The following is a 57,671-nucleotide window of genomic DNA, read 5'->3' as shown; positions in this document are numbered from 1 at the left end:
ATTATGGTAATTCGTCTTCTAAGAAACCGGTTCTTTTATGACCCGCAAACTTATATACTGTTCCGGGATCCCAGTCAAATTCTGCTTCGAAGTAGATGCTGTCCACAACATGACCTCCGAAAGAATGAGCAGCATCTTTAAGGATTTTACCGTTGGTCACGGTTACCGTGCCTCCAGTATATAATTCCGGAGAATTAGGCTGGCCGGTAAATGTCATATTGCTAAAGTTTGCCTGAACCTTGGTTTTGATTTCCATCCAACTGTCATGATCATCTACCCAAAAATTTTCGTCGTTGGATGAAGCATTATAAGTAGAAAACAATTCATAATCACCTCCGAAGGCAGGGGTAACTCCATCTGGGTCCAGGGCAATAATATGCCAATCGCCAGCGAATTTTTGAGTAGTAGTTCCTCCGGCATCAGGATTTCCCCCTTCGTCACACGAAACTAAAGTTAATAAAGCTAGTGCCAAACTAACAAATAGGCTGTATTTTAAGAATTTCATCTTTTTCATCTTTTAAATAATTTAAGGAGTAACTTTAGTCATAGTTGCAACAAATGTATAACCGGCATCCCAATTTGTTGTGAAAGAAAGCGTATTGGTGCTTGGATTTGCATTTAAATCTGTCATTTCAGCTACTCCACCAAATGCACCTACACCAAAACTAGGTATTGGTTCATAATTATTAGTTGAAATATCATTTGCAGTAATAATAACCGGACCGGCTGCGTATCCAACGCCATAACTACGGCCTATGCTATAATAACCACCAATACCATCAGACATTTGGTAAGTACCGTCATCGTTTTTCCAAACTAATACATATTTCATGTTGAAATATTGCGGATTCTGAGCCCCATTTCTAACTACTTTAGAGATGTATAGTCCGGATATACTGGTTGTTAAATCGCTGTCTTCATAAACAATAACTGTTCTGGATATTGAACCTGAAAATCCATCTTGATTTACCGCTGAATATGTTACATGATAGATGTCAACAACACTGGTGTCAATTGTATTTCCACCTTGAAAATCACCACTGATTGTAGTAGTGTATGGGATTTCATTTTCACCTTCCATCGCTATAATGCCCGGGTCAGTGAACTCATCGCCTTTATGAAGATAGATGGTCTCATCTCCTAAAAGAGTCAATTCAGGATAATGTGTCACTTTTGACACATTTTTGGTAGAATCCTCTGAACATGAAAAAGTCAGGAAACCTACTATAGCTATTAAAAATATTTTTTTCATTTTCTTTTTTTTTAGTTAACATCCCACCATACTGGAATTTCTACTTTTACCAGTGTCGGGGCATTAGGATTTACTGAAGTTACATTACTAGGAAAAACAACTCTTTTTGGAAATAATCCTGCTGTTGTTCCGTTTACAGAATAAGCAAATTCACCAGCTACATAAGAAGTGCTCGATTGTGGTACTGCTGATTCTGCAGGGAATCCGGTTCTATTGTGTTCAAAGAACATTTCAAATCCGTTTCCGGGGAATCCTGACACCCATTTTTGTGTAATAATTGATTTTAATTTATCATTAAAATTACCTGATGAAGGGTATTCATATGCACCACCACTTGTTAAGAAGGGAGTTGCATTTAAAGGGGTCGGAACTCCTCCAACCAATTCCTTATACCTAGCAAAATTAGCTGCAACACCGGCCTCATATTTTTCTTTAGCTCCAACACCACCGGCATATCTTTCTAAGGCCTCGGCTTGTAAAAATAAACTTTCTTCACGACTCATGAAATACACAGGAGTAGTAGCTTCCAGATGAACCACAGAGATTGTAGAAGATCCAACATTGTTGTTGAAGTCACCTTGATTTAGAGGGTTTCCGGCTTCATAATAAAAATCTTTTCTTGGATCTGAGTTTTCAGTAAAGAAAGAGTGTAACGTTCTGCTCGCTCTTAAATTAGTGGCTACGTTAAGTTGTCTTCTATCAGACTCATACAAAGGATTACTTCTGTTTGGTGCATCTTCGAATTGAGTAATGGCAGCATCAGTATTCAAGAAAGTTGCTCCTGATGTTAACAAGTCAGTAATTCCGTCTTGAGCAACCGTTGGACGTGCTTCTGTTTGTCTTAAATACAATTTAAGCAACAATGTATTAGCAAATGCTGTCCAATTGTCCATATTACCTCCAAAAACAAAATCATCAGTTCCCGGAGCATCTCCATTTGATGTAGATAAATCTTTTCCAAGAGCATCTTTTAAGTCTGCCACCATCAAGTCATAAACTTCTTGACCACCTTGAAAATGTGGTGTTAAAATGTTTACATTGTTGGCTTCTGTGTATGGGATTTGATCATAAAAATCTGCCATAATTTGCGAAGAATAAACCTCCATAGTAGTGGCAATCAAATAATAATTCCAATTTTCCTGTTGGTTAGCCAATTTTTTTACATTACGTATATCACCTAATGCATCATACATTGCTGTCCATCCACCGGTATAATCATCAGTTCCAATTGAGTAATCATCTATCTCTTTGTATTGATTAGCGGAATTACTTTGTGTCCAGTATTGGCTCCAGAATCCACCGATTAAGGCGTAGTAAGAACCTTGTGCGCCGGCTACCCCTACCAAACCGGCAGGCAATTCCGTTTTCAGGGAAACACCATTAGGGCTCAAATTATCAGGGTCTCTGTTGATGTCAAAATCTGCGTCGTTACACGCTGAAAATAATGACAAGACTGTTATTAATAAAAATATTTTTTTCATAATTATTTTTTTTTTAGAATGATAACTTTAAAACTCCACCATAACTTCTTTGAGTAGGATTGGCACCAAACTCTCCAAATTCACTCACTAAATCATTACCATAAGTAGTTGATTCAGGGTCAATATATGGGTTTTCTGCAGGTGTCCATAAAAACAAGTTTCTTCCATAAACCCCTAAAGAGAATTTGGTCAGACCAAGTTTTTTAACAAAGTTAGGATTTAAATCATAGTATAAACTTACATCTCTCAAACGTATAAACGTTTTGTCAAGTAAGTGAGTTCTTTCTATGCCAGGATTGTTAGTAGTATTACCAAAGAAGTTAGTTACATTTTCCAAACTGATTGGTGTTGTGTTTTCTGAGTAGGTACCATCACCATTGTCAACCACTGAATTTGGTATGATAAAAGTGTTACGGTCATTATAAATAGTAGAGATACTATTACCGGTAAAGTCAGATAACCTTTTGGTGTAAGAGTACATTTTTCCTCCTTTTTTGTAATCAAATGCAAAGTTTAAAGTGAAGTTTTTGTACTTGATTGAGTTTTGTAACCCCATAACAAAATCTCTTTGTGAATTACCTAGATACTGTGGTTGATCAGAAACTTCATAATAACCCGTTGTAGGGTTAACAATGTATTCCCCTTCAGCAGTCATTAAAGGAGCACGCCCATAAAATGCACCTAGAGGTCTACCTTCTTCCGCATAAAATGAAATACCGTAAGCTGAAGTAAGTAACAATTTAGAACCTCCTTTAACATCAGTCATTTCGTTTTGGTTTTTGGTAAAGGTCCAGTTTATGTTCCAAGAGAAGTTTTCTGTTTTAATAGGAGTAACCCCTAAACTAATTTCAAAACCTTTATTTTGAACATCTCCAATATTACTGGCTTGACTGGTGTAACCAGTTGATGGATCAATAGGCACGCTGGCAATTAAGTCTCTGGTTTTGTTAATATAATAAGAGATATCAAAAGTAATTCTCTTTTTGAAAAGACTTCCTTCGGTACCGATTTCCCATTCTGTTTTTCTTTCAGGTTTTAAATTAACATTTCCAAGTACTCCGGAAAGTTCGTAGTAATTGATACCTCCCAGTGGTGCCTGAATAACACCAAAATTAGCAGCAGCATTTCCTTGTACCAAAGAAGATTCCGTTTGATAAGGATCGGTATCATTCGCTACTTCTGACCAACCCCCTCTTAATTTCAAGAAATGAGTTCCATTGTCAAGAAGTAAACCACTTACCGAAGCAGCCGGGTAAAAATAGGAATTGTTTTTGGTTGGTAAGGTTGACGTTTTGTCTCTACGAGCACTCAACGTTAAATATATTTTTTCTCTCCAAGATAATTCAGTCTGGGCATAAATACCAAACGTTCTTCTCAAGGTATTATTTTGAGAAACTTCAATTCTGTTGGCACTATTAGACAACTCATAATAATTAGGAACATCTAAATCGGTCACTTTAGCAGTCAAGAAGTCTCCCTCTCTTTGGTTGTAGTTCATCCCGATCATTGCATTCAATTTCCAATCTTCTGATATTTTTTTATCATAATTCAAATTGAAGTAAGTGTCAAATTCTGTTCGTAAGAATCTCGATTCAGTAACACCTCCTACAACCGGAATAGTGGCTGCTAAATCTTGAGCAGAACCCGGTAAGTAGTCAACAATTGCTCCGTAACTCTTGATGTTTTCATTACGGATATTTCCACCTACCTGCCATGTTGCAGAAAATTCATTATTAAGTTTTTTGAAAAAGTTAATATTACCGAATAAATTGTGACTCGTTATTTTAGTCGAGTTTTCATTCAACACAAAGTAAGGGTTACTTGCGTAAGGAGTAAAGTAGTAACTTGGTGAGTTGAAAGGATTATTAGTATAATCTTGTAAATCAACAATACTGATATCACGAGGGATTTGAATCATCTCTTGAATTAGTGTAGCTCCTTCACCAGCTTCATCTCCTTGCCCTGAATTCACAGCAAACTGCTCTTTATTAGTATAATTTAAACTGGCACGGATTGCTCCTTTGTCATTTTTTAAACCTCCATTGAACGTTAAAGCTCTTTTGGTAAATGAATCTGCTTTTGTAGGGATAACTCCATCATTGCTGGTGTTGGTGAAACCAAATGAGAAATCAGAGAAGTCACTTCCGCCACTAATATTAATAGCGTTAGTAAACATAGTACCGGTATCAAAGAAATCTTTAACATTATCTTTTAAAGCAGAATAAGGCTTGATTTGTTGCGAATTATTGTAAACGGTTCCCCATGGTCTGATTTCGCCATTGAAAGCAGGACCCCAAGACCCATTTTCATTACTTGGTCCAACACCTGTAGCCAATTGTGAATAGCCTAATCCATTCCATCCTTGACCAAAACTGTTTTGGTAGTGAGGTACTCTCGCTACCTGACTCATTTCCATCGTTGAACTGAAGTCAACATTTATTTTTGATTGATTTTTACCTTTTTTAGTGGTGATAATAATAACCCCTCTACCGGCTCTTGAACCGTAAAGTGCTGTAGCAGCAGCTCCTTTCAAAAAGGTGATTTTATCGATGCTGTTAGGATCAATGTCATTGATACCGGTACCGGCATCAAAAGATCTGTTGATACCCGCTTCTCCGGAATAGGAGTTGTTAATCGGAGTTCCGTCAACTACATAAAGTGGTTGGTTGGTTGTTGAAATAGAACCAAAACCACGAACGATTACTTTGGCAGAAGCACCCGGTTGTGAAGGAGCCGAAATATCAACACCGGCAATTTTTCCCGATAGAGACTCTAAAGGATTGCTCGTAGTGACATTTGTCAGCTGCTCTGAACTAACTGTTGTCGCTGCATAACCAAGCGCCTTTTTTTCTCTTTTGATACCCATGGCAGTTACAACTACTCCTTCCAATTCAACCGCGTCGTCTTTCATCTTCACGTTTATGGTTGTGGATGAAGCAACAATTTCCTGAGATTTCATCCCAATGAAATTAAAGATAAGTGTTTGGTTTGGCGAGGCTTTAATGGAGTATTTTCCATCAAAATCAGTCTGAGTTCCCGATTTAGTTCCTTTAACAAGAACGTTAACTCCCGGGATTGGTAGGCCACTGTTGTCAGAAACAACACCAGTCACTATCCTTTCTTGCGCAAAAGAAATTTGCACCAATAACGCTATGAAAAGCGTCAAGAATCCATTTAACTTTGTTTTCATTATTTAATTTGGTTATAATTAGTCTTTCAAAAGTCTTAAAAAAATCTTAAAAATCCTAACATATAGCATGAATTTTTAGTGTTAAAGTTTTAATCTGTTAAAAATTAGCTTTAAAACTAATATGAACAATGGAGTTGGATAGTTTTATTGTTTGTTCTTTAGTGCTCCCGTTGGCGTAGATGATGTTAAATAAACCATTTTTGGTTAAGAGGCCAAATCCGAATCCAAGACCAAGCAGGTTTTCTTTGCTGTTGGAAGTGTTGTCTTGTAAGCGGGCAAAATCTGCTATTGAATGAATGTAGAGGTTAGGGGTGAGGGTGTAGCGGTACTCTGTTAAAATAGCATTAAACGTATTAGCCTGTAGGCTATTTTCGTTAAACCCTCGAATCGAATTGATGCCGCCGAACCGGTGTAATTCATTTGTGATGTAATTGCTGCTTTGTAAATAAAAATTCTGGGTCTTTATGCTGATGCTGTTTTTATCGTTCAGGTATAAATTGTGTTTTAAAGTTAAATCTACAAAAAATTGATTGTCTGAAAAAGTTTTTGCTCTGCGTTTCCCGGTGCCGATTTTAAAATTGAGATTTGTTTTCTCAGGAAAAAGAAAGTCATCATTTTTAAAATCTAAAAATTCTAAAGCGGCTGTAGTGTATGTATTGTTGAAGTCACTCAGGCTTTCGGTATTTGCATTTTGGATGTCGCTTGATTCAGTAGCTTGATATCCCAAATAAAAACGGGTATTGTAGTTGAAATAATAACCCAGGTCAATGGCTGTTCGGGTGTTTTGAAAAGTACTGTCTTGTTTGAAGATGTTCAGTTCTGTTTTAAGGCCTATCGGGCTTTTGAAAATATAAGGCAGTTCCATTCCTAAATTGAAGGTTTTTTGGTTTTGTCCGTCGCTTTTCCAGTAGAGAGACAGTTTTTCTCCTGAGTTTAAAATATTGTTCAGGGTTAAATCCAGATACCCGCTGAAGACCAGTTTTTTGTTTTCGTCATTGGTGAAGCCTATAAAACCGTCAAAAGTATTGGCTTTTGTTTTTTCCAGATAGACATATACTTTGGTGGAGTCTTTGGTGAAAAGAATTTCGGGGTACTTGCTTTGTTTGACAAATCGGAATTTGTCGAAATCATTGTAAAGCTTCTCCAGGTTTTTTTGATTGAAAACTTTGTTTCGATACTGTCGGAGGATGTTTTTTTTGTGACTGTCGGGAAACTTGTCGTAGCCGTTTATCACAATGTCATTTAATTGTCTTTTGATTTCTTTTACAATCGATAAGTCGGCAGTAATAAAATTGCTTCTTTTTTGAATGTTGATGAGTCTGACTTTCGTCATGGCAAAACCAATGCTTTCCATTTTTTTTAAAACAGTGTTCAGAAAGGTTTCGGTTTCTTCGTAGGGGATGACTAAAGTGTCGTTTTTAACAGTGTAAGTTGCGGGGATATTTTCCTGAAATTTTATACCTATATATATGCGTGCATAATTTGTTCTCTTTTCGAGGTGGTATTTGAAGTAAAAAGTAGAGTCATTCGGCTTGAAATTTTCGATGAGTTGGCTCTCCAGATATCCCTTTTCAGTAAGCTTTTGATACAGCAAATTATTTTCGTCAATAATGGATTTGGTGTTCTGATGTTCTGAATTGTAGCCAATACTGTCGATGGTTTTGGTTTCCTGATCGTTTTTGCCAACAATTTTTAAATAAAAATGCTGGGCAGAGATGTTTCCGCTGAGGATAATTAAACAAAAAAAGAGAAAAACCTTTTTCAAATCAGACAAATGTTTGCCTCAAAATAACGCAAAAATTCTGTTTTTATTGCTGATAATCGAATCTAAAAAGAATTTGTTTGAAAATTAATTAATTACGATTTGTTTCGTTCAAAATAATTACTACATTTGCAACCCCTAAAAAAGCGGGATTTTAATAAATAAAGAAATTTTAGTATTTAATTATGCCAACAATTCAACAATTAGTAAGAACAGGAAGAACTCAGATCACTAAGAAGAGTAAATCGGTTGCTTTAGATTCTTGTCCTCAAAGAAGAGGTGTTTGTACGCGTGTTTACACTACTACTCCGAAAAAACCAAACTCAGCGATGCGTAAAGTAGCGCGTGTACGTTTGACTAACGGAAATGAGGTGAATGCCTACATTCCTGGAGAAGGACACAATCTACAAGAGCACTCGATAGTATTAGTGCGAGGCGGAAGGGTAAAAGATTTACCAGGAGTTAGATACCACATTGTGCGTGGTGCGCTTGATACCTCAGGTGTAGCAGGAAGAACACAAAGAAGATCTAAGTATGGTGCAAAACGCCCAAAAGAAGCTAAAAAGTAATTTAAACTTTTAAAGTAAAGAAAAGACATGAGAAAAAGACAGGCCAAAAAAAGACCTCTTTTACCAGATCCGAAATTTAACGATCAGTTAGTAACGCGTTTCGTGAATAACTTGATGTGGGATGGTAAAAAATCAACTGCTTTTAAAGTGTTCTACGACGCAATGGAAATCGTAGAGACTAAAAAGAACAACGATGAAAAATCATCATTAGAAGTTTGGAAAGATGCTTTAACCAATGTTATGCCTCACGTAGAAGTACGTAGTCGTAGAGTGGGTGGAGCTACATTCCAAATCCCAATGCAAATCAGACCAGACAGAAAAATTTCTATGGCGATGAAATGGATGATCCTTTACGCTCGCAAAAGAAATGAGAAATCTATGGCTGGTAAACTAGCTTCAGAAATCTTAGCTGCGGCTAAAGAAGAAGGTGCTGCTGTTAAAAAGAGAATGGATACTCACAAAATGGCAGAAGCAAACAAAGCATTCTCTCACTTTAGATTTTAATAGGTAAAGAAATGGCTAGAGATTTAAAATTTACAAGAAACATCGGAATTGCGGCTCACATTGATGCTGGTAAAACAACAACAACGGAGCGTATATTATTCTATACCGGAAAATCGCACAAAATTGGTGAGGTGCACGATGGTGCAGCTACCATGGACTGGATGGCGCAAGAGCAAGAAAGAGGGATTACTATTACTTCTGCTGCTACTACTTGTGAGTGGAATTTTCCAACGGTACAAGGTAAAATGACTCCAGAGTCAAAACCGTACCACTTCAACATCATCGATACTCCGGGACACGTTGACTTTACCGTAGAGGTAAACCGTTCGTTGCGTGTATTGGATGGATTGGTTTTCTTATTCTCTGCGGTTGATGGGGTTGAGCCTCAATCAGAAACCAACTGGAGATTGGCTGATCAATACCGAGTGCCACGTATGGGATTTGTTAATAAAATGGACCGTCAAGGATCAAACTTCTTAAATGTTTGTCAACAAGTTAGAGATATGTTGAAATCTAACGCTGTTGCAATTACTTTGCCAATTGGTGAAGAAAATGACTTCAAAGGAGTAGTTGATTTAGTGAAAAACCAAGCTATCATTTGGCATGATGCTACGCAAGGGGCAACTTTTGACGTAGTAGATATCCCTGCTGATATGGTGGCTGAAGTAAAAGAGTACCGTTCTATTCTTATTGAAGCAGTTGCTGAGTATGATGAAAATCTACTTGACAAATACATGGAAGATGAAAACTCAATTACTGAGGATGAAATCAACAATGCATTAAGAGCAGCTACAATTGACATGGCTATCATCCCGATGATTGCTGGTTCATCATTCAAAAATAAAGGTGTTCAATTCATGTTGGATGCTGTATGTAAATATTTACCATCTCCTTTGGATAAAGAAGGTATTGAGGGGATTCATCCTGATGATGCTGATTTGTTAGAAGAAGATCAAACCAAAATCTTACGTCGTCCTGATGTAAAAGAGCCGTTCGCAGCTCTAGCATTTAAGATTGCTACTGACCCTTATGTTGGTCGTTTGGCTTTCTTCCGTGCTTATTCAGGTCGTTTAGATGCAGGTTCGTACATCTTGAATACGCGTTCAGGAAACAAAGAAAGAATTTCTCGTATCTACCAAATGCACGCCAACAAACAAAACCCAATCGAGTACATCGAAGCAGGAGATATTGGAGCAGCAGTTGGATTTAAAGATATCAAGACCGGAGATACGATGTGTGACGAAAAGCACCCAATCATTCTTGAGTCAATGAAATTCCCTGATCCGGTAATCGGTATCGCTATTGAGCCTAAAACTAAAGCTGACGTTGATAAAATGGGTATGGCTTTGGCGAAATTGGCTGAAGAAGATCCAACGTTTACGGTTAGAACAGATGAGGCTTCAGGTCAGACAATCATCTCAGGAATGGGAGAGTTGCACTTGGACATCCTTGTTGATCGTATGAAACGTGAATTCAAAGTGGAAGTGAACCAAGGTGAACCACAAGTAGAGTACAAAGAAGCTTTCACAAAATCAGCACAACACAGAGAAGTTTACAAAAAACAATCTGGAGGTCGTGGTAAATTTGGTGATATCGTATTCCGTTTGGAGCCTGCTGATGTTATCGATGGTAAGCCATTTGTTGGATTACAATTCGTTAACGAAGTAAAAGGAGGTAACGTTCCTAAAGAATATATCCCAGCTGTTGAAAAAGGTTTCAGAGAAGCTATGAAAACAGGTCCTTTGGCTGGTTACACCGTAGATAGTTTGAAAGTAACTTTATTAGACGGTTCTTACCACCCGGTGGATTCGGATGCGCTTTCTTTCGAATTAGCAGCGAAAATGGGTTACAAAGAAGTAGCGAAAGCTGCCGGAGCTGTTATCCTTGAGCCTATCATGAAAATCGAAGTGATTACTCCTGAAGAAAACATGGGGGATATCGTAGGAGATTTGAACAGAAGAAGAGGTCAAGTGAATGACATGGGAGACAGAGCAGGTGCTAAAACTATTAAAGCTCACGTTCCATTATCTGAAATGTTTGGTTATGTTACTACATTAAGAACATTGTCTTCTGGTAGAGCAACCTCTACTATGGAATTCTCTCACTACGAGCAAACTCCTTCAAACATTTCTGAAGAAGTAATTAAAAAAGCAAAAGGTAACGCTTAATTCTTATCAAGATGAGTCAAAAAATTAGAATAAAATTGAAATCTTACGATCACATGTTGGTTGATAAATCAGCTGAGAAAATCGTAAAAACTGTGAAAAGCACAGGTGCTGTGGTTACAGGTCCTATTCCGTTACCTACGCACAAAAAAATATTTACTGTATTACGTTCTCCACACGTTAACAAAAAAGCGAGAGAGCAGTTTGAAGTAAGTTCATACAAAAGATTACTAGACATCTATAGTTCTTCTTCGAAAACTATCGATGCTTTAATGAAGCTTGAATTACCAAGTGGAGTTGAAGTAGAAATCAAAGTATAAGTATCTTGTAACTTAATATCTGAATCCGCCAGGTTTTTGTCTGGCGGATTTTTTTTGTGTTAAAAAGTAGTGTTGATAAATTGGTGTTTTTCGAGGTTTAAAAACTGTATTTTATAGATGTTTTAGGTGTTTTATCTTGGCTTTTAAAATTTCTTAAAAAAAGGATAATCAATAGTTTGCATAATAAAATATTTATGTTACTTTTGCACGCTCGATTGGGGTAGTATGCCCTGTTCAAAAATTAGTAATTTAAAATAAGTTTAATATGTCTGGGTTAATCGGAAAAAAAATCGGCATGACAAGCATCTTCGACGAGAACGGGAAAAACATTCCTTGTACGGTAATCGAAGCTGGGCCTTGTGTCGTTACCCAAGTCAGAACCAATGAGGTTGACGGGTATGCAGCTCTTCAACTTGGTTTCGATGACAAAGGAGAAAAACACGCTACTAAAGCTGACTTAGGTCACTTTAAAAAAGCGGGTACTTCTGCTAAGAAAAAAGTCGTTGAATTCCAAGGGTTTGAAGAAAATTACAAATTAGGTGATAGTATCACTGTGGAAGTATTCAGCGAAGGAGAATTTGTTGATGTACAAGGTGTATCAAAAGGGAAAGGTTTCCAAGGGGTTGTTAAACGTCACGGTTTTGGTGGGGTTGGACAATCTACACATGGTCAGCACAACCGTTTGAGAGCACCAGGTTCTGTTGGAGCATCTTCTTATCCATCACGTGTATTCAAAGGAATGCGTATGGCAGGAAGAATGGGAGGAGATAATGTAAAAGTTCAAAACCTTAGAGTTTTAAAAGTAGTGGCTGAAAAGAATCTACTTGTAGTTAAAGGAGCTATTCCTGGACACAAAAACTCTTACGTAATCATTCAGAAGTAATGGAAGTAAAAGTTTTAGATATCAACGGAAAAGATACTGGAAGAAAAGTACAACTTTCGGATTCAGTATTCGGCATTGAGCCAAATAATCACGCAGTATATCTTGATGTTAAGCAATACTTAGCCAATCAAAGACAAGGAACGCACAAAGCTAAAGAAAGAGCTGAAGTTGCCGGTTCTACGCGCAAGATTAAAAAACAAAAAGGAACAGGTACTGCACGTGCAGGATCTAAAAAGAGCCCATTGTTCAAAGGTGGAGGAACAGTTTTCGGACCGCGTCCAAGAAGCTACTCTTTCAAGTTGAACAAAACAGTAAAAAGATTAGCTCGTAAATCGGCTTTCTCTTTGAAAGTAAAAGAATCAAATTTAGTAGTTGTTGAAGACTTTAATTTTGAAACGCCAAACACTAAAAATTTCATTAATGTTTTGAAAGCTTTAGGGTTAGAAAACAAAAAATCTTTGTTTGTGTTGGGTGATTCAAATAAAAATGTATATTTGTCGTCACGCAATTTAAAGGCGTCTAGTGTTGTAACCAATTCAGAATTAAGCACTTACGATATTTTAAATGCTAATAATTTAGTTCTTTTAGAGGGTTCTTTAGAAGGAATTGAAGATAATTTAAGCAAATAATTAGACCATGAGTATCATAATTAAGCCTATCATCACTGAAAAAATCACCAAAGAAGGTGAGGTTTTCAACCGTTTTGGTTTTGTTGTTGACAAAAAAGCAAACAAAGTTCAGATTAAGAAAGCTGTAGAAGCTGCTTACGGAATTTCTGTTGTTGCCGTTAACACGATGAACTACAGAGCTGATAGAACTACTAAATATACAAAAAGTGGTTTGATTAGCGGAAAAACAAATGCTTACAAAAAAGCAGTTGTACAAGTAAAAGAGGGAGAAACAATAGATTTTTACAATAATATCTAATCAAAATGTCAGTTAGAAAATTAAAACCTATTACCCCGGGTCAGCGTTTTAGAGTTGTGAATGGTTTTGACGCCATCACGACTGATAAGCCGGAGCGCTCTTTGTTAGCACCGATAAAAAACTCAGGAGGTAGAAATAGTCAAGGAAAAATGACCATGCGTTATACAGGCGGTGGTCACAAACAAAGGTATCGTATTATTGATTTCAAAAGAACTAAAGTGGGAATTCCTGCTACTGTGAAGTCAATTGAGTATGATCCAAACAGAACAGCTTTTATCGCATTATTGTGGTATGCAGATGGAGAGAAAACATATGTTGTTGCTCAAAATGGATTGCAAGTTGGTCAGACTGTAGTGTCTGGTGAAGGAGCGGCTCCTGAAATTGGAAATACTTTGCCGTTGAGCAAAATTCCATTAGGAACTGTAATTTCTTGTATCGAATTGCGTCCAGGGCAAGGAGCAGTTATTGCTCGTTCTGCCGGAACATTTGCTCAATTAATGGCGAGAGATGGAAAATATGCTACAATCAAAATGCCTTCAGGGGAAACAAGATTGATCTTGTTGACTTGTTCAGCAACTATTGGAGCTGTTTCTAACTCTGACCACCAATTGATCGTGTCTGGTAAAGCAGGTAGAACAAGATGGTTAGGAAGAAGACCAAGAACAAGACCGGTAGCGATGAACCCTGTGGATCACCCGATGGGTGGTGGTGAAGGACGTTCTTCTGGAGGTCACCCACGTTCTAGAAAAGGTCTTCCGGCTAAAGGTTACAGAACTCGTTCTAAAGTTAACCCGAGCAACAAGTATATTGTAGAACGCAGAAAGAAATAATTAGATAGACATGGCACGTTCATTAAAAAAAGGACCATTCGTTCACTATAAATTAGATAAAAAAGTTCAGGAAAATATTGCTGGAGGAAATAAAGGAGTTGTTAAGACTTGGTCTAGAGCTTCAATGATTACCCCGGATTTCGTAGGACAAACTATCGCAGTTCACAATGGTCGTCAATTTGTTCCGGTTTATGTAACTGAGAACATGGTAGGACACAAATTAGGAGAGTTTTCACCAACTAGATCTTTTAGAGGTCACGCTGGAGCAAAAAATAAAGGTAAAAAATAAGAAGAAATGGGAGTTCGTAAAAGAGAAACAGCTGATGCGAGAAAAGAGGCTAATAAGTCTATTGCTTTCGCGAAATTGAATAACTGCCCTACTTCACCTAGAAAAATGCGCTTAGTAGCAGACTTGGTAAGAGGTCAGAAAGTGGAAAGAGCTTTAAGTATATTAAGATTTAGCTCAAAAGAAGCTTCAAGAAAGTTAGAAAAACTTTTGTTATCTGCAATCAACAACTGGGAGCAGAAAAATGCGGAAGGAAATGTGGCTGAAGCAGGCTTATTTGTTAAAACAATCACTGTAGATGGAGGTATGATGTTGAAAAGACTTCGTCCTGCACCACAAGGAAGAGCACACAGAATTAGAAAACGTTCTAACCACGTTACTATCGTATTAGGACAATTAGATAACACACAAAGCAATTAATAAAGATGGGACAAAAGACAAATCCAATTGGAAACAGACTTGGTATCATCAGAGGATGGGATTCAAACTGGTATGGTGGAAATGATTACGGTGACAAAATCGCCGAAGATTACAAAATCAGAAAGTACATCCATGCTCGTTTATCAAAAGCTAGTGTATCAAAAGTAATCATCGAGAGAACTTTGAAACTTGTAACCGTTACTATCACTACTGCAAGACCGGGTATCATTATCGGGAAAGGCGGTCAAGAGGTAGACAAGTTAAAAGAAGAACTTAAGAAAGTTACTGACAAAGAGGTTCAAATTAACATCTTTGAAATCAAAAGACCAGAGTTAGATGCTTATCTAGTTGCGACTAGCATCGCTCGTCAAATCGAAAGCCGTATTTCATACAGAAGAGCTATTAAAATGGCTATCGCAGCAGCAATGCGTATGAATGCTGAAGGTATCAAAGTTTTGATTTCAGGTCGTTTGAACGGAGCTGAGATGGCACGTTCTGAGCAATTCAAAGAAGGTAGAATTCCTCTATCAACTTTCAGAGCCGATATTGATTACGCTTTGGGTGAAGCGCATACTACTTACGGTAGAATGGGTATCAAAGTGTGGATCATGAAAGGTGAGGTGTATGGAAAAAGAGATCTTTCTCCGCTTGTAGGCATGGATAAAAAACAAGCCGGTACTGGTGGTGGAAAAGGAAATGATGCTCCACGTGGTGGAAAATCAAACGGAAAACCTGGACCTCGTAAAAGAAAGTAAATTTTAAACTAAAGAAAGATGTTACAACCTAAAAGAACAAAATACCGTAAGGTACAGAAGGGTAGAATGAAAGGTGTTTCTCAAAGAGGACACGAGCTTTCTAATGGAATGTTTGGAATTAAATCAGTACATGAAACAGGAATGTTCTTAACTTCTCGTCAAATCGAAGCTGCACGTATTGCTGCAACCCGTTTTATGAAAAGAGAAGGGCAGTTATGGATTAAAATTTTCCCGGATAAACCAATTACCAAAAAGCCTCTTGAGGTACGTATGGGTAAAGGAAAAGGAGCCGTTGAATACTGGGCTGCTGTAGTAAAACCTGGAAAAATCATGTTTGAAGTTGGTGGTGTTCCGCTATCAGTTGCTAAAGAAGCTTTGCGTCTTGCAGCTCAAAAACTTCCTGTAAAAACTAAGTTTATCGTTGCTAGAGATTTCGAAGCATAATCTAAATTTATTATGAAACAATCAGAAATTATCAATCTGTCTGCGGCTGAGTTACAAGTGAAACTTGCTGAGTTAAGAAAAGCATACGCCGAACTAAAATCTGCACACGCTATTTCTCCAATTGCCAATCCACTTCAAATCAGAAGTGCAAGAAGAGCGGTTGCCAGAGTTGCAACTGAATTAACCAAAAGAGAGTTACAATAATTGTAAGCTAGCTGAAAAGATGGAAAAAAGAAATTTAAGAAAAGAAAGAATTGGTGTGGTTACGTCAAACAAAATGGACAAGTCTATTGTTGTGGCACAAGTGACCAGAGTAAAACACCCATTATATGGTAAGTTTGTATTGAAAACTAAAAAGTTTCATGCACACGACGAAACAAACGACTGTAACATTGGAGATACTGTAAAGATCATGGAAACAAGACCTTTATCAAAAACCAAATGTTGGAGATTAGTGGAAATCATTGAAAGAGCGAAATAGTTATGGTACAACAGGAATCAAGATTAAAAGTAGCAGATAACACAGGGGCCAAAGAAGTTTTGACTATCCGTGTTTTAGGAGGAACGAAACGTCGTTATGCCTCTGTTGGAGATAAAATTGTAGTGTCAATTAAAGATGCAACACCAAACGGAAACGTGAAAAAAGGTGCTGTTTCTACTGCAGTTGTTGTACGTACCAAAAAAGAAGTGAGAAGAGCCGATGGTTCTTATATCCGTTTTGATGACAATGCTTGTGTTCTTTTGAACGCAGCAGGTGAGATGAGAGGAACTCGTGTTTTTGGTCCGGTTGCCAGAGAACTTCGTGAAAAACAATTCATGAAAATTGTATCATTAGCACCAGAAGTGCTTTAATTCATAGTAAGATGATAAAGCTAAAAATAAAATCAGGAGACACAGTAACTGTTATTGCCGGTGACCACAAAGGTTTAGAAGGTAAAGTGGTAAGTGTTGACCGTGAAAAAAACAAAGCAATCGTTGAAGGGGTGAACTTGGTTTCAAAACACACTAAACCAAGCGCTAAAAACCCTCAAGGAGGAATCGTAAAGAAAGAAGCTCCTATTCATATTTCTAACTTGTCTTTGATTGATCCAAAATCAAAAAAAGCCACTAAGGTTGGTGTTAAAACAGAAGGAGATAAGAAAGTGAGATTTTCAAAAAAATCTAATCAAGTATTATAGTTATGGCCTATACACCTAGACTTAAGCAAGAATATAAGGACAGAGTAATTGCTGCCCTTAAAGAAGAATTCGGTTATAAAAACGTGATGCAAGTTCCAAAATTGGAAAAAATCATTGTTAGCCGTGGAGTTGGAGCTGCTGTATCTGATAAAAAATTAGTTGACTATGCAGTGGAAGAGTTAACTAAGATTACAGGACAAAAAGCTGTTGCTACTATCTCAAAGAAAGACGTTGCGTCTTTCAAATTGAGAAAAGGGATGCCAATTGGAGCCAAAGTTACTCTTAGAGGAGAAAGAATGTATGAGTTTTTAGATAGACTTATCACTTCTTCTTTACCACGTGTAAGAGATTTTAATGGTATCAAAGCTACTGGTTTTGACGGAAGAGGTAATTACAACCTTGGTGTTACTGAACAAATCATTTTCCCTGAAATTGATATTGATAAAGTAAACAAAATATCAGGTATGGATATTACGTTTGTTACTACCGCAAATACAGACAAAGAAGCAAAGTCATTATTGGCTGAATTAGGTTTACCTTTTAAAAAGAATTAAGACATGGCTAAAGAATCAATGAAAGCCCGTGAGGTGAAAAGAGCAAACACGGTAGCAAAGTACGCTGAGAAAAGAAAAGCTTTATTAGAAGCTGGAGATTACGAAGGGTTACAAAAATTACCAAAAAATGCTTCACCGGTTCGTATGCACAACCGTTGCAAATTAACTGGAAGACCTAGAGGGTATATGCGTCAATTCGGTATTTCACGTGTTACTTTCCGTGAAATGGCAAACCAAGGATTGATTCCAGGAGTAAAAAAAGCCAGCTGGTAATAGTTGGTATTTCAGCAGATAATTGTACATTTGCCGGATTTTTGCCGGGAACGTACAATTCTCTGCTGTTAAATTAGAGTTTAATGGCTTCAGGTTCAAAGAGATAGTCTTTTTGAAAACCGTTGCCACAATTTAATAAATATGTATACAGATCCAATTGCAGATTATCTTACGCGAGTTAGAAATGCAGTGATGGCTAACCACAAAGTGGTTGAAATCCCGGCTTCGAACTTGAAAAAAGAAATCACAAAGATTTTATTCGATCAAGGATATATCTTGAGCTACAAATTTGATGACAGTACTGTTCAAGGTACCATCAAAATCGCTTTGAAGTATGATAAAGATACTAAAGAGTCAGTAATTAAAGATATCCAAAGAATTAGTAAACCAGGTTTACGTAAATATGCAGGTGCTGCAAAACTACCTAGAATCCTTAACGGATTGGGAATTGCTATCGTTTCAACTTCAAAAGGTTTAATGACCGGGAAGCAAGCGAAGCAATTGAATGTTGGTGGAGAAGTAATTTGTTACGTATACTAATAAACAGTTAAACAATGTCAAGAATAGGTAAAAACCCAATTTCGATTCCTGCAGGTGTGACTGTTGAAGTAAATGATACTACAGTTACTGTTAAAGGAAAATTAGGTCAACTTTCACAAGATTACACTAACGTAACGGTAAAAGTTGAAGAAGGTCAAATCTTAGTAGAAAGATCTTCTGATAGCAAAGAACAAAGAGCTCAACATGGATTATACAGAGCATTAATCAGTAATATGGTGGTTGGTGTATCTGAAGGATTCACAAAAGAATTAGAATTGGTGGGAGTAGGTTACAGAGCTTCCAATCAAGGACAAAAATTAGATTTGGCTTTAGGTTTCTCACACAATATTGTTTTAGAAGTAGCTCCTGAAGTGAAATTAGAAACAATTTCTGAGAAAGGTAAAAACCCAATCGTGAAATTAACATCACACGACAAACAATTATTAGGATTAATTTCTGCAAAGATCAGAGGTTTCCGTAAGCCAGAACCTTACAAAGGAAAAGGAGTTAAGTTTGTTGGTGAAGTATTGAGAAGAAAAGCAGGTAAATCAGCGTAAAAATTAGCATTATGTCATTAACAAAAACTGAAAGAAGACAAAGAATTAAATTCAGAATCAGAAAGATTGTTAGCGGTACTGCTGCTAAACCAAGATTATCTGTATTCAGAAGCAATAAAGAAATCTATGCACAACTTATTGATGATGTGAATGGAGTGACTTTATTGGCTGCTTCATCGAGAGATAAAGGAGTAGATAGTAAAGGTACAAACGTTGAAGTAGCTGCAGCTGTTGGAAAATTAGCGGCAGAGAAAGCGTTAAAAGCCGGAATTACAGAAGTAACTTTCGACAGAGGAGGTTATTTGTACCACGGTCGTATTAAATCATTAGCAGAAGGCGCAAGAGCCGCTGGACTTAAATTCTAATATATTATGTCTAAATACAAAAATGTAGAATTAGTAAAACCTAGCGGTCTTGAATTAAAAGATCGTCTGGTAAGTGTAAATCGTGTTACCAAAGTAACAAAAGGAGGAAGAGCTTTTGGTTTTTCTGCGATTGTTGTAGTTGGTGATGAAAACGGTGTAGTAGGTCACGGATTAGGAAAATCAAAAGACGTTTCTGAAGCTATTGCTAAAGCAGTAGAAGATGCAAAGAAAAATTTGGTTAGAATTCCTTTGAGCGGACAATCTGTACCTCACGAACAAAAAGGAAAATTTGGTGGAGCTGCAGTATATTTGATGCCAGCCTCTCATGGTACCGGAGTTATTGCCGGTGGAGCTGTTCGTTCAGTGCTTGAGTCAGTAGGTATTCACGATGTATTGTCTAAATCACAAGGTTCATCAAACCCTCACAACGTGGTAAAAGCAACTTTTGATGCTTTATTACAAATGAGAAGTGCCGCTACTGTTGCAAAACAAAGAGGTATTTCTTTAGAAAAAGTTTTTAAAGGTTAATTCAAGGAAATTATGGCTAAATTATTAGTAAAACAAGTTAGAAGCAAAATCAATTGTCCTCTTACACAAAAAAGAGGATTAGAGGCTTTAGGTCTTCGTAAAATGGGACAAGTTGTGGAGCATGATTCAAATCCGGCTATCCTTGGAATGATAAATAAAGTTAAACACTTAGTTTCCGTTGAGGAAGTTAAATAACAATTTATAGTTATGAATTTAAGTAACTTACAACCTGCTGAAGGTTCTACACACAATCAAAACAAAAGATTAGGTAGAGGAGAAGGTTCTGGTAAAGGTGGTACCGCTGCAAGAGGTCACAAAGGAGCAAAGTCTCGTTCTGGTTATTCTAAAAAGATTGGTTTTGAAGGAGGGCAAATGCCACTTCAAAGACGTGTGCCTAAGTTTGGTTTCAAAAACGTTAATCGCGTAGAATATCAGGGAGTAAATCTTGATACACTTCAATTGTTAGTAGATAACGGAATTGTTACCGATACTGTGGATTTTGCAGTGTTGATTGAAAACCGTTTGGCAACTAAAACTGAGGTGGTTAAAATCCTTGGTAGAGGCGAATTAAAAGCGAAATTAAAAGTAACTGCTCACAAATTTACTGCAACTGCAAAAGCGGCTATCGAAGCGGCTGGTGGAGAAGCTGTAACCCTATAATTTCATAACAATGAAGAAATTTTTTGAATCATTAAGTAATGTTTGGAAAATAGAGGAACTAAAGAATAGAATCATGGTAACTCTTGGTCTATTGTTAGTTTACAGATTTGGAGCGCATGTTACGCTACCAGGTATTGATGCTACTCAATTGCATAGCTTAGCCGGACAAACAGAAAAAGGGATTGGATCAATCCTGGATATGTTTACCGGAGGAGCTTTTTCAAAAGCATCAGTATTTGCATTAGGTATCATGCCTTACATTTCTGCTTCAATTGTTGTTCAGTTAATGGGAATCGCTATTCCTTACTTGCAAAAATTGCAAAAAGACGGAGAAAGCGGCAGAAAGAAATTAAATCAAATCACCAGATGGTTAACCATTGCCATCACTTTGGTTCAGGGTCCTGGTTATATTTATAACCTGTACAGAACTTTACCGGGTAATGCATTCCTTCTAGGATTTGATTCATTCGCTTTCTTATTCTCATCTGTTTTGATTCTTACCACAGGAACGATATTCGCAATGTGGTTGGGAGAAAAAATCACTGACAAGGGAATTGGTAATGGTATTTCACTATTGATTATGGTGGGTATCTTGGCCAGATTACCACAAGCATTGTTTCAGGAATTTACTTCAAAGGTTACCAACAATAATGGTGGTCCAATGTTGTTAGTAATTGAAATTATCGTATGGTTATTAGTAATCATTGCTTGTGTGTTGTTAGTAATGGCAGTTAGAAAAATCCCGGTACAATACGCCCGTCGTACAACAACCGGTGATTTTGAGCAAGACATGATGGGTGGTAACAGACAATGGATTCCATTGAAGTTGAACTCTGCAGGAGTTATGCCAATCATTTTTGCACAGGCTATTATGTTTATTCCTGCTGCTGTAGCCGGACTTTCAAAATCTGAAACGTCTCAGTCTATTGCAGGAACATTCAGTAACATGTTTGGGTTCTGGTACAATCTTGTATTTGCTACGTTGATCTTAGTGTTTACTTTCTTCTACACGGCAATTACGGTTCCAACCAATAAAATGGCAGATGATTTAAAAAGAAGCGGCGGATTTATTCCAGGTGTTAAGCCGGGAATCGAAACAGCTGATTTCTTAGACAGAATCATGTCGCTTATAACATTCCCAGGGTCGTTATTCCTAGCGTTAATTGCTGTGTTCCCAGCGATTGTTGTTAGTCTTAATGTACAACAGTCATGGGCGATGTTCTATGGTGGTACTTCATTAATCATTATGGTTGGTGTAGCTATCGATACTATTCAACAAATAAATTCTTATTTATTGAATAAACACTATGACGGATTGATGAAAAGTGGTAAAAATAGAAAAGCAGTAGCTTAAGTTTTTATGGCAAAACAATCAGCAATAGAACAAGACGGATCAATCATTGAAGCATTATCAAATGCAATGTTCCGTGTAGAGTTAGAAAACGGACATGTTGTGATTGCTCATATTTCTGGTAAAATGCGTATGCATTACATCAAATTGTTACCTGGTGACAAAGTGAAATTAGAAATGAGCCCTTACGATTTGTCAAAAGCAAGAATTACTTATAGATATTAAAAGTATTACAATGAAAGTAAGAGCATCAGTTAAGAAAAGAAGTGCCGAGTGTATTATTGTACGCAGAAAAGGCAGATTATACGTAATCAACAAAAAGAATCCTAGATTTAAACAAAGACAAGGATAGTTATGGCAAGAATAGCAGGGGTAGATATCCCAAAAAACAAAAGAGGAGTTATCGCTTTAACCTACATTTTCGGAATTGGTAAAAGCAGAGCAATTGAGATTTTAGAAAAAGCTCAAGTAAGCCAAGATAAAAAAGTTCAAGAGTGGAATGACGACGAAATCGGAGCAATCCGTGATGCGGTGTCATACTACAAAATTGAAGGTGAGCTTCGTTCAGAAGTATCATTACACATCAAACGTTTAATGGACATCGGATGTTATAGAGGTATTCGTCACAGATCTGGTCTTCCTTTAAGAGGACAAAGAACTAAGAACAACTCTAGAACAAGAAAAGGTAAAAGAAAAACTGTTGCTAACAAGAAAAAAGCAACTAAATAATAAGTAATATGGCTAAAGCGACCACAAAAAAACGTAAAGTTATCGTTGAATCAACGGGAGAAGCGCATATTAATGCAACTTTTAACAACATCATCATTTCGTTAACTAACAAAAAAGGTGAAGTTATTTCTTGGTCTTCAGCTGGTAAAATGGGCTTCAGAGGTTCTAAAAAGAATACTCCGTATGCAGCTCAAATGGCAGCAGAAGATTGCGGTAAAGTAGCATTAGAAGCTGGACTTAAAAAAGTAAAAGTGTACGTGAAAGGACCAGGTAACGGACGTGAGTCTGCTATCAGATCTATCCACAACTCAGGAATTGAAGTAACTGAAATCATTGACGTTACTCCAATGCCGCACAACGGATGTCGTCCTCCTAAAAGACGAAGAGTATAATTATAGTATAACCAAGATAGAACTAAGATTATCGGAGGATACGACCTGAATTCATAATCTCTATCTTAAAACAATTTAAAATGGCAAGATATACTGGTCCACAAACTAAAATTGCTCGTAAATTCGGCGAAGCAATCTTCGGAGAAGATAAATCCTTCGAAAAAAGAAATTACCCTCCCGGACAACACGGGATGGCTAAAAAAAGAGGTAAAAAATCTGAATATGCAGTTCAGTTAATGGAAAAGCAAAAAGCGAAGTACACTTACGGAATTTTGGAAAAACAATTCAGAAACCTTTTTGAAAAAGCAGCCGCTTCTAAAGGTGTAACAGGTGAAATCCTATTACAATTATGTGAAGCAAGATTAGATAACGTAGTGTACAGAATGGGTATTGCACCTTCAAGAAGAGGAGCAAGACAAATCGTTTCTCACAGACACATCACTGTGAACGGAGAAGTGGTAAACATTCCTTCTTACCACCTAAAACCAGGTGATAAAGTAGCAGTTCGTGAAAAATCAAAATCTGTTGAAGCTATCGAGCGCTCATTGTCTAATTCATCTCACGTTTATGAGTGGATTACTTGGAATAATGACACTAAAGAAGGAACTTTTGTATCTGTTCCTCAAAGACTTCAAATTCCAGAAAACATTAAAGAACAATTAATCGTTGAGTTGTACAACAAATAATAATTGACATTAGTCTTAATTATGGCAATATTTAATTTTCAGAAGCCCGATAAAGTTATCATGATCGATTCTACCGATTTTGAAGGGAAGTTTGAATTCAGACCTTTAGAACCGGGATACGGATTGACCGTTGGTAATGCACTTAGAAGAGTTTTACTTTCTGCGTTAGAAGGTTATGCCATCACTTCGGTACGTATCGAAGGTGTAGAGCATGAGTTTTCTACCATTTCAGGAGTTGTAGAGGATGTTACTGAAATTATCTTAAATCTTAAACAAGTACGTTTCAAACGTCAGATTGAAGAAGTAGATAATGAAACAGTTTCTATTTCCATCTCAGGAAGAGATCAAATTACAGCCGGTGATTTTCAAAAATTCATCTCTGGTTTCCAAGTGTTGAACCCGGAATTGGTAATTTGTAATTTGGACAGCAAAGTGAATCTGAACATGGAATTAACTATCGAGAAAGGTCGTGGTTATGTTCCTGCAGAAGAGAACAAAAAACAAAATGCAGCAATCGGTACTATTTTTACAGACTCTATTTTTACTCCGGTAAAAAATGTAAAATATGCCATTGAAAACTTCCGTGTGGAGCAAAAAACAGATTACGAAAAATTAGTTTTTGAAATCAAAACTGACGGTTCTATCAATCCAAAAGATGCTCTTACTGAAGCTGCCAAAGTTTTAATTCACCACTTCATGTTGTTCTCTGATGAGAGAATTACACTAGAGGCTGACGAAATCGCTCAAACAGAATCTTACGACGAAGAATCATTACACATGAGACAGTTGTTGAAAACCAAATTGGTTGATATGGACTTGTCAGTAAGAGCTTTAAACTGTTTGAAAGCAGCCGAAGTTGACACCCTTGGAGATCTTGTATCTTTCAATAAAAATGATTTGATGAAATTCCGCAATTTTGGTAAAAAATCGCTAACTGAGTTAGACGAATTGGTTGCCAACAAGAATTTGACTTTCGGAATGGACTTAGGTAAATACAAATTAGATAAAGAATAAATTACTTCATATTTTGCTCTCCAAAGCGGATTGTAGCAAGATGAAGGTTAAAAAAGTACGTCATGAGACACGGAAAAAAAGTAAATCATTTAAGCAGACAAACAGGACATAGAAAATCTATGTTGGCTAATATGGCTTGTTCTCTTATCGAGCACAAACGTATTATCACTACTGTTGCTAAAGCTAAAGCGCTAAAACAATTTGTTGAGCCATTAGTAACCAAATCAAAAGAAGACACTACGCACAACAGACGTATCGTTTTCGCTTACATCAGAAACAAATATGCAGTAACTGAATTGTTCAGAGAAGTAGCTGCTAAAGTGGGTGATCGTCCGGGAGGATACACTCGTATCATCAAAATGGGTAACCGTTTGGGAGATAACGCTGATATGGCGATGATCGAGTTGGTAGATTTCAACGAACTATACAACGGTGGTAAAAAAGAAGAGAAAAAAGGAAGAACTCGTCGTGCTAAGAAAACGACTGCTCCTGTAGCTGCTCCAAAAGCAGAAGCTCCGGCCCCGGTAGTAGAAGAGGTAGTGGAAACTCCGGCCGTTGAAGACGCTGTAGTTGAAACTCCGGTAACTGAAGTAGTTGAAACTCCGGTTGCAGAAGCAGAAGCTCCGGCAGCAGAGGAAACTCCTGAAGCTCCGGCAGCTGATGAAGAATCAAAAGAAGACGAGGCATAATGACGGCCAACTCAAATATAAAAGGATAAGCAGTAATGTTTATCCTTTTTTTTTGCCTTTTAGGAACGAATCGCTCGGTCCTCTTCAGGCAACCCTATTCCCGCTGTCTGCACTACATGGTAGTCGCTGCCATCGGGGTTAGTCGGGCACCTTAGGAATGTTTATAAACGCTGATAAATCATTTCGGTATCTGACATGAAAAAACTAAATTTGCAACACAACAACTAACTACACATGCAATACAAAACACGACCACAAGCTATCTTATTACTGGCAGATGGCACTATCTTCTACGGAAAATCTATCGGAATTTCAGGAAAAACCTTTGGCGAAGTCTGCTTCAATACCGGAATGACCGGGTATCAGGAAATTTTTACCGACCCATCCTACTTCGGACAAATTATGGTAACCACCAATCCGCACATTGGAAACTACGGTGTCAATGCGGAAGAAGTAGAATCGGATAAAATCATGATTTCCGGATTAGTTTGTAAAAATTTCAGCTTTACCCACTCGCGCCCGGATTCTGAAAGTAATCTTTATGATTATTTTGAAAAACAAAATCTCATTTGCATCTCAGATGTTGATACCCGTGCTTTGGTAAGTTACATTCGGGATAATGGTGCTCAAAATGCCGTGATTTGTACTGACGGAACACCCATAGAAGAACTGAAAAAAGAACTGGCCAATGTACCTGATATGAAAGGATTGGAATTGGCATCCAAAGTGTCCGTAACTGAACCTTATTTCTTTGGAAATGAAAACGCCAAATACAAAATTTCAGCCCTGGATTTAGGAATCAAACGAAATATTTTGAGAAACCTCGCGAAGCGTGACTGTTACATCAAAGTATTTCCATACAACACCTCTTTTAATGAATTGCAATCCTTTAATCCTGACGGGTACTTTTTATCCAACGGACCCGGCGATCCGGAACCTTTGGAAGGTGTAATAAGCGTAGCCCAACAAATAATTGCTTCAGACAAACCGGTATTCGGGATTTGTTTAGGACACCAAATAATTGGCTTGGCTAATGGGGTTTCAACATATAAGATGTTTAACGGTCACAGAGGAATTAACCATCCTGTGATGAATACACTGACCGGAAAAGGAGAAATCACCTCGCAAAATCACGGATTTGCCGTTAACAGAGAGGAGTTGGAAAAACATCCCGATTTAGAAATTACCCATTATCATATTAACGATAATACCGTTGCCGGAATGCGGATGAAATCAAAATCGTGCTTTTCGGTACAATACCATCCGGAAGCAAGTCCCGGTCCGCACGATTCATCGTATTTGTTTGATGAGTTTGTGACCAATATTAAAAACACCAAAAAACTGCAGACAGTTTAAGCACTAAATCGTTTGCGTTAATAACATTCGGTTAAATTGGCCAATCGATAGAAAAAGAAGAAATATATTTGTGTCACCCTGAGCTCAGTCGAAGGGCTAAAAAATAATATCAAAATCTAATAGCATACAACATGAGTATTATTATCAAAGTACATGCAAGACAAATTTTGGATTCGAGAGGCAATCCAACCATTGAAGTTGATGTAGTAACCGAAAATGGTGTTTTAGGCCGTGCTGCAGTTCCGAGTGGTGCTTCAACCGGTGAACACGAAGCGGTGGAATTGCGCGACGGAGGCAAAGCCTATATGGGAAAAGGAGTTTTGAAAGCAGTAGACAATGTGAATTCAAAAATTGCACAGGAATTGTTAGGAACTTCTGTTTTTGAACAAAATCATATCGACCGATTGATGATTGATTTAGACGGAACAGCCAATAAATCTAACTTGGGCGCCAATGCTATTTTGGGTGTTTCTTTGGCGGTAGCCAAAGCAGCAGCTAATGAATTGGGCTTGCCTTTGTATCGTTACGTCGGTGGTGTTTCCGCCAATACCCTGCCGGTACCGATGATGAATATCATCAACGGTGGTTCACACTCTGATGCCCCAATCGCGTTCCAGGAATTTATGATTATGCCGGTAAAAGCCAAAAACTTTACCCACGCTATGCAAATGGGGACAGAGATTTTCCATAATCTTAAAAAAGTATTACACGACAGAAACCTATCAACAGCCGTAGGGGATGAAGGGGGTTTTGCACCTAATTTGGCTGGTGGTACCGAAGATGCTTTAGATACGATCAAAAAGGCAGTAGAAAATGCCGGATATAAATTCGGTGACGAAGTGATGATTGCTTTAGACTGTGCTGCTTCAGAATTTTATGTAGACGGAAAATACGATTATACCAAATTTGAAGGGGCGACCGGAAAAGTAAGAACCTCTAAAGAACAAGCCGAATATTTGGCTTCGTTAGCAGCCAACTATCCGATTATTTCCATAGAAGACGGAATGTACGAAGACGACTGGGAAGGCTGGAAATATTTAACCGAATTAATTGGAAATAAAACCCAATTAGTAGGGGACGATTTATTCGTAACCAACGTAGAACGTTTGTCCACCGGAATCGAAAAAGGTATCGCCAATTCCATCTTGGTAAAAGTAAACCAAATCGGTACTTTAACCGAAACCATTGCGGCGGTAAACATGGCACACAATGCAGGTTATACTTCGGTAATGTCACACCGTTCAGGAGAAACCGAAGACAATACGATTGCTGATTTAGCCGTAGCCTTGAATTGTGGGCAAATCAAAACCGGTTCAGCATCGCGTTCTGACCGTATGGCCAAATACAACCAGTTATTAAGAATCGAAGAAGAATTGGGAGATACTGCTTATTTCCCGGGCTTGAGAGCTTTTAAGCAGAAGTAATTTTGTAGCACTATATAAAAAACACCCGATAGATTTCTATCGGGTGTTTTTTGTTTTACTCTACCGCTTTTACATTATCATCCGGAATCCGGTCAATCAAATAGTTGTAAGGGTCAATACCGGCCTTGTACGGCTCGGTTTTAGTCTTGAAGGTAAAGGTGTTGTTCTTTTGGGTAATCTTCAATCGTTTATATACCAATGGTTTCCCCAGTACATCTTCTTTGTCTGATTTGCCAAATACACCAATGTCAATATAATCTGCAATAGGAGTAGGGGTTTCTCTCCCTAATGCATTGGAACGGAATTTCTCCGAAGTGGTTTTGAGCGTTACGACATACTCGGTTCCTACTTTTTTGGAAGTTACTTTTAAGGTGCGGTTCGAAAACAAAGTGATGTTCTCAAACAAATCCGGAATCAAATAACTCAAGCTGTCCGGAGTCACTTTTCGAAACTCATTGACGGCATCAATAGAAGTTGGGAACGGTGGATTCTTGTAGCCAAACTTTTCTACCAGGCGATGCAAAGCGGTATTCACATTTTTCTCACCAACCATTTCTTTAAAATAATACAGTACCACACTGGCTTTGTTGTAGTGAATGTACTGCTGGTTCTCGGTTTTCATAATCGGATTTTCGCCTTCAAATTCCGAGCTTCTGCCCCGCAGGTAATCATTCATTTCGTATTCCAAAAACTTTTTCATCTTGTCCTTGCCATATTCTTTTTCCATGACCATCAGGGCGGAGTATTGCGCAAAGCCTTCACTCATCATTTCGCTTCCTTGCATGTTGGCGCCACACACCTGATGTGCCCAGTATTGGTGCCCCATTTCGTGCGCTACGACATAAAACACCATATCAATATCGTCTTTGGTCACATCCCTCAAATCGGTGATAAAACCAATTCCTTCACTATACGGCATAGTACCCGGGAAGGCTTGAGCAAAGCTCGAATACCTCGGAAATTCCAAGATTCGACATTGCTTTTGGTAATACGGGCCAAAGTTAGTGGTGTAATAGTCCAGTGCTTTTTGCATGCTTTTCATCATGTTCGGCACATTAACAGCATGTTGCTTGTCGTAATACACTTCCAAGTCGATACCGTGCCATTTTTTACGGGCTACTTGGTAATCAGCCGAAATAAACGAATAGAAATTCAGTGCTTTTTGATCCAGTTTGTAGTTGAAGTACTTCCGGCCATTGGATTCCCAGCTTTTTAATAACGAACCCGGAGCCACCGCAATTTGGTCTTTCGAAGTGCTGATGGTAGTGTTAACTTCTACCCAATCCGAGTCGCTGCTGATGTACGTATTTCCCCGGTCGGCCAAATTGTTTTCATCCAGTTTTGGCATGCGGTTGCGTTTCGGCAGCTTGCGTTTGATACGTAGGTTTTTATCGGATATTTCAAACTCAGGGTTATAGCCAAAAGAAGGCAGGATGTCTTTATTGTTAAAGAAAGTACCGTTTTGCGTCAGTTGGGTAAAGCTCACTTCGTTCTCAAACCCTTTGGTAAGGCTCACTACATCAACGCCTATTTTGATCGAATCATTCGGGGCTAATGGAGTGTTTAGTTGGTAAATCCTATAGTTTAAATCATCATCTTTCAGTTTGATTTTAGCATTCGGAACCGTCAGCGTAATGCTGTCACTCAGTTGCGGCAGGGTAAAGTGGAGTTCCTGAATCGGTTTATCAGACTTGTTTTTAGCCCAGGCTTCCACTTTGGCCATCATGTTTCTTTCAGCCGGATAAATAGCTATGGTATAATTGAATTTATAAAAACGAGGTTGATTTAGCTTTTCGTCTTTTTTGTATTTGGTTTCATAGTTCACCTGCAGGTCTTCTGTTTCTTTCGAAGAATCATAAGAGTTCAGTACTTTGGTGTTGTAAAAAACAAAACTACCGCAAAGCATAAAGGCCAATAAACTCAAGGCTAGCCCAATTTTACTCTTTTTAAATTGCAGCTTGGCATAATGTAAACGGTGTTTGAAATCAATTTCTTTACCGCGTACATAAAAAGCCAAAACCACAAAGCACAATACGATACAGAATAATCCCCAGTACAAATTGAACCATATCGTTGACGGCACAAAAGGACCGTAACCATTCATGTCGGAATAAATGATGAACGGTTTGGAGTTAAACGAAACCATGTTGGTACTGATTTCGAGTAGGCTCCAGATAAAGGAATTCATCACTATAAACATTACAAAAGCAAAATAAGCCACATAACGGTTGTTGATTAAATAATGAAACAGCAAGGATAAAATGACCAGGTAAGAATAGCTCAAAAGTTTAAGCACCAATAAGGATTTGATATAAACATCCAGGTCATAACGGGTGTACCCGTGCAACGTCTGCGCGATGATACCAACCACTATAGTGGCCACCAATACCAAGGCAATAGCAAAAATAATAGCCAGCACTTTAGAAGCAAACAAACTCAAGGTTTGAATCGGCGTGGCATCTTGTATTTCATTAATCTTAGCATCGCGCTCTTTCCATACCAAAACACCGGTGTAGAAAGTAATGAACCCAATCATAAACAACATAAAAGAGCCTTCAATAATATCGACGATATCATACGTCACCGGATATTGCACCGCGCCATAGCGCCCGGAGAAACTGGTCAGGTTCGTAATCAGCAAAATCATCCCGATAGAAACAATAATGATGAACGTAGGGTTTTTAATCACCGCTTTCAATTCAAACTTGACCAAACTCCAAAAAGTACTGAACGAAAACACGCCCGCTTTGGTGGGTAAGAACTCTTGATTGGATAGCGATGGAAGGATATCTTTTTGGCCCGTTTTCTCCTTTTTGGCTTTAACATTTTTGGTGTTAAATGAAAAACGATAATAAACAAAAATCAGGATGGCAAGCATAATAGCCAACCACACGATGCGGTTGATAAGTAACTCACCATGCAGAGACACCGCTTGGGTATTCTTTTCGTCTACCGTCAAATATTTGGTCATAATTTGAAACGGCTTTCCTCCAAACGGATCCAAAATACTGGCCAGCCATTCTTTCTGAATATCTTTGGTAAAAATGCCCGAAACCGCATAGAAAACCAAAATCAACATCGAACCAATAAAAGAAATGATATTGCTTCTGAAAATGATGGCCAACGAGAAAAGCATAACTCCCGAGATAATGACATTGGGAATCCCAAAGTTGACAATTCCATAGAAATGCCCGGCCCAATTGGTTTCACCAAATCGCTCTGCCGGAGTCATATTCAAGCCTGGAGCCATCATTGAACCCAACAAAGCTCCGACAGAAATCCCCAACAAGGGAACGACCGAAACCATAGCGGCACCAATAAATTTCCCGAAGAAATAATCCCGCTTTTTGATGGGGGAGGTAAAGATGAATTGATACATACCATACTGAAAATCTCTGTTGGCTGTTGCATTCATAAAGGCGGTAGTCATCAAAAGACAAATGGTTGAAAACACCCCATAATATTGTTCAATAACAAAAGGAGCATTTTTATGGGTATTCCCAACACCGCCACCAATGGTGACATGTTCAGAAGCTACCGCAAAAAAGACCAATAAAGCATTGATGAAGAAAAAGATCCATACCATTGGCGTTTTTAACCAATAGCGAAGTTCGAATTGTATAAATTTCCACATAAGATTATCGTTCTAAAATTTATACTAAAGCGTTCAGTTTGGCAAAAAACACATCTTCCAGATTTTCTTCGGCTTTGACAAAACCGTCTATCGGATTTTCAGAAAAAACGTGAATCAACGGCTGTCCGCCTACCAATTTATTCGATATAACCTGGTGTTCTTCCTGATATTTAGCCAGTTCCTGTTTCGGTACTTTTTTCTCCCATACTTTACCGCGCACTTCCAATAAAGCATCATCGGTATTGCCGGCAAAAAGCACCCGTCCTTTATCAACGACCGCCATTTGGGTACACAACTCACGTACATCCTGTACGATGTGGGTCGAAAGTATGACAATGGTGTTTTCTCCGATTTCACTCAAAATATTATAAAAACGATTACGCTCTCCCGGATCCAAACCGGCAGTAGGCTCATCCACAATCACCAGTTTTGGAGAGCCAATCAAACACTGCGCAATACCAAAACGCTGACGCATACCACCGCTATAGCTGCTAACGGCATTTTTACGATGCTCCCAAAGATTTACTTTGACAAGCAACTGCTCAATCATTTGTTTGCGGTCGGCTTTGTTCTCAAAGCCTTTCAGTAAGGCCAGGTTATCAAGCAGGTCCACAGCGGAAGTTCTGGGATACACCCCAAATTCCTGAGGCAAATAGCCCAACACTTTGCGAACGGCTTCTTTGTCATGCAACACATCAATATCGCCTAAAGTAATCGAACCGCTGTCCGCATCTTGTAAGGTGGCAATGGTTCGCATCAGTGACGATTTACCGGCTCCGTTTGGCCCAAGCAAACCAAACATTCCTTTGGGGATGGTTAAGGAAACATTATTCAGGGCATGTACGCCGTTGCTGTATTTTTTGTCTAACTCTTTAATGATTAATTCCATAATTTCGGGTTGGTTTTGAGTGATTTTGAACCGATAAGACGGCAGGGTGTTCCATTTTGTTACAAGGGCTGCTCCAATAGGAACAAACCAATACCATAATAAAGGGGGAAGGTAGTCAAAATAAAACACACCTCACCCGTTGCTGTAACCGGTGAGGTGTGTTGGTTTTGAAGCACAGAGTGCTTTGTTAGCGGATGGCTGACCACCAATTATTTGCTGACTGCAATTATTATAAGAATCAAGTAAAACAAACTTCCGGCTGATAGAAGAAGAACTTGTCTCAAATCTGTTCTTGAATTTCCTGCTTTTCCATAGAAAATTTGATTGCCGGTAAACTTGGTTATAAACAAAAACACTATAGGAGCAAGCAAGAATATTACCAAACTGTTATTCCAAAAACTGTTTGAATTTTCTTTTTCAGTTGAATTTCTACTTTCTTTTGACATTGTTTGTTGAATTTCTCGGGAAGCTTTCTGCCAACGCTCCACAGCATGGCGAACGGACCGTAGGTAAACCGCTGTTGTAGGCAGTTTTTGCCATCCAATATTAGAAAGCTACCGTATGTCCGATATGTTCCGTGCTACTTGTTGGATCTGAAATAGGAATAACTAAGGTTGCATTTCCACCATTGATATTGCAAGAATATAATTCTGTTGTTACATAGGTGTTAGCTGTATTTGCACATGTAAAGAATATTGTATTTCCATCTGGGGAGACTGATATTGACGAATGAACTGTTCCAAAAAGAAAGCTAACATTTGCGGGTAAAACAATCGGAATTTGAGTTGCGTTGGTTCCATTATAATTAGCAATCCAAATTCCGTCACCTTTTTCATAAACAATTTTTCCAACAGGCGTAGAGCTTGTTGCAACACTGTCTGATGAACAGCTTATCTGAAATAAGATTCCGGCTAAGGCAAAAACAAATAAATACAGCGTACTTTTTAATAGATTTTTCATAATAATTGGTTTTATAGTAATAGTTAAAGTAATAGTTCCGGTTGAGGAGAAAATGACACACAACGCCCCACCGCTTTACGCAGTAGCTTCAACGTTAAATGATTAGTAGTAAATATAAACAAAAATTCCAAGCTAGTAATTTCCGGCAAAAGGAATAGGTTAGGAGCTATTGCGCCACCCGAGCCAACTTTAGTTGGCGAACGGATCGAAGCTACCCGAGACTGCGTTAGCAGTCGAACGGACGAAGGAACCCGAGGCCGAAGGCCTAACAGAGCGAAGCTAAACCGCTGTTAGCATTAGTTTATTTTTTATAGAAGAAGTATGCTTCTTCAATTGTTGGTTGCCAATTTTCTTTTCTTAATTTTTTTAGCTTTAAGTCTTCAAACAATTTTTTTGGCCCTTGAATTTTTATTGTAAACTGATCACGATTGCTTATATTTTTCTCATCTAAAGTATAAGAAATACTGTAGTCATCTTTAGCAACAATTTTCTCAATAAGTGGATCAAGATATTCACTGATTTTTTTTGGACTAGAAAACTCCTCCGTTTTTTTGAATTCAATTTCAAAGCTTCCTTCATATTTAAATTGCGGGCCATAATCAAATAAGAATTTTGGGTTTCTTTTTTGCTCAACTAAATATTTCTGATATTCAGTTTTGCTTTTAAATACCTTGATTTCGAAAATATATTCAAAAGGGTTTGTGGAATTTAGTTGTGAAATTTGTGAAATGTCAAATTGATAAGTATGACCATCATGCGTCATTGCACTTTTCAGATTTGGGTTTATTGTCCATGTACCTATTTCGTCATAGTCTTTAATAACAGTAAGTTTAAAACAAGGGTTTTCAAGCGAGTTTTTAACTTCACTACCTAAACTTATACTTTTTCTGAAATTTTCAATTGAAGCAGAATCCTCAATAATAAAGTTGAATTTTTCATATGACTTTTTTTTATCATATTGAGGATATCTTCCTATAATTTTAGTTTTTGAATTTACCTTTAGTGTGTCAAAAAGAGTTTTTTGAGCAAAAATTTGAACACTAAATAGTATGAGAATAAAAAATGTGATTTTTTTCATAAATGTTGTGAAATAAATTACCGCCAACGCCCCACCACTTTACCCAGCAGCATGACGTTAATGATGAGTTGTAAATGTAATCAAAAATTCAAAGCCAGTAATTTCCGGTGTAATGCTAACAAACTATTGCGCGACACGAGGCGAAGCCGACTGACGAAGTAAACCGCTGTTAGCAGCTGGCGTTTTTACATTAAATTATTTTCTACTAAAACTTTCTTCAAATAATCTCCAAAAAATACCATTTCTCCATATTTTTCAAGACAATCTTTAATCGTTTTTATCTTTTCCAATTCAGGTAAAATATGTTCTTCAAAATCAATTACAATTTCGTTTAAAAATTTATTTTCGTCAACATCGTCTGTTAAACAATAACCAGTTTTATTGTGATATTTATATTCAACTCTGCTTTGAGGAAGATATGAACCTTCTCTTGTATGAACCGTCATTTTTTGCGCCGTCGGTTTTTTTAAATTTTCTAAGACCGCTTTAATTGAAATTCCAATGTTAAAGCAAAAATCAACTTTGTTTTGGCTATTCCAAGAAAAATTTTGGAGTTGAATAATCATAAAAAAATCACCATTATCTTTCCACCAATTTTGGCCACTTGTCAAATAGCCCAAACTTTTCAATCTCGGTTTCAAATATTCTTTTACGATTTTGGTTTGTATTTCTTTTGCTGTCATTTATGCAGTTTTGGTTGACGCTTGCCACTAACGCCCCACAGCTTTACACAGCAGTATGACGTTTAGTGATTAGTTATAAAAGTAAACAAAAATCCCAAGTTCGTACATTTTCTACTTGTTTGTCTTGTAATTTACTATCCAAAATCGCACAACCTTTTTATAAAATGTAACGACAATATATGCTATTGATATAAGCAATACAAATGCAACAACTTGCCATAATAGCAAACCAAAACTAAAATTAGTTATTACTTTTTCCATATTCGTTTCTTTTTTTGAGCAATCCAGGAAAAGCTTACCACTAACGCCCCACAGCTTCACACAGCAGTATGACGTTTAGTGTTTAATTGTAAATATAATCAAAAATCTCAAGCCAGTAATTTCCGGCGCAATGCTAACCAGCCATTGCGGGACACGAGGCGAAGCCGACTAACGGAGTAAACCACTGTTAGTGGTAGTGTTTATATTTCGTTCAGTTCTGTCCTCATTAGCTCAATGATTTGATCTTTAATACTGTTAATGACCATAGCCGAAATTTCAATTTCTCTTTGGTCGGCTTTAATTTGTTCCTGATTATTTGTCAACATTAAACTTGGCAAATCACTCATCATTTTATTTGAAACTTCCATTGATTTATCATAAGCTAAATTAAGAACATCTAATTTTCTTAATATTTCATCACTTGCAATTAATCTAATCGTATTTGTTTCTTGTTTAATTTTCATTAAATCTTGACTTGCATCAAAAGTTAATTTCTGAATTTTTTTTGACAAAACAGTTACTGCATTCGTTTCTGCCTTTTTATTATTTTGGCTAGCCGCATGCAAATAATTTCTGTTGAATTCATCTAAAATGGGCATTAAATTTTCCTGATTTTTGACATTGTTTTCTCTAGTAAACTGGTCAAGAAGTTGAAAAAACTTAAAATAAGTTTCTTTTTTACTTTCGTATTGATATTTCCTTTTCGAAATATCTAATTGATGTTCTTTTTTTAAATTCTCAAGTTCGTGATTAAATTCAGATTTGATTTTTTCTGTTTCAGAAATTAGTTTTCTGTTTTCGGATTTCAACGCTTTCAACTTAGCCTTCTCTTGTATGTAAGATTTTAAAAAGAGAATTGCAAGCGTGATTAATCCTCCAGTTATGTAAATAAAATAAGGTTGCAATTTGTTTATTATTTCCATTTTAAGATATACGTTCTGAAACATTACCACTAACGTTCCGCGGCTTCGCGCAGTAGCGGCAAGTTAAGAAAAAATGTCATGCGGTAAACTGAAAACCGCTAGGTTTTCGGAGAAGCAGTTACTAGCTATTGAGCGAAATCGCTGTTATAGGCTGTGCATCTAAATAAAAATGCTGATTACAACAAAATGGTTTGTTATAATCAGCATCAAACCTATTTCAAAATTATTGCTTTGAAGGTGTTGGTTTCTGTGGAGGCGGTGCTTGTCTTGTTGGTTGCTCGCTCTCTTTGATTACTCTCGGCTCTTGCGGTTTTGGCGGTGGCGGAGGTTGCTGAATTTTGTGTTCATCACTCATAATATTCTTATTGGTTATATAGACTTTCTGTATTTCTTCTTTTTCGTGATTAATATAATTTACGCTGTATAATATTGAACTCAAAAAAAGGGCTAATACACAGTTTAATATTTGAATTTTAGAATTATGTAAATATGCGGATTTTTTGTCATTATTGAAAGTATTATTTTCTACACATTTAATTAAAATGTTTTCAACGTTATTTTTAACAAGTGAATCCAATGTAACTTCTTTACCTAATTCTTTTTTATACTTGTCATAATAAGATTTCATATTTTCATATTCCACATCTATAAAGTTGGCACTTGGAAAACCATTATATTTGTAGCCTTTGTAAAAATCGTTATATGATTTGACCAGGTAATATATGCAGAATAACCAAAAAACAAGTGCAACAATTATTGCAACAATGAAAGAATATTTTAGATATATGTTTTCGTTTTTGTAATTGTATTTGCTAGTCAAGAAATAAATTCCAGCCAATATTGCAGTTAAAATTCCAATGGGAATATTCAAAGAATTATTTAAACTATCTTTTCTTTCTTCTTCTTTGTAAAACCATTCTTTTATAAATTCAAATTTGTCCATTCATTTATATTCTATAGTTTCTTTAATGCGTGTTTTGGCATAGCCTATAACTTGTTTATATACTCAACTTTTTGGCTTTTTATTCAGTATGGCTAACCTTTTTGGGTGTGTTATACGCAACTTTGGTGAAGCATTACTTCTGATAAGAAGAATACCCGCCCACTAAAATATAAAATTCCTACGAATAATCACCATACAAAACACAAATCACTACCCCACACCAAAAAAGAAGCCCGAGGCATCACCCCGGGCTCATCACAGCAACCAGTCCCACATCATACCGCACCGTCACCTTCTTCTTTGTTACGCTTAGCCGCCCGCATACGCTGCACCAACTTCAAACCCGTATACTCATCCTGCGTAACCGTCCCCTTAAAAACAAGCTTACCGTTGCGCATAATCTTCTTAATCATACGCTTCAACTCCTCATAGTGCCCCACATTTTTATTCGTAAGCTGCTTGCGGCTGTCCATCATCTCATTTTGAATCCTGTTTTTGTCCTCCAGGCTCGCTCGGTGCGCCTCTAAGGTGTCGGCAAAATCAGCAGCCATCCCTTGTGCAACCAACTCACTTTGATGAGCTCCAATAAATTGTTTCACCCCTTCAATCTTCAAAATAGCCCCCTCAATGTTCCCGTTAAGCAAATCATTTTTTAAACCGCTTACAATAGCAGTATTCAATGCCGCTTCCTCAAAATACACACTCAAATAATTCAGTTCCTTATTCAACTGATTAGCTTCGGCATACAAACTCGCCGTAATGCCCTTTTGACTCTCGGTCAACATCAGGCTGCTTTCCAAATGCTTCACAAAATCAAGCTTAGCAATAAAAGCATCTTTAAAGTCATTGTTCATCGTTGCAAACCGACTTTTGATAGCATCAAAATCACGAGTATAACTCGTCAAAATAAAGTCACCCAAGGCGGTAACTTCTTCTAATTTTACGTAACTGTTCATAATTTTACATTTTTAAATTAAAATTCCTTTACCAAATAGCAACACACTATTTGTAGGTAAAAACGCAATCAGCGTGCCGTAAATCGTTGGAAGTAAAAACTTTAACTAATTTTTAACAATTCACCAACAAGCAATAGGGGCCAACCCCGCCATATTCCCGTCGTCACATAACCAGGCAAAGGAACTCCACACTCCTTTAGCATAACGAACAATACAAATGAAGCATTGGCTTGTATAAATGAAGCATCCGGTCGTATAAATAGAGCATCCAGCTGTATAAATAGAGCATCCGGTTGTATAAATGAAGCATCCGGTTGTATAAATGAAGCATCCGGCTGTATAAATGAAGCATCCGGCTGTATAAATAGAACATCCAGTTGTATAAATAAAGCATCCGGTCGTATAAACAGAGCATCCTGCTATATAAATAGAGCATCCGCTCCTGTAAATCGGGTTTTCCCTTGGCGTGTAGCGGTATAGGGGAGACCAAACGATACAGTACAAACAAACAACCCAATCCTTTTCCTCACAGGTGCTTTTATCAAAAAGCGAATTGGGTTTCGCGGCAGTGGGTACAAATAAAAAACCCGAACAATAATTTGCTCGGGTTTTACAAAAGGGTGTTGTGGGAATTATTTTTTGATAACTTTTAAAGTCTTTACGTTATTTCCCGCCGCAATTTTCACAACATAAGTAGCAGGCTTCAAAGCCGAAAGATTGATGGCGCCCTGCTCAGATGGCAAAGCTTCAGTCAGCAACTCTTGTCCAAGCATATTGTAAACAGTAACCGAGGCAGTCTCCCCAAGATTTTTGAGGTGCAACCAATCAGTTACCGGATTAGGATAAACCTCAAACTCATTCCCCGATACAGTCGGAACACTCAAGGAGCTGTTGTTGTATTTCACAACCACGGCATAATCCAGGTTGCTGCCACACATATACACCGTACTAAAATCAGCCGAAGCGATAATGTGAGAGAAGTAATTGTATCCTGAGTTCCCGCTAAGATACGGGATGTTAAATAATACATAGCCATTGGTGCCAAAAGTACTGTCTAATGTACCGTCCTGGTTATAACGTGCCATGATAATATAAGGGGTAAATGAAGCTCCGCTGGTGGGCTTCACAGTACCTCCCAAGAGCAATTTTCCGTCAGGCTGAACAAGGATTTTTGTAAAGTCAGCAAATTTATCGCCTTCAATAATCAGGTCGGATAGCGTTAATAATCCGTTAGTCCCAAAAGAAGTGGAGGGATTACCGGCCGCGTTCCATTTTTCAATACTGTTTACCACCGGCATCGAAGTCCCGTTTCCAATCTGTCCGCCCAATACATAGATGTTGTCATTCTGATCCAACGCTAAGTCCGATTTAGCCCAGTTGTAACAAGTATAATCGTGTTGTCTCACTGCAGGCTGCCCGCTTCCGTTTGGAATAATGGCAAAAGTAGCTCTGGTGTATGAGGTTTGAGTAGAAGTACTTTGATGAAACGCCGACATACCCGAAACAATGACTTGCCCGTTAGACATGATATCAATATCACCAATTCGCTCATCCGTAGCATAGCCTATCGAAGTATAAGCCACGTTGATGCCCAATTCCGTAGCGTCAAAGTTAAACGTAGTGTCTTTTGTACCGTCTAAATTGTGTCTTCGGGCATAATAATCATTATAACTTCCATAAGCAGTATCGCTGTTACCGCCTATAAGAAGTTTTCCGTCATTCGATACTTTCATACGAACCTGATTGTAAATGTCGTTCCCAAGGTCAAGGGTAACGTAACCCGCTCCGCCGCCAAGGCTCGACTCAACCGTACCGTCAAAGTTATAACGCCCCATGTTGTAAACATCATAAATGCCTTTGGTCAACAACACAATTTGGTTATTAACCACCCAAAAATTTTCAATGTAGTAATAGGGTTGAACAATATTGATGACACCATTGACTCCAAACGTAGTATCCGCTTCACCATTGGCATTCAATCTCTTGAATTGGGTTCCCTGAATGTAGATGATTTTGCCGTCGGGCTGAACAAACTCCCCAAAGGTAGCTCCGTTATTTCTGCTCACAGTCACATAACCATTGGTTCCGAAGGTAGTGTCAGAAACACCATCTTGTGCCCAGGTCAATGCAGTGAAAAGAAGTAATACACTAATAGTAATTTTTTTCATGCTTGATTTTTTTTGTCCCTACTCTTTAAGCTTTTCGGATTTCGCTCCGTTTGATTGGTTTCTGGTCTCCAAGATTCAAAAAAATCGAGAGCAAAGAAAAAGAAAAGAGCTATAAAACTCAAAAACAGGTACCATAAAATATTAACAATCAATCATTCATTATTGTTAAATTGTCGTTCAAAGTAAATGCACTCGATTAACGGCAATAACAAAGAGAACCCCTGTACCCAAATGAGGCTTTACAGAAGTAAAATACCTCTTATCAAGGCTGAAATCGAAAATCACAAATAAATAACGCCAACCATTTTATATTTTAATTCAGAATAGTACTTTTGCACATGCAACACAACGTACTTATTTTAGATTTCGGCTCGCAATACACACAACTCATTGCACGCCGCGTAAGGGAACTGAATATCTTTTGTGAAATCTTCCCTTTTAATCATTTTCCCAATGATTTATCGTCCTACAAAGCGGTTATCCTTTCCGGTAGCCCTTATTCCGTAAGAGCCGAAGACGCTCCTCATCCTGATTTGTCCCAAATTAGGGGCAAACTCCCGTTACTTGCCGTGTGTTACGGTGCCCAATATTTAGCCCACTTCAATGGTGGCGAAGTAGCGCCAAGCAACATCCGCGAATACGGTAGAGCCAACCTGTCCTTCATCAAAGACGATGAAGCCTTTTTTGAGGAAGTCGCTTTAAACAGCCAGGTGTGGATGAGCCACAGCGATACCATCAAACAAATGCCGACGAATGGCGTTTTATTGGCCAGTACTAAAGACGTAGCCAATGCCGCCTACCGCATCGATGGCGAAAACACCTATGCCATTCAGTTTCACCCCGAAGTATACCATTCCACTGACGGAAAACAAATCTTAGAAAACTTCTTGGTTAAGATTGCCGAGGTACCACAAAACTTTACACCCAATGCTTTCGTTGAAGATTGTGTAAAAGAACTGCAGGAAAAAGTCAAAAACGATAAAGTCGTGCTCGGCCTCTCCGGTGGTGTCGATTCTACAGTGGCCGCCGTTTTATTAAACAAAGCCATCGGCAAAAACCTCTATTGTATCTTCGTAAACAACGGCTTGCTTCGTAAAAATGAATTCGAAAATGTGCTCCACCAATACAAAGACATGGGCTTAAACGTAAAAGGTGTCGACGCTTCCGAAAGGTTCCTGGCAGCGTTGAACGGTATCGAAGACCCCGAAGCCAAGCGCAAAGCCATCGGCCGTGTTTTTATCGAAGTATTTGATGACGAAGCCCACCATATCGAAGACGTCAAATGGTTAGCCCAAGGCACCATTTACCCTGATGTCATCGAATCCGTTTCCGTCAAAGGCCCGTCTGCCACCATCAAGTCTCACCACAACGTAGGCGGCTTACCCGATTATATGAAACTGCAAATCGTAGAGCCTTTGCGCATGCTGTTCAAAGATGAGGTGCGAAGAGTTGGAAAAACACTGGGCATTGATGACGAATTGCTGGGCAGACATCCTTTCCCGGGGCCCGGTTTATCCATAAGAATATTAGGAGCCATCACACCGGAAAAGGTGAGAATCCTTCAGGAAGTAGACGCCGTCTTCATCAACGGTCTAAAAGAACACGGCTTGTACGACAAAGTATGGCAGGCCGGTGCCATCTTGCTTCCGGTCAATAGTGTCGGAGTCATGGGCGACGAGCGTACGTATGAAAAAGTAGTAGCGCTCCGTGCCGTTGAATCAACAGACGGTATGACCGCGGATTGGGTGCATTTGCCTTACGAGTTTTTGATGAAAATCTCTAACGAAATCATCAATAAAGTAAAAGGAGTCAATCGGGTAGTGTATGATATCAGCTCGAAACCCCCGGCAACGATAGAGTGGGAGTAATCCCATTTTATCGACAAACGGTTAAAAAAAATCGGTTATTTGCTTTGAAATAAAAAAGATTTGTTAATTTTAGCCATGAATAAAACAATTTGTACATGAAAAATCGCATCCTTTTTTCAATATTACTGACAGTATTCTCTTTTGTGGTCAATGCATCGGCCATGCAGGAGAAATATATTAAACATACTGTTGTTAAAGGGGAAACTGTCAATAGCATTGCGCAAAAATACAAGGTAACTCCTTTTGATATTTACAAGTTAAACCCGGATTCCCAAAACGGAATTCAGTTGAATAGTGTTCTGTTAATTCCGCCTTCAACGGTAATGCCTACCGCTGTGAAACCGGTTGCTCAAAAACAAACAGGAAACCCGCCTACCACGCATTTGGTACAGCCTAAAGAAACATTGTACAGCATTGCCAAACAATTCAATATAACTATTGAGGCATTAAAAGAAGCCAACGGTACGCTGTTGAATAACGGTTTAAAAATTGGACAAACCATCAAAATTCCGGCTGCTGTCGGGGAGCGTCCTGTAGCAACTGTGCCAACGGTCGAAGCACCCAAAGAGGTAGTAAAAGAACCCGTTAAGGAAGTAGTGAAAGAGGTAGCCAAAACGGCGGAGCCTAAGACAGAAACCGCCTTTCACGTGATTGAACCTAAAGAAACCAAATATGGTGTTTCCAAACGATACGGAATGACCATCGAGGAATTGGAACAATTGAATCCGCAAATTTTAAACGGCTTTCCTATAGGAATGAAATTAAAAGTGGCTGCAACGGAGAATGCGGTGGCGGAAACCCCGGTTAAAACAGACTCGGGCACGGGTACAACAACCAAACCGGTTGTCACACCCAATGCTTCCAGTGGTAAAAAGTACTTACAGGAGTATGTGGTACGACCAAACGAAACGATTTCAAGTATCGCCACTACATACGGCATGTCCGAAAGCGAATTGTTAGAACTGAATCCGGAATTGAAAAGAGGCGTAAAACCCGGTATGATTCTCAGGGTGCCCATCATCTCCAAAAAGGAACTACCCAAACCGGATCCTGTTCAGGGACAAGGAAACTTACTGAAAAAATTAAATACTAATGCGAGGAAACAACTCGCATTACTTTTACCCTTTAATATCAACAAGATCCAAAGTGATACGTTGAACACGACACAAGAGCGTTTGAAAAAAGATAAGTTTCTGAATCTAACGCTTGATTTCTATTCCGGCGCTTTGATGGCTATCGATTCGGCAAAGGTTTTAGGATTGAATGTAGACATCAAAATCCTGGATTCTCAGGAAACTAAAAGTACTTCCAATGTAGCCAATTTGGTCACTCAGGAGAATTTAGGAAGCATGGATGCCATCATCGGACCCTTCTACCAATCCAACGCTGAGAAATTAGCGGAACTGGTAGGGGCTACCGGTACCCCGGTAATTTCTCCTTTGTCTAAAGAATCAGGAAAAAAATACGCTAACCTTTACCAGTCCATGCCAACGGCTGACCTGTTGCGCTCTTCTGTTTTTAACTACATGCGCGCCAAAGGCGGGAATATTATTGCGGTAATAGACCCGAAGAAAGGTAGTGTTAAGCAGTACATTCAGGACATGCAAAAAGGAGTTCGCGTAGTGGGGCTCAATGAAAAAGGAGGAATCGTGGCTGACAGTTTAAAAGTGCGGTTGCAAAAAGACAAACTCAACTATGTGGTGCTGGCTTCAGAGAGTACCAGCATGATTTTGGCCACTACCGCGGCTATGTTAGCGGCCCAAAAAGAGTATCAGGTACAATTGGTTATTATGGAGCCAAATGAAACTTTGGATTACGAAGAAATTCCGTTGAATCGTTTGACCAAATTGAAAATGCTATACCCTTCGCTGTCACGTCCGAATGAGACCGATGAAGCCAATCAGTTTGACGCCAAATACAAAAAACTGAATAAAATTATTCCGAATCAATATGCTATTCGTGGCTTTGACGTAACCTTTGATACCTTGTTGCGTCTTTCACAAGACAAGCCTTTCAATGAAACAGTACAGACAGCTGCTTCGGAACAAATAGAAAACAAATTTGAATATGTTGCCAATACTACAGCGGGGTATTCCAATAAGGGAATTTACATCCTGTATTACGATGACGATTTAACAATAAAAGAAGCTTTATAATGCCTACTTCCAAAGTTACATACCTGGGTGATTTACGCACCTCTTCCATACACTTACAATCCGGCAGCGAAATTATTTCGGATGCCCCTTTAGACAATAACGGCAAAGGCGAAGCTTTTTCGCCAACGGATACAGTAGCCAATGGTTTGGCCAGTTGTATGTTTACCGTAATGGGTATCAAAGCCCGAGAGATGAATGTGGATTTCTCAGGTTCAACGGCTGAAGTAACCAAAGTAATGGCAGCCGAACCCAGACGTATTTCAGAAATTCATGTTACTTTCCATATGAATTTGGAACCCGATGATAAAACCAAAACTATTTTGGAAAGAACGGCCATGACCTGCCCGGTTCATTTTAGTTTGCATCCTGATATCAAAAGGGTGATTGTCTTTAATTGGAAGTAATTGAATTCGCAACAGCAACTCCTGATTAAACTGGCGCATGCCAAAATGCCGTTCGGCAAATACGAAGGGTATTATCTTATCGATTTACCCGAATACTACGTGGTTTGGTATTCCAATAAAGGGTTTCCCAAAGGGCAACTGGGGGAACAATTGCAACTCGTTTATGAACTCAAATTAAACGGTTTGGAACAACTGGTACGCAACATTAAAAAACAATATCCTAAGCCAATTTGAAAATGTCATAATTTGAAAATTTGAAGATATTATAAGTGCGTTTAGCAATCCCAAAAAATAATAATTTTCAAATCTTCAAATTCTCAAATCTTCAAATTAAATCAGTACTTTTGCCTGGTTTTTTACAACAACGACAACAACACAACAATTACTTTTACAATGAATCCAACAAAATACATTTTTGTTACCGGCGGTGTGACCTCTTCCTTAGGAAAAGGTATCATTGCGGCTTCCTTGGCCAAGTTACTACAGGCCAGGGGATATCGAACAACTATTCAAAAATTTGACCCGTATATCAATGTGGATCCGGGAACTTTGAATCCTTATGAACACGGAGAATGTTTCGTAACGGATGACGGAGCGGAAACCGATTTGGATTTAGGGCATTACGAAAGATTTTTAAACGTACCTACCTCGCAAGCGAATAATGTGACCACCGGAAGAGTGTATCTTTCGGTAATAGAAAAAGAAAGAAGAGGCGAGTTTTTAGGGAAAACGGTACAGGTAGTCCCTCACATTACCAACGAGATTAAAGAGCGCATGCAATTGTTGGGCAAGTCGGGAGATTATGATATTGTAATCACTGAAATTGGTGGAACAGTCGGCGACATTGAATCGCTTCCTTATATTGAATCGGTACGTCAATTGGTTTGGGAATTAGGAGAGCACAACAGTATAGTGGTGCATTTAACCTTGATTCCTTATTTGGCTGCTGCCGGAGAATTGAAGACCAAACCCACACAACATTCGGTAAAAACCTTAATGGAAAGTGGTATTCAGGCCGATATCTTAGTGTGCAGAACAGAACATGAATTGTCGGATGAATTGCGTCAAAAACTGGCTTTGTTCTGTAATGTGAAAAGAGAAGCGGTAATACAGTCTATCGACGCTTCAACTATTTATGAAGTGCCCAATTTAATGTTGGAAGAGGGATTGGATATAGTAGCCTTAAAGAAATTAAATCTTCCCAAAAAATCCGCTCCGGATTTGAAAAACTGGAATACTTTTTTACACCGATTAAAGCATCCGAAACAGACAGTAAATGTTGGTTTAGTTGGAAAATATGTTGAATTACAAGATTCTTATAAATCGATTTTAGAGGCATTTATTCATGCCGGTGCTGCCAATCAAACCAAAGTAAATGTAATCAGTCTGCATTCAGAATATATTGATGAAGCCAATGCGGCAGAACAATTGCAAGGGTTGGACGGAATCTTAATTGCTCCGGGTTTTGGAAGTCGTGGGATAGAAGGTAAAATTGAAACGGTTCGTTATGCCCGCGAAAATAATATTCCGTTTTTCGGAATTTGTTTGGGAATGCAAATGTCAGTAATCGAATATGCCAGAACTGTTTTAGGTTTAAAAGATGCCAATTCGACGGAGATGAATGAGAAAACCAAAAATCCGGTTATTTCTTTAATGGAAGAACAAAAAAATATTACGGACAAAGGAGGAACGATGCGTCTTGGAGCTTGGAAATGTAATATTCAGGAAGGAAGTTTGGCACACAAAATTTATGGCAAAAGCCAAATTACGGAGCGTCACCGTCACCGTTACGAATACAACAATAAATACAGAAATCAACTGGAAAGTGCCGGTTTGATTGCTTCGGGAGTGAATCCGGATACCGGTTTGGTTGAGATTGTGGAACTTCAAAACCATCCTTTTTTTATCGGGGTACAGTACCATCCTGAATATAAGAGTACCGTTGCAAATCCACACCCTATTTTTGTTAGCTTTGTGGCCGCTATGGTAAAACATAAAAAATAAATTAGTAACAATATTCCAATTGTTGCTTCTTATGACAAATACTTAAAAATGGAACAAAAAAAATTTGATTTTAATTCAATTATCGGATTCGGTTTAATCTTCGTAATCATCATGTGGATGATGTATAATAACCGTCAAACCGATCTGAAAGAGCAACAGGAAAAAGCTAAAAAAGAAAAAGTAGAAAAGGCACAACAGGCAAAACAAAGCAAAACCAAAGAATTAGCCGCAGTAGCGCAAGATTCTACAGTTGCCGATTCGGTTAAAATAAAAGAGCTTCAGGGAGCTTTGGGTAGTTTTGCTTATTCGGCAACTTTGCCGTCTGCCAAAGAAGCTTTCACCACTTTGGAAAACGAATTCATAAAATTGAAAATCGCTAACAAAGGAGGGTATATTGCTGAAGCCACTTTGAAAAACTATGAACGTTTTACGAAGAATTCTAAACAACTGGTAGCCTTAATCAAGGATAACAATGCTGATTTTAACCTGCAGTTGCAAACCAAAGACAATCGTGTTTTAAATACCAAAGATTTGTTTTTTGAACCGACTTTAACCAAAGTAGGTGAGAATCAAATTCTTTCCATGAAACTAAAATCAGGAGCTAATGAATATTTGGAATACAAATACGTACTGGCACCGAAGAAATATTTAGTTGATTTTGATATTCATTCACAAGGACTGAGTGCCGTTTTGAACACATCAAAACCGATTGATTTGCAATGGGACTTGAAAACGTTCCGCAACGAAAAAAGTATCTCGTATGAGAATCGTTATGCCGATGTTCGCTACGAATATGAAGATGGAAAAGACAATTATGTAGGGCAGGGGAAAGATAAAGAAGAAACTCCGGAAAAAGTTACTTTTATCGCCTTCAAACAACATTTTTTCACGACCATTTTGTTGACCAAAACGCCGTTTGCAACTTCAAAATTGCATTCCAACAATTTGGTTAATGATGAAAAAATCGACACCACTTTCACAAAACAGTTCAGAGCCAATGTGCCATTGGTTGCTACTAATGGAGAGTTAGATTATAAAATGAACTGGTATTTTGGGCCTACAGATTACAAAACATTGAAAGAGTATGACCGTGGCATGGACAAGATTATACCATTAGGTTGGGGAATTTTCGGCTGGATTAATAAGTTTATTTTCATTCCGCTGTTTGGTTTCTTGAGTTCATTCATGGGATTGGGTATTGCAATCATCATCTTTACTATTTTGATTAAAATAGCCATGTCGCCTATCACATTTAAATCATTCTTGTCGCAGGCGAAGATGAAAGTATTGCGTCCTGAGATTATGGAAATTGGAGAAAAATTCAAAAAAGATCCAATGAAAAAGCAACAGGAAACGATGAAATTGTACAACAAAGCAGGCGTAAACCCTATGGCAGGCTGTATTCCGGCTTTGATTCAAATTCCGTTTATGTATGCATCATTCCAATTCTTCCCGTCAGCGTTTGAATTGAGACAACAACCTTTTTTATGGGCTAAAGATTTATCGTCATTTGATGAAATCGTTAAATTACCATTCCACATTCCGGTGTATGGTGACCACATCAGTTTGTTCCCGATTTTGGCTGCCATTGCTATTTTCTTTTATATGAAAATGACTTCAGGCGACCAAGCGATGGCTCAACCGCAGCAGGAGGGCATGCCGGATATGACCAAAATCATGAAAATGATGATTTATATTTCCCCGGTAATGATGTTGTTGTTCTTCAATAATTACGGTTCAGGATTGAGTTTGTATAACTTTATTTCCAACTTAATTACCATTGGAATCATGTTAGTGATCAAAAAGTATTTTATCAACAGTGATAAAATTCATGCTCAAATTCAGGAGAATAAAGCAAAGCCGAAAACTGAAGGAAAGTTCCAAAAGAAAATGAGAGAAATGATGGAACAGGCTGAAGCACAGAAACAATTACAAAACAAGAAAAAGTAAATACTTCAAAATAAAGTAAAAGTAAAAGCGCGGTTATAAACCGCGCTTTTTTTATATTAGTCAGACGACGATGTTTATAATGCAGGTAATAGTACTTTGCTCAGAACATGTATCACACCATTTGATGCTTGAACATCGGTGGCAACAATGTTACACTCTCTATTGTTTGCATCTTTGAGTCTGGCGCCTCCGCTTAAAAGCACAGTGAAGGTTTGTGCCGGAGTTAAGATAGGCGTTACCACTTGTCCTTCTGTTAATGAAGAGGAAAGCACATTTGCCGGACTTACCACATGATATTGCAACACTTTAGTTAAATTGGCTGCCGATACACCGGCAATTCCTCCCGGGGCTAACTCAGTGTTTAACGAAGTAAAGGCTGCATTGTTTGGGGCAAAAACAGTAAAAGGTCCTGTTCCTGAGAGTACAGAAACAAAATCAGGTTGATTGGGATCTGTTAATGCTCCTACTAAGTTTGAGAAATCAGGATTAGCAATAGCATGATTTACAACCGTCGGCAGACCAATAACATTATCCACAATATGAATAACTCCGTTAGAAGCCTCAATATCTGCGGTCACTACTGTTGCGCCACCATTAGTAGCACCACCGTTTAATTTTACGGTTGTTCCAACTTGTACAAACATGCTCAAAGTGTTGGTTGCGGAAGCTGATCCTTTGGCTAATGTTTTTACATAACCGGTGGTCAACTCGTTACTGTAAAATGATCCTGAAACAACATGATTTTTTAAAATCTCTGTTAATACATCTACAGGAACAGCATCTAAATTGGCAAATCCATTAGCGGTTAGGAATGCTTGGAATTTGTCATTGGTTGGCGCAAATACCGTAAAGTCTCCCGGGCTATCAAAAGTAGAAGTCAATCCGGCTTTGTTAAGCGCTTGTACCAGAATACTCAAATTCGGATTAGATGATGCAATAGCGGCAATCGTTTGCGGCTGATTTGAATTGTTATCGTCACTACTGCACGAAAAGGTCAACAGTGAGAACAATGTAATACTTAATAATTTTGTTAGATTTTTCATGATTTTTTTCTTTAGTGTTTCGGCTAAATTAAAAATTATTGTTTAACAAAAATTAAAAAAGAATAAACAAAATGACAATTTATAATAAATTTAACAATTTTGTTTTAGCATTATAAGAATCTCTTTAGCAGTCTTTTATAAGTATTTATTGAGTTTTTTTAAATAAATGTTATCTGAAAGTGTTCGAATAGTTAAACAAAATGAATATCTTTTTTAAAACAATTTTAACAATAAGAGGTATACTAAAAAAAAAATATTCTTCGTTTTGTATAATAGCCTTAAATTTACAACTTCATTTATCACCGTATATAATTATTCTGTATGAAATTTATTTTCCTTTTTTTAATGCAAACCCTTGCTCTTTTTGCCCAAGACGTCAATAAGTTCGATGAAAACGGAAAAAAGCATGGTTTATGGAAAGGTATTTACGAAGAGTCTAAACGCCCCCGTTACGAAGGTACTTTTGAACACGGGAAGGAAACAGGAATTGTTGGGTTTTTTGATGCTTGTTTGATAAAAAAAAGAATAAATTAAGGAAAGTTCAATAATGTAAAATGATTATATAACTTTTATAGAATAAAAAAAGCTCCTTATTAAGGAGCTTTTTTTATTCTATGTTTTGTTATTATTCCGTGACAGGAAGCATAACACTATCTATTGGGTTAAGAGTTCCGTTGCTGCAATTAACATCTCTGGCAAGTACTGTAGCTGCAAAATATGAAGATGACGAATCAGGATTAGTCAATGTTAATATGTTATTGTAAAAATAATAAGTTGAAGGGTCAGTATTGTCTTCAATCATCACTTTAAAGTTTTGACCTTGTAATGTCGTTATTTCTTGGTTGTTGGTTAATGATGTAGAAAGAACTCTAGTAGTCAAAACGTGGTATTTTAAGATATTAGCTAAATATCCTGGATAATCTTCTTCTAATTGAGCAAGACTAGGCTCTCCTAGACCGGAAAGAAAGCTCGAAAAAGCATCATTGGTTGGAGCAAAGACAGTATAATCACCCTGTGTTTCAAATGTGGAAGTTAAATTAGTTAAATCTAAAGCAACTACTAGACTGTCCATTTCAGGAGTCGCTTTTGCAATTGTAGCAATTGACTGTGCTCCTACTGATTTATTACCATTGTCTTGTGAGCATGAGATTACTGAAATAGCTATTGCAATTCCACCCAGTTTTTTCATTAAATTTTTCATTTGGTGTTAGTTTAAATTTTTCCAAATGTAAAAAAAAAATGTTCTAAATTAAAATTTTTGTAAAAACATAGTATTGTAAAGTTTTGATAAAAGAAGCGTTAAAGAATACTAAAACTTTTAATTTTGCGTTTTTAAATAAATTATTTTATGAGATTAGTTTTTATTTTCTTTTTTTTTATTAAACTATGCTTTGCCCAAGACGTCAATAAGTTCGATGAAAACGGGAAAAAGCATGGTTTATGGAAAGGTATTTACGAAGAGTCTAAACGCCCCCGTTATGAAGGTACTTTTGAACATGGTAAAGAAACAGGCATATTTAGATTTTTTGATGATACTAAAGTCGGTACGGTAATTGCCACACGCGAATTCAATGCCAAGGATAATTCGTGCTATACGATTTTTTATAATCAGAAAAATAATAAAGTAAGTGAAGGGAAAGTCGTGAACAAGCAGTTCGAAGGAGAATGGAAATATTACCACGAAGATTCTCCCGTTGTCATGACACTTGAAAATTACACGAACGGAAAATTAAATGGAGTCAGAAAAGTATTTTATCTCAGTGGGAAGATAGCTGAAGAAACGACTTATAAAAACGGTATCAAAGATGGAGCTTATAAAAACTATGCTGAAAATGGTGTGGTGATGGAAGAAACCATTTATAAAAACGGGGAGTACGACGGACCGGCAATTTTTAGAGATCCATTGGGGAAAATTACCGGGCAAGGACTTTTTAAGAATGGTAAAAAAGTGGGCGTCTGGAAAATTCTTGAAAAAGGAAAATTGAAAGAGATTAACATGAATAAACAAGGGAAGAAATTCCAAAAAAGAGTTAAACCGTTAGAAGAATAACAATTTATCGAGTAATTTTGGAGCAAATTTTGCTAAAAAATGAAAAGAGTTGTTGTTGGGCTTTCAGGAGGTGTAGATTCGAGTGTTGCTGCTTATTTATTAAAAGAACAAGGCTACGAAGTTATTGGACTTTTTATGAAGAATTGGCACGACGATTCAGTGACCATTTCCAATGAATGTCCGTGGCTGGAAGATAGTAACGATGCGCTACTCGTTGCTCAAAAACTGGGGATTCCTTTCCAAACAGTTGATTTAAGCGAACAATACAAAGAAAAAATAGTTGACTATATGTTCAACGAATACGAACAAGGGAGAACTCCAAATCCCGATGTATTGTGTAATCGTGAAATCAAGTTTGATGTTTTTATGAAAATAGCGCTAAGTCTCGGAGCTGATTTTGTAGCCACCGGGCATTATTGTCGCAAAGGAGAAATCGAAGTAGATGGAAAACCCGTTTATCAGTTGTTGGCGGGTAAGGATGGCAATAAAGACCAATCTTATTTTCTGTGCCAATTATCTCAAGAACAATTAGCGAAATCACTATTCCCAATAGGAGAATTGACCAAACCGGAAGTTCGTGAAATAGCAACGCAGTTAGATTTAGTTACTGCCGAGAAAAAAGATTCGCAAGGGTTGTGTTTTATCGGTAAAGTTCGTTTGCCCGAATTTTTGCAACAACAACTACAACCAAAAGAAGGTTTGATTTATGAAATCAATTCTGATAATCCTATTTACGCACAAGAATTGCCAAGTTTTGCCTCTTTAGAAGAGCAATTGGCTTTTGAAGCTCGGGGGATTTCTTATTTGCCTGAAAACGGAAAAATAGTAGGAAAGCATCAGGGAGCTCATTATTTTACTATAGGTCAACGCAAAGGGCTCAATGTGGGAGGGACGAAAGAAGCGCTTTTCATTATTGCTACTGATGTTAAATCAAATGCAATTTATACCGGTCAAGGCCAAAATCATCCTGGTTTATTCAAAAAAACACTGCGGGTCCAACCTTCTGAAATCCACTGGATACGTCAAGACTTGGCGCTAAAGAACGGAGAGTGTATGGAGGTTATGGCTAGGATACGATACCGACAAGCTTTACAAAAAGCTACTTTGTACCAATTTGATAGTGGATTATATGTTGCCTTTGATGAGCCGCAATCCGCAATAACAGAAGGTCAGTTTGTAGCTTGGAACATTGGGGAAGAATTAGTGGGTTCAGGAGTAATTTCATAAATTAGCGTTTTCCAAAAGGATAGTGCTATGAAAAAAATACTGTTATTCGTTTTTTTTCTTTCAGGTTTTTTAGGCTATACACAAGAAGATGCCTGGGTTTACTTTAATGATAAGCCTAATGCACAGCTTTTTTTTGATAATCCACTGAGTGCCTTAACCCAAAGAGCCTTGGACAGAAGAACGGCACAAACAATTTCGCTGGATATTACGGATGCTCCTATTGAACAGACTTATATTGATCAAGTTGCAGCGTCTCCCGGGATTACCGTAAAGGCCCAATCCAAATGGCTGAATTGTTTGCATATTCGAGGAAGTATTGATGATATTCAGGCACTGACCTCTTTTGTTTTTGTAGATCATATTCGTTTTGCCAATAGTTCTCTCAATAGCAAAACAACAGTTTCAAGGCCCTTAATTCCTGTTAACAAAGTGCTGGATGTGCAAACAACTTTTGCCTATGGCAATTCGGGAAACCAAATTCAGATGCTAAATGCGGATTTGTTGCATCAGGCCAATTACACCGGGGACGGTAAAATTATTGCGGTTTTAGATTCCGGATTTTCTGCGGCCAACACCATTACTCCTTTTAACCGAATGTTTAACCATGGGTTGTTTTTAGGAGGCTATAATTATGTTGCCCAAAATACAGATGTGTTTTCTACTCATAATCACGGTACAATGACATTGTCCTGTATGGCAGGCTATGTTGATGGGCAATTGGTGGGAACTGCACCTGATGCCCAATACTATCTTTTCATAACCGAGGATGTGTCCGGAGAAAATCCTGTGGAAGAAAGTTATTGGGTTGAAGCCGCTGAAGAGGCTGACAGGTTGGGTGTAGACATAATTTCAAGTTCTTTAGGATATGCAGTTTATGATAATCCCAATTACAGTCATTCGTATGAAGATTTAGACGGAAATACAGCTTTTGCATCTCAGGGTGCCAATATCGCTTTCAATAAAGGGATAATCGTAGTAGCCAGTGCCGGAAATTCGGGAGCTACAACAAATCCCTACATAAATGTACCCGCCGAAGCTACGAATGTCTTAGGTGTAGGTGCTGTACAACCAGATAGAACTTATGCCGGCTTCAGTTCCATTGGTCCTAGTTTTGATGGAAGGGTAAAACCCGATGTCATGGCTCAAGGGCAGGATGCTGTCATTTCCAATATTACAGGTGCTGTAGTCACAGCCAGCGGAACTTCTTTTTCATGTCCCATTTTAGCAGGAGCTATTGCGTGTTTCTGGCAGGCTATTCCATGGGCTACTAATGCACAATTAGTCGATTTTGTCAAGCAATCGGCAGACCGATATAGTAATCCGACCAATCAGTATGGGTACGGAATACCTGATTTCCAATTGGCATTAAATACTGCGCTGTCAGTTAATGATATTTCCAAAAGCAGATTTTTGGTCTATCCGAATCCCGCTCAGGATTTTTTGACTTTTTCTTTTCCCAACGATTTGGATGAGGTTCAGGTCAGTTTTTACAATGATTTGGGGCAAATTGTTTTGGAGCAATCTGTTCAAAAAACAAATCAAATGGTTTCTTTAGAGCAATTATCGTCCGGAATTTATTTGTATAAAATTAAAAGTCAGTCTTTTGTCCAAACCGGAAAAATTATCAAAAACTAAATATACTCGTATTCTTTTTATGAATAAAATTACCCAACTTTTCAAAATACAATATCCAATTATTCAAGGAGGAATGATTTGGAACAGCGGTTATAAATTAGCAAGTGCAGTTAGTAATGCAGGTGGGCTAGGGTTAATAGGAGCGGGCTCGATGTATCCGGATGTGCTTCGGGAACATATTCAAAAATGTAAAAAAGCAACAGACAAACCATTTGGGGTTAATGTTCCGATGCTATACCCGAATATTGAAGAAATCATTCAGATTATCATAGAAGAAGAGGTGAAAATCGTCTTTACTTCGGCTGGAAATCCTAAAACTTGGACCAGTTATTTAAAAGAGAAAGGCATTACAGTTGTACACGTGGTGAGCAGTTCCAAATTTGCCTTAAAAGCTCAGGAGGCTGGTGTAGATGCTGTCGTTGCAGAAGGCTTTGAGGCCGGAGGGCACAACGGACGTGAAGAAACAACGACGCTTACTTTGATTCCTATGGTGAAAGAACAAATCCGAATTCCGTTAATAGCTGCAGGAGGGATAGCCAGTGGCAGGGGAATGTTGGCGGCTATGATTCTTGGTGCTGATGGTGTTCAGATGGGCTCTCGATTTGCCGCTTCTGAAGAGAGTTCTTCTCATGATAATTTCAAGAATGTTATTTTAGAAACCAAAGAAGGGGATACGCAGCTAACCCTGAAAGAGTTAGCTCCGGTGCGTTTAATTAAGAATAAATTTTTCAACGATATTCAGGATTTATATGCAAAATGCCCCACACCGGAAGAATTGAAAAACTTGCTGGGTAGAGCCAGGGCCAAGCGAGGAATGTTTGAGGGAGATTTAGTAGAAGGCGAATTGGAGATTGGTCAAATAGCCGGATTGATTCATGAAATTAAACCGGTAAGTGCAATTATAGAAGATATTATGGCCGAATTCAAATCGGCTGCAGTTGAAGCCGGAAAATTAACCTTTTAATTCTTCTTTGCCAGGTTGCAATTAATCGGCAGCAGTTTGTTTTTCGAAGTATATTTATTAACAATTTTATTTTCGTCAATTTTTTTTGAAAGTATTAATAACTTCATTCTTGAGCTTTATTTTTTCATAAATAATTTTATTTCAGCTTTTTATGTTTTTTAGCAGTTGTTAATAGTTTGTTAATAATGTTGATTATTTTGTTTATAACATTTTAACAACTCAAAAGATGAGATTATTTTAATCTGTAATATAGTAGTAGCATTTTTACTTTGGATAAAACTATATAAATCCTAATTCAGGAAGTCATCCATAACATCGATTTTGGATGGTAACAATGAAATAGAAATCCATAAAATTCAAAAGTGTTTAAACTGAATTGCTTATGAGAATAATTACTCTTGCTAAAAAATATTTTTTAAAACTTGCTTTAGTTGCCTTTTTATTTGGTTTCAATAGTATAGTCTATGCGCAATGTCCGACAATCACCAATCCAAATCAAAGTTTTTGTGATACACAGTCGCCTACTGTTGCCAGTTTGGTAGCAACAAACAACGGAGGGGGAATTAAATGGTACGCCAATGCAGGTGATCCGGCCGGAGCTTTTTTGGCGCCAGGTACAGGTTTGCAAAATGGAGAAGACTATTTTGTGGATGACAATACCGGTGCTTGTGGATCAAGACAGAGTGTGACGGTTTCTATTTATTCTGCTCCCATTGCAGATCCGTTTCAAGGGCCTTGTGTAGAAAATCTCAACGATGCCACACTTCAGAATTTTGTAGCAATAGGGAATAATATACAATGGTATGCTACCCCAACAGGAGGTAGTCCATTACCAATCACGACAGTTATTGTAAACGGCACTCTTTACTATGCCAGTCAAACCAATCCGAATACCGGTTGTGAAACATCAAGAAGAGCTGTTAGGGCTGTAGTGGGTTACGTGCCTACTCCGACCGGAAGTCCGATTCAGAATTTTTGTAATTCGGGCACGCCCCCAACAGTTAGTAATTTAGATGCTACCGGAAATAACAATTGGTACCTCAATTCGTTTTCCAGTTTTCCTCTGGATCCTTCTACACCTTTGATTAACGGTCATACTTATTATGCAACCACTGTGGATCCACCATGTGAGAGTGTCAATAGGTTTGCGGTTTTGGCTAATATTTATGATATTAATGATGCCGGCTCTAACGGGGTTTTGAATATCTGTGAAAATTTAATCAGCAGCACGGCGCCTTTTGATTTGTTTAATTTGTTAGGAGGGACGCCTGATAATACCGGAGTATGGACAGGTCCAATAGCTACATCGAATGGTTCTCAGGGAACTTTGAATGTCTCTTCCATGACGTTGGTCGGAAGTCCTTATGTTTTTACATACACGGTGAGTAATCCGGCTTGTGCCAACGCTACAGCTACTGTAACTATTTCTGTTTTGCCTTTGGCTACTGCTACAGTGGCCGTGAATCCTGATACCATTTGTGAAGGAGCTACTTCAAACATAACTTTTACTGGTACACCAAATGCCACGATAACCTATACTTTAAACAACGGAAGTGCTCAGACTGTAGTTTTGAACGGTTCGGGAACAGCTACCGTTACTAATCCTTTTTTGACAACGACAACAGTTGATATTATTAATGTTGCTAGTTCAACATCACCAAGTTGTGATAATCCGCAACCAAGCAGTGCTGTAATAACAGTTATTCCTGCTCCCGATGCTACAGCATCTTTTGATCAACCGGCTGTTTGCTTAGGAGATATTTCAGTACTGACCTTTACAGGAACCGCCGA

General features: G+C 38.0%; 62 protein-coding genes and 1 pseudogene. 46 read left to right on the top strand and 17 right to left on the bottom strand.

Annotated features, from left to right (window positions below):
• Position 1: 1 nt before the first annotated feature.
• The 5 genes from ACSVH6_RS11825 to ACSVH6_RS11805 form a co-directional block, all read right to left on the bottom strand.
• Entirely contained in the window at positions 2-514 is a 513-nt protein-coding gene (locus ACSVH6_RS11825; RefSeq protein ID WP_438078742.1) for a lipid-binding protein, read from the bottom strand.
• A gap of 12 nt (positions 515-526) precedes the next feature.
• Positions 527-1,180 carry a BT_2262 family domain-containing protein gene (locus ACSVH6_RS11820; protein ID WP_438078740.1) on the bottom strand — a complete coding sequence of 218 codons (654 nt, stop codon included), beginning with the start codon at positions 1,178-1,180 and terminating at the stop codon, positions 527-529.
• Between the two features lie 83 nt (positions 1,181-1,263).
• Positions 1,264-2,733: a SusD/RagB family nutrient-binding outer membrane lipoprotein gene (locus ACSVH6_RS11815; RefSeq protein ID WP_438078738.1), complete on the bottom strand. Its 1,470-nt coding sequence runs from the start codon at positions 2,731-2,733 to the stop codon at positions 1,264-1,266.
• Positions 2,734-2,746: 13 nt separating this feature from the next.
• A complete protein-coding gene (locus ACSVH6_RS11810; RefSeq protein ID WP_438078736.1) occupies positions 2,747-5,923 on the bottom strand; it encodes a SusC/RagA family TonB-linked outer membrane protein in 3,177 nt (1,058 codons plus the stop codon).
• Between the two features lie 97 nt (positions 5,924-6,020).
• On the bottom strand, positions 6,021-7,688 hold the full coding sequence (locus ACSVH6_RS11805) for a hypothetical protein (protein WP_438078733.1): 1,668 nt from the start codon (positions 7,686-7,688) through the stop codon (positions 6,021-6,023).
• 182 nt (positions 7,689-7,870) lie between these two features.
• On the opposite strand from ACSVH6_RS11805, the gene rpsL reads away from it, so the two are divergent.
• From rpsL to eno, 34 genes and pseudogenes are all read left to right on the top strand, one after another.
• Entirely contained in the window at positions 7,871-8,254 is a 384-nt protein-coding gene (gene rpsL / locus ACSVH6_RS11800) for a 30S ribosomal protein S12 (protein ID WP_007136570.1), read from the top strand.
• A 27-nt stretch (positions 8,255-8,281) separates the two neighbouring features.
• Entirely contained in the window at positions 8,282-8,758 is a 477-nt protein-coding gene (gene rpsG, locus ACSVH6_RS11795) for a 30S ribosomal protein S7 (protein ID WP_438078731.1), read from the top strand.
• An 11-nt stretch (positions 8,759-8,769) separates the two neighbouring features.
• Entirely contained in the window at positions 8,770-10,926 is a 2,157-nt protein-coding gene (gene fusA / locus ACSVH6_RS11790; protein ID WP_438078729.1) for an elongation factor G, read from the top strand.
• Positions 10,927-10,937: 11 nt separating this feature from the next.
• Positions 10,938-11,243 (top strand): 30S ribosomal protein S10, encoded by a 306-nt coding sequence (gene rpsJ, locus ACSVH6_RS11785; RefSeq protein WP_026710316.1) that lies wholly within the window; start codon positions 10,938-10,940, stop codon positions 11,241-11,243.
• 265 nt (positions 11,244-11,508) lie between these two features.
• Positions 11,509-12,126 (top strand): 50S ribosomal protein L3, encoded by a 618-nt coding sequence (rplC, locus tag ACSVH6_RS11780; protein WP_438078726.1) that lies wholly within the window; start codon positions 11,509-11,511, stop codon positions 12,124-12,126.
• Positions 12,126-12,755 carry a 50S ribosomal protein L4 gene (gene rplD / locus ACSVH6_RS11775; protein ID WP_438078724.1) on the top strand — a complete coding sequence of 210 codons (630 nt, stop codon included), beginning with the start codon at positions 12,126-12,128 and terminating at the stop codon, positions 12,753-12,755. The genes rplC and rplD overlap by 1 nt, the downstream gene beginning before the upstream one ends.
• Positions 12,756-12,762: 7 nt before the next feature.
• Positions 12,763-13,053, top strand: a complete 291-nt coding sequence (rplW, locus tag ACSVH6_RS11770; RefSeq protein WP_438078722.1) for a 50S ribosomal protein L23 — start codon at positions 12,763-12,765, stop codon at positions 13,051-13,053.
• 5 nt (positions 13,054-13,058) lie between these two features.
• The gene (gene rplB / locus ACSVH6_RS11765) at positions 13,059-13,883 is read left to right on the top strand and encodes a 50S ribosomal protein L2 (protein WP_438078720.1); all 825 of its coding nucleotides are present in this window, start codon (positions 13,059-13,061) and stop codon (positions 13,881-13,883) included.
• A 10-nt stretch (positions 13,884-13,893) separates the two neighbouring features.
• Positions 13,894-14,172, top strand: coding sequence for a 30S ribosomal protein S19 (gene rpsS, locus ACSVH6_RS11760; protein WP_007136562.1), 279 nt, complete (start codon positions 13,894-13,896; stop codon positions 14,170-14,172).
• Between the two features lie 6 nt (positions 14,173-14,178).
• Positions 14,179-14,589, top strand: coding sequence for a 50S ribosomal protein L22 (gene rplV / locus ACSVH6_RS11755; protein ID WP_438078712.1), 411 nt, complete (start codon positions 14,179-14,181; stop codon positions 14,587-14,589).
• Between the two features lie 5 nt (positions 14,590-14,594).
• On the top strand, positions 14,595-15,344 hold the full coding sequence (gene rpsC, locus ACSVH6_RS11750; RefSeq protein WP_438078710.1) for a 30S ribosomal protein S3: 750 nt from the start codon (positions 14,595-14,597) through the stop codon (positions 15,342-15,344).
• An 18-nt stretch (positions 15,345-15,362) separates the two neighbouring features.
• Positions 15,363-15,788 carry a 50S ribosomal protein L16 gene (rplP, locus tag ACSVH6_RS11745; protein ID WP_438078708.1) on the top strand — a complete coding sequence of 142 codons (426 nt, stop codon included), beginning with the start codon at positions 15,363-15,365 and terminating at the stop codon, positions 15,786-15,788.
• Between the two features lie 12 nt (positions 15,789-15,800).
• A complete protein-coding gene (gene rpmC, locus ACSVH6_RS11740; protein WP_438078706.1) occupies positions 15,801-15,992 on the top strand; it encodes a 50S ribosomal protein L29 in 192 nt (63 codons plus the stop codon).
• A gap of 19 nt (positions 15,993-16,011) precedes the next feature.
• Complete coding sequence (gene rpsQ, locus ACSVH6_RS11735; RefSeq protein ID WP_162128603.1) at positions 16,012-16,269, top strand: 30S ribosomal protein S17; 258 nt, start codon at positions 16,012-16,014, stop codon at positions 16,267-16,269.
• A 2-nt stretch (positions 16,270-16,271) separates the two neighbouring features.
• The gene (gene rplN / locus ACSVH6_RS11730; RefSeq protein ID WP_007803649.1) at positions 16,272-16,640 is read left to right on the top strand and encodes a 50S ribosomal protein L14; all 369 of its coding nucleotides are present in this window, start codon (positions 16,272-16,274) and stop codon (positions 16,638-16,640) included.
• An 11-nt stretch (positions 16,641-16,651) separates the two neighbouring features.
• Positions 16,652-16,966 (top strand): 50S ribosomal protein L24, encoded by a 315-nt coding sequence (gene rplX, locus ACSVH6_RS11725; RefSeq protein WP_438078704.1) that lies wholly within the window; start codon positions 16,652-16,654, stop codon positions 16,964-16,966.
• A gap of 2 nt (positions 16,967-16,968) precedes the next feature.
• Positions 16,969-17,520 (top strand): 50S ribosomal protein L5, encoded by a 552-nt coding sequence (gene rplE, locus ACSVH6_RS11720; RefSeq protein ID WP_438078702.1) that lies wholly within the window; start codon positions 16,969-16,971, stop codon positions 17,518-17,520.
• A gap of 3 nt (positions 17,521-17,523) precedes the next feature.
• Positions 17,524-17,793, top strand: coding sequence for a 30S ribosomal protein S14 (rpsN, locus tag ACSVH6_RS11715; RefSeq protein WP_131476287.1), 270 nt, complete (start codon positions 17,524-17,526; stop codon positions 17,791-17,793).
• A gap of 141 nt (positions 17,794-17,934) precedes the next feature.
• Entirely contained in the window at positions 17,935-18,333 is a 399-nt protein-coding gene (rpsH, locus tag ACSVH6_RS11710) for a 30S ribosomal protein S8 (RefSeq protein WP_438078699.1), read from the top strand.
• Between the two features lie 14 nt (positions 18,334-18,347).
• The gene (rplF, locus tag ACSVH6_RS11705; RefSeq protein WP_438078697.1) at positions 18,348-18,890 is read left to right on the top strand and encodes a 50S ribosomal protein L6; all 543 of its coding nucleotides are present in this window, start codon (positions 18,348-18,350) and stop codon (positions 18,888-18,890) included.
• A gap of 11 nt (positions 18,891-18,901) precedes the next feature.
• Positions 18,902-19,255, top strand: a complete 354-nt coding sequence (gene rplR, locus ACSVH6_RS11700; protein WP_438078695.1) for a 50S ribosomal protein L18 — start codon at positions 18,902-18,904, stop codon at positions 19,253-19,255.
• A gap of 3 nt (positions 19,256-19,258) precedes the next feature.
• Complete coding sequence (gene rpsE, locus ACSVH6_RS11695) at positions 19,259-19,783, top strand: 30S ribosomal protein S5 (protein WP_438078855.1); 525 nt, start codon at positions 19,259-19,261, stop codon at positions 19,781-19,783.
• Positions 19,784-19,795: 12 nt separating this feature from the next.
• A complete protein-coding gene (gene rpmD, locus ACSVH6_RS11690) occupies positions 19,796-19,978 on the top strand; it encodes a 50S ribosomal protein L30 (protein WP_121312865.1) in 183 nt (60 codons plus the stop codon).
• 12 nt (positions 19,979-19,990) lie between these two features.
• Entirely contained in the window at positions 19,991-20,443 is a 453-nt protein-coding gene (rplO, locus tag ACSVH6_RS11685; RefSeq protein WP_438078692.1) for a 50S ribosomal protein L15, read from the top strand.
• Between the two features lie 10 nt (positions 20,444-20,453).
• On the top strand, positions 20,454-21,797 hold the full coding sequence (gene secY, locus ACSVH6_RS11680; protein WP_438078691.1) for a preprotein translocase subunit SecY: 1,344 nt from the start codon (positions 20,454-20,456) through the stop codon (positions 21,795-21,797).
• Between the two features lie 6 nt (positions 21,798-21,803).
• Positions 21,804-22,019 (top strand): translation initiation factor IF-1, encoded by a 216-nt coding sequence (gene infA, locus ACSVH6_RS11675; protein ID WP_026714631.1) that lies wholly within the window; start codon positions 21,804-21,806, stop codon positions 22,017-22,019.
• Positions 22,020-22,029: 10 nt separating this feature from the next.
• Complete coding sequence (gene ykgO / locus ACSVH6_RS11670; RefSeq protein WP_002987490.1) at positions 22,030-22,146, top strand: type B 50S ribosomal protein L36; 117 nt, start codon at positions 22,030-22,032, stop codon at positions 22,144-22,146.
• 2 nt (positions 22,147-22,148) lie between these two features.
• Positions 22,149-22,523 (top strand): 30S ribosomal protein S13, encoded by a 375-nt coding sequence (gene rpsM / locus ACSVH6_RS11665; RefSeq protein WP_290877559.1) that lies wholly within the window; start codon positions 22,149-22,151, stop codon positions 22,521-22,523.
• Between the two features lie 8 nt (positions 22,524-22,531).
• Positions 22,532-22,915, top strand: coding sequence for a 30S ribosomal protein S11 (gene rpsK / locus ACSVH6_RS11660; RefSeq protein WP_131476278.1), 384 nt, complete (start codon positions 22,532-22,534; stop codon positions 22,913-22,915).
• An 80-nt stretch (positions 22,916-22,995) separates the two neighbouring features.
• On the top strand, positions 22,996-23,601 hold the full coding sequence (rpsD, locus tag ACSVH6_RS11655) for a 30S ribosomal protein S4 (RefSeq protein WP_438078686.1): 606 nt from the start codon (positions 22,996-22,998) through the stop codon (positions 23,599-23,601).
• 21 nt (positions 23,602-23,622) lie between these two features.
• Positions 23,623-24,615 carry a DNA-directed RNA polymerase subunit alpha gene (locus tag ACSVH6_RS11650; RefSeq protein WP_438078684.1) on the top strand — a complete coding sequence of 331 codons (993 nt, stop codon included), beginning with the start codon at positions 23,623-23,625 and terminating at the stop codon, positions 24,613-24,615.
• Between the two features lie 62 nt (positions 24,616-24,677).
• A pseudogene (gene rplQ, locus ACSVH6_RS11645) lies at positions 24,678-25,160 on the top strand (50S ribosomal protein L17); the annotation flags it as partial.
• A 378-nt stretch (positions 25,161-25,538) separates the two neighbouring features.
• Positions 25,539-26,660 carry a glutamine-hydrolyzing carbamoyl-phosphate synthase small subunit gene (carA, locus tag ACSVH6_RS11640; RefSeq protein ID WP_438078682.1) on the top strand — a complete coding sequence of 374 codons (1,122 nt, stop codon included), beginning with the start codon at positions 25,539-25,541 and terminating at the stop codon, positions 26,658-26,660.
• 131 nt (positions 26,661-26,791) lie between these two features.
• Complete coding sequence (eno, locus tag ACSVH6_RS11635; RefSeq protein ID WP_438078680.1) at positions 26,792-28,084, top strand: phosphopyruvate hydratase; 1,293 nt, start codon at positions 26,792-26,794, stop codon at positions 28,082-28,084.
• 55 nt (positions 28,085-28,139) lie between these two features.
• On the opposite strand, the gene ACSVH6_RS11630 is transcribed toward eno, so the two are convergent.
• The 10 genes from ACSVH6_RS11630 to ACSVH6_RS11585 all read right to left on the bottom strand — a co-directional run bounded on the left by ACSVH6_RS11630 (position 28,140) and on the right by ACSVH6_RS11585 (position 40,579).
• Positions 28,140-31,718 (bottom strand): M1 family aminopeptidase, encoded by a 3,579-nt coding sequence (locus ACSVH6_RS11630; RefSeq protein ID WP_438078678.1) that lies wholly within the window; start codon positions 31,716-31,718, stop codon positions 28,140-28,142.
• Between the two features lie 19 nt (positions 31,719-31,737).
• Positions 31,738-32,607 (bottom strand): ABC transporter ATP-binding protein, encoded by an 870-nt coding sequence (locus tag ACSVH6_RS11625; RefSeq protein ID WP_438078676.1) that lies wholly within the window; start codon positions 32,605-32,607, stop codon positions 31,738-31,740.
• Between the two features lie 209 nt (positions 32,608-32,816).
• The gene (locus ACSVH6_RS11620) at positions 32,817-33,053 is read right to left on the bottom strand and encodes a hypothetical protein (protein ID WP_438078674.1); all 237 of its coding nucleotides are present in this window, start codon (positions 33,051-33,053) and stop codon (positions 32,817-32,819) included.
• Positions 33,054-33,153: 100 nt separating this feature from the next.
• Positions 33,154-33,567, bottom strand: coding sequence for a hypothetical protein (locus ACSVH6_RS11615; RefSeq protein ID WP_438078672.1), 414 nt, complete (start codon positions 33,565-33,567; stop codon positions 33,154-33,156).
• Between the two features lie 301 nt (positions 33,568-33,868).
• Positions 33,869-34,645, bottom strand: coding sequence for a hypothetical protein (locus ACSVH6_RS11610; RefSeq protein ID WP_438078671.1), 777 nt, complete (start codon positions 34,643-34,645; stop codon positions 33,869-33,871).
• Positions 34,646-34,830: 185 nt separating this feature from the next.
• Complete coding sequence (locus tag ACSVH6_RS11605) at positions 34,831-35,328, bottom strand: DUF4304 domain-containing protein (RefSeq protein WP_438078669.1); 498 nt, start codon at positions 35,326-35,328, stop codon at positions 34,831-34,833.
• Positions 35,329-35,789: 461 nt separating this feature from the next.
• A complete protein-coding gene (locus ACSVH6_RS11600) occupies positions 35,790-36,512 on the bottom strand; it encodes a hypothetical protein (protein ID WP_438078667.1) in 723 nt (240 codons plus the stop codon).
• Positions 36,513-36,735: 223 nt separating this feature from the next.
• Positions 36,736-37,455 carry a hypothetical protein gene (locus tag ACSVH6_RS11595; RefSeq protein ID WP_438078665.1) on the bottom strand — a complete coding sequence of 240 codons (720 nt, stop codon included), beginning with the start codon at positions 37,453-37,455 and terminating at the stop codon, positions 36,736-36,738.
• Between the two features lie 275 nt (positions 37,456-37,730).
• On the bottom strand, positions 37,731-38,411 hold the full coding sequence (locus ACSVH6_RS11590; protein WP_438078663.1) for a hypothetical protein: 681 nt from the start codon (positions 38,409-38,411) through the stop codon (positions 37,731-37,733).
• 632 nt (positions 38,412-39,043) lie between these two features.
• Complete coding sequence (locus ACSVH6_RS11585) at positions 39,044-40,579, bottom strand: T9SS type A sorting domain-containing protein (RefSeq protein ID WP_438078661.1); 1,536 nt, start codon at positions 40,577-40,579, stop codon at positions 39,044-39,046.
• A 338-nt stretch (positions 40,580-40,917) separates the two neighbouring features.
• On the opposite strand from ACSVH6_RS11585, the gene guaA reads away from it, so the two are divergent.
• The 6 genes from guaA to yidC all read left to right on the top strand — a co-directional run bounded on the left by guaA (position 40,918) and on the right by yidC (position 48,961).
• Positions 40,918-42,447 (top strand): glutamine-hydrolyzing GMP synthase, encoded by a 1,530-nt coding sequence (gene guaA / locus ACSVH6_RS11580; RefSeq protein ID WP_438078659.1) that lies wholly within the window; start codon positions 40,918-40,920, stop codon positions 42,445-42,447.
• A gap of 95 nt (positions 42,448-42,542) precedes the next feature.
• Positions 42,543-44,603 (top strand): LysM peptidoglycan-binding domain-containing protein, encoded by a 2,061-nt coding sequence (locus tag ACSVH6_RS11575; protein ID WP_438078657.1) that lies wholly within the window; start codon positions 42,543-42,545, stop codon positions 44,601-44,603.
• Entirely contained in the window at positions 44,603-45,007 is a 405-nt protein-coding gene (locus ACSVH6_RS11570) for an OsmC family protein (RefSeq protein WP_438078655.1), read from the top strand. Before ACSVH6_RS11575 ends, ACSVH6_RS11570 begins: the two co-directional genes overlap by 1 nt.
• Positions 45,008-45,241: a DUF3820 family protein gene (locus tag ACSVH6_RS11565; RefSeq protein ID WP_438078653.1), complete on the top strand. Its 234-nt coding sequence runs from the start codon at positions 45,008-45,010 to the stop codon at positions 45,239-45,241. It abuts the gene before it with no gap.
• Between the two features lie 159 nt (positions 45,242-45,400).
• The gene (locus ACSVH6_RS11560; RefSeq protein WP_438078651.1) at positions 45,401-47,011 is read left to right on the top strand and encodes a CTP synthase; all 1,611 of its coding nucleotides are present in this window, start codon (positions 45,401-45,403) and stop codon (positions 47,009-47,011) included.
• Between the two features lie 48 nt (positions 47,012-47,059).
• Positions 47,060-48,961, top strand: a complete 1,902-nt coding sequence (gene yidC, locus ACSVH6_RS11555) for a membrane protein insertase YidC (protein WP_438078649.1) — start codon at positions 47,060-47,062, stop codon at positions 48,959-48,961.
• Between the two features lie 74 nt (positions 48,962-49,035).
• Here the strand turns inward: yidC and ACSVH6_RS11550 are convergent, their stop codons facing one another.
• A complete protein-coding gene (locus tag ACSVH6_RS11550; protein WP_438078647.1) occupies positions 49,036-50,004 on the bottom strand; it encodes a fasciclin domain-containing protein in 969 nt (322 codons plus the stop codon).
• 321 nt (positions 50,005-50,325) lie between these two features.
• Here ACSVH6_RS11550 and ACSVH6_RS11545 point away from each other — a divergent pair, with 321 nt between their 5' ends.
• Positions 50,326-50,538: a hypothetical protein gene (locus tag ACSVH6_RS11545; protein WP_438078645.1), complete on the top strand. Its 213-nt coding sequence runs from the start codon at positions 50,326-50,328 to the stop codon at positions 50,536-50,538.
• Between the two features lie 91 nt (positions 50,539-50,629).
• Here ACSVH6_RS11545 and ACSVH6_RS11540 read toward each other — a convergent pair whose 3' ends face one another.
• Complete coding sequence (locus ACSVH6_RS11540) at positions 50,630-51,205, bottom strand: fasciclin domain-containing protein (RefSeq protein ID WP_438078644.1); 576 nt, start codon at positions 51,203-51,205, stop codon at positions 50,630-50,632.
• Between the two features lie 147 nt (positions 51,206-51,352).
• Between ACSVH6_RS11540 and ACSVH6_RS11535 the strand changes: the two genes are divergently transcribed.
• The 5 genes from ACSVH6_RS11535 to ACSVH6_RS11515 all read left to right on the top strand — a co-directional run.
• Positions 51,353-52,054: a toxin-antitoxin system YwqK family antitoxin gene (locus tag ACSVH6_RS11535; RefSeq protein ID WP_438078642.1), complete on the top strand. Its 702-nt coding sequence runs from the start codon at positions 51,353-51,355 to the stop codon at positions 52,052-52,054.
• Positions 52,055-52,093: 39 nt separating this feature from the next.
• Positions 52,094-53,281 carry a tRNA 2-thiouridine(34) synthase MnmA gene (gene mnmA / locus ACSVH6_RS11530; protein WP_438078640.1) on the top strand — a complete coding sequence of 396 codons (1,188 nt, stop codon included), beginning with the start codon at positions 52,094-52,096 and terminating at the stop codon, positions 53,279-53,281.
• Between the two features lie 27 nt (positions 53,282-53,308).
• The gene (locus ACSVH6_RS11525) at positions 53,309-54,916 is read left to right on the top strand and encodes a S8 family serine peptidase (protein ID WP_438078638.1); all 1,608 of its coding nucleotides are present in this window, start codon (positions 53,309-53,311) and stop codon (positions 54,914-54,916) included.
• Positions 54,917-54,935: 19 nt separating this feature from the next.
• Entirely contained in the window at positions 54,936-55,880 is a 945-nt protein-coding gene (locus ACSVH6_RS11520; RefSeq protein ID WP_438078636.1) for an NAD(P)H-dependent flavin oxidoreductase, read from the top strand.
• 382 nt (positions 55,881-56,262) lie between these two features.
• Positions 56,263-57,671: hypothetical protein (locus ACSVH6_RS11515; protein WP_438078634.1), on the top strand; the 1,409-nt coding region annotated here is incomplete at its 3' end.

Source organism: Flavobacterium sp. XGLA_31, from assembly GCF_051547105.1.
GTDB lineage: Bacteria > Bacteroidota > Bacteroidia > Flavobacteriales > Flavobacteriaceae > Flavobacterium.
This window is presented reverse-complemented; position numbering and strand designations above follow the sequence as displayed.

Coding starts and splice junctions, on each gene's coding strand:
- ACSVH6_RS11615 (WP_438078672.1), bottom strand. CDS start 33,567: ATGAAAAATCTATTAAAAAGTACGCTGTATTTATTTGTTTTTGCCTTA.
- ACSVH6_RS11595 (WP_438078665.1), bottom strand. CDS start 37,455: ATGGACAAATTTGAATTTATAAAAGAATGGTTTTACAAAGAAGAAGAA.
- rpsN (WP_131476287.1), top strand. CDS start 17,524: ATGGCTAAAGAATCAATGAAAGCCCGTGAGGTGAAAAGAGCAAACACG.
- mnmA (WP_438078640.1), top strand. CDS start 52,094: ATGAAAAGAGTTGTTGTTGGGCTTTCAGGAGGTGTAGATTCGAGTGTT.
- ACSVH6_RS11605 (WP_438078669.1), bottom strand. CDS start 35,328: ATGACAGCAAAAGAAATACAAACCAAAATCGTAAAAGAATATTTGAAA.
- carA (WP_438078682.1), top strand. CDS start 25,539: ATGCAATACAAAACACGACCACAAGCTATCTTATTACTGGCAGATGGC.
- ACSVH6_RS11810 (WP_438078736.1), bottom strand. CDS start 5,923: ATGAAAACAAAGTTAAATGGATTCTTGACGCTTTTCATAGCGTTATTG.
- ACSVH6_RS11590 (WP_438078663.1), bottom strand. CDS start 38,411: ATGAACAGTTACGTAAAATTAGAAGAAGTTACCGCCTTGGGTGACTTT.
- rpsC (WP_438078710.1), top strand. CDS start 14,595: ATGGGACAAAAGACAAATCCAATTGGAAACAGACTTGGTATCATCAGA.
- rplP (WP_438078708.1), top strand. CDS start 15,363: ATGTTACAACCTAAAAGAACAAAATACCGTAAGGTACAGAAGGGTAGA.
- rpsS (WP_007136562.1), top strand. CDS start 13,894: ATGGCACGTTCATTAAAAAAAGGACCATTCGTTCACTATAAATTAGAT.
- rpsJ (WP_026710316.1), top strand. CDS start 10,938: ATGAGTCAAAAAATTAGAATAAAATTGAAATCTTACGATCACATGTTG.
- rplW (WP_438078722.1), top strand. CDS start 12,763: ATGAGTATCATAATTAAGCCTATCATCACTGAAAAAATCACCAAAGAA.
- rpsH (WP_438078699.1), top strand. CDS start 17,935: ATGTATACAGATCCAATTGCAGATTATCTTACGCGAGTTAGAAATGCA.
- rplD (WP_438078724.1), top strand. CDS start 12,126: ATGGAAGTAAAAGTTTTAGATATCAACGGAAAAGATACTGGAAGAAAA.
- ACSVH6_RS11550 (WP_438078647.1), bottom strand. CDS start 50,004: ATGAAAAATCTAACAAAATTATTAAGTATTACATTGTTCTCACTGTTG.
- rpmC (WP_438078706.1), top strand. CDS start 15,801: ATGAAACAATCAGAAATTATCAATCTGTCTGCGGCTGAGTTACAAGTG.
- ACSVH6_RS11610 (WP_438078671.1), bottom strand. CDS start 34,645: ATGAAAAAAATCACATTTTTTATTCTCATACTATTTAGTGTTCAAATT.
- ACSVH6_RS11540 (WP_438078644.1), bottom strand. CDS start 51,205: ATGAAAAATTTAATGAAAAAACTGGGTGGAATTGCAATAGCTATTTCA.
- rplF (WP_438078697.1), top strand. CDS start 18,348: ATGTCAAGAATAGGTAAAAACCCAATTTCGATTCCTGCAGGTGTGACT.
- rpsD (WP_438078686.1), top strand. CDS start 22,996: ATGGCAAGATATACTGGTCCACAAACTAAAATTGCTCGTAAATTCGGC.
- yidC (WP_438078649.1), top strand. CDS start 47,060: ATGGAACAAAAAAAATTTGATTTTAATTCAATTATCGGATTCGGTTTA.
- rplV (WP_438078712.1), top strand. CDS start 14,179: ATGGGAGTTCGTAAAAGAGAAACAGCTGATGCGAGAAAAGAGGCTAAT.
- eno (WP_438078680.1), top strand. CDS start 26,792: ATGAGTATTATTATCAAAGTACATGCAAGACAAATTTTGGATTCGAGA.
- ACSVH6_RS11620 (WP_438078674.1), bottom strand. CDS start 33,053: ATGTCAAAAGAAAGTAGAAATTCAACTGAAAAAGAAAATTCAAACAGT.
- ACSVH6_RS11650 (WP_438078684.1), top strand. CDS start 23,623: ATGGCAATATTTAATTTTCAGAAGCCCGATAAAGTTATCATGATCGAT.
- ACSVH6_RS11560 (WP_438078651.1), top strand. CDS start 45,401: ATGAATCCAACAAAATACATTTTTGTTACCGGCGGTGTGACCTCTTCC.
- rplN (WP_007803649.1), top strand. CDS start 16,272: ATGGTACAACAGGAATCAAGATTAAAAGTAGCAGATAACACAGGGGCC.
- ACSVH6_RS11625 (WP_438078676.1), bottom strand. CDS start 32,607: ATGGAATTAATCATTAAAGAGTTAGACAAAAAATACAGCAACGGCGTA.
- secY (WP_438078691.1), top strand. CDS start 20,454: ATGAAGAAATTTTTTGAATCATTAAGTAATGTTTGGAAAATAGAGGAA.
- rplR (WP_438078695.1), top strand. CDS start 18,902: ATGTCATTAACAAAAACTGAAAGAAGACAAAGAATTAAATTCAGAATC.
- rplC (WP_438078726.1), top strand. CDS start 11,509: ATGTCTGGGTTAATCGGAAAAAAAATCGGCATGACAAGCATCTTCGAC.
- rplE (WP_438078702.1), top strand. CDS start 16,969: ATGGCCTATACACCTAGACTTAAGCAAGAATATAAGGACAGAGTAATT.
- rpsK (WP_131476278.1), top strand. CDS start 22,532: ATGGCTAAAGCGACCACAAAAAAACGTAAAGTTATCGTTGAATCAACG.
- rpsM (WP_290877559.1), top strand. CDS start 22,149: ATGGCAAGAATAGCAGGGGTAGATATCCCAAAAAACAAAAGAGGAGTT.
- ACSVH6_RS11525 (WP_438078638.1), top strand. CDS start 53,309: ATGAAAAAAATACTGTTATTCGTTTTTTTTCTTTCAGGTTTTTTAGGC.
- infA (WP_026714631.1), top strand. CDS start 21,804: ATGGCAAAACAATCAGCAATAGAACAAGACGGATCAATCATTGAAGCA.
- fusA (WP_438078729.1), top strand. CDS start 8,770: ATGGCTAGAGATTTAAAATTTACAAGAAACATCGGAATTGCGGCTCAC.
- ACSVH6_RS11535 (WP_438078642.1), top strand. CDS start 51,353: ATGAGATTAGTTTTTATTTTCTTTTTTTTTATTAAACTATGCTTTGCC.
- ACSVH6_RS11825 (WP_438078742.1), bottom strand. CDS start 514: ATGAAAAAGATGAAATTCTTAAAATACAGCCTATTTGTTAGTTTGGCA.
- ACSVH6_RS11575 (WP_438078657.1), top strand. CDS start 42,543: ATGAAAAATCGCATCCTTTTTTCAATATTACTGACAGTATTCTCTTTT.
- ACSVH6_RS11600 (WP_438078667.1), bottom strand. CDS start 36,512: ATGGAAATAATAAACAAATTGCAACCTTATTTTATTTACATAACTGGA.
- rpmD (WP_121312865.1), top strand. CDS start 19,796: ATGGCTAAATTATTAGTAAAACAAGTTAGAAGCAAAATCAATTGTCCT.
- ACSVH6_RS11545 (WP_438078645.1), top strand. CDS start 50,326: ATGAAATTTATTTTCCTTTTTTTAATGCAAACCCTTGCTCTTTTTGCC.
- rplB (WP_438078720.1), top strand. CDS start 13,059: ATGTCAGTTAGAAAATTAAAACCTATTACCCCGGGTCAGCGTTTTAGA.
- ACSVH6_RS11585 (WP_438078661.1), bottom strand. CDS start 40,579: ATGAAAAAAATTACTATTAGTGTATTACTTCTTTTCACTGCATTGACC.
- rplO (WP_438078692.1), top strand. CDS start 19,991: ATGAATTTAAGTAACTTACAACCTGCTGAAGGTTCTACACACAATCAA.
- rpsG (WP_438078731.1), top strand. CDS start 8,282: ATGAGAAAAAGACAGGCCAAAAAAAGACCTCTTTTACCAGATCCGAAA.
- ACSVH6_RS11815 (WP_438078738.1), bottom strand. CDS start 2,733: ATGAAAAAAATATTTTTATTAATAACAGTCTTGTCATTATTTTCAGCG.
- ACSVH6_RS11520 (WP_438078636.1), top strand. CDS start 54,936: ATGAATAAAATTACCCAACTTTTCAAAATACAATATCCAATTATTCAA.
- rplX (WP_438078704.1), top strand. CDS start 16,652: ATGATAAAGCTAAAAATAAAATCAGGAGACACAGTAACTGTTATTGCC.
- ACSVH6_RS11570 (WP_438078655.1), top strand. CDS start 44,603: ATGCCTACTTCCAAAGTTACATACCTGGGTGATTTACGCACCTCTTCC.
- guaA (WP_438078659.1), top strand. CDS start 40,918: ATGCAACACAACGTACTTATTTTAGATTTCGGCTCGCAATACACACAA.
- rpsQ (WP_162128603.1), top strand. CDS start 16,012: ATGGAAAAAAGAAATTTAAGAAAAGAAAGAATTGGTGTGGTTACGTCA.
- rpsL (WP_007136570.1), top strand. CDS start 7,871: ATGCCAACAATTCAACAATTAGTAAGAACAGGAAGAACTCAGATCACT.
- ykgO (WP_002987490.1), top strand. CDS start 22,030: ATGAAAGTAAGAGCATCAGTTAAGAAAAGAAGTGCCGAGTGTATTATT.
- ACSVH6_RS11630 (WP_438078678.1), bottom strand. CDS start 31,718: ATGTGGAAATTTATACAATTCGAACTTCGCTATTGGTTAAAAACGCCA.